Consider the following 56,125-nt stretch of genomic DNA (forward strand, 5'->3'; position numbering starts at 1 on the left):
CCCGCCGCGCTGGCAACGGGGGCCACACGCCCAAGCCGGACCACTCCACCCGCCAGCAACTCACCCGCCGCGCTGGCAACGGGGTCCGCAAGCCTCAGCCGGGCCGCTTCACCCGCTAACCCGCCGCTCCACCCGCCAGCCGCCCCGCCCAGCGACCGCGCCACGGGTGCACACCCCAAGCCCGACCACCCCAACCCCACACCGGGCCGCCCGCGCCCAAAACACCAGGTCCCAGCCCCAGCACCCCACCCTCCACCCCCGCCGAAACGGCCCCACGACGAACGACCGGCACGAGGTCGGCCCGGCTGGGTGGTGGCGCGTGCACGGAGGCGTCCACTTGGGTTCCCGCACTTGTACGACGAGGTGAACGGGTGTGAGATCGAACACTACGACTTGACGGAGGTCGCCATGGGAAGCAAGGGCTCCGACAACGGGACATCGGCAGGCGCGGTCGCTGTGGACGACCCGGCCAAGGTCCGCAACGTCGTGCTCGTCGGTCCGTCCGGCTCGGGCAAGACGACGCTCACCGAGGCCCTTCTCGCTGCCACGGGTGTGCTGACCCGCGCGGGGTCGGTCACCGAGGGGACGACCGTCTGCGACCACGACCCGGCGGCGGTGCGGCAGCAGAGGTCGGTGGGGCTCGCGGTCGCGCCGGTGCAGCACGGGGACGTCAAGATCAACCTGATTGACACGCCCGGATACGTCGACTTCGTGGGTGAGCTCAGGGCAGGGCTTCGGGCCGCGGATGCGGCCCTTTTTGTTGTCAACGCGTTCGAGGGTGTGGATGCGGCCACGGTGGCGTTGTGGCAGGAGTGTGCGTTGGTGGGCATGCCGCGTGCTGTTGTCATCACGCGCACGGACCACCATCGTGCCGATTTCGGCACGGAGGTGCTGGCGTGCCAGGCGGCGTTCGGTGCCGGGGTGGTGCCGTTGTACGTGCCGGAGGGTGACCGGCTCGTCGGGTTGCTGACGCAGGGTGGCGACCACCCGGAGGAGCGTGCGGCGTTGATCGAGGGGATCATCGCCGAGAGCGAGGACGAGACGCTCATGGACCGGTACCTGGCCGGTGAGGACATCGACCAGGACACGTTGATCGCCGACCTGGAGACCGCTGTCGCGCGCGGCTCCTTCCACCCCGTGATGCCCGTGTGCGCCGCCACCGGGATGGGGTTGACCGAGCTGCTCGACGGGATCGCGCGGGCGTTTCCGTCGCCGTTGGAGCACACGGTTCCCGAGGTCACCTCCATCGACGGCATTCCGCAGCCCCGCATGGCCGCCGACCCGGACGGGCCGCTCGTCGCCGAGGTGGTCCGCACCGCCGTGGACTCCTACGTCGGCCGCGTGTCGCTGGTCCGCGTCTTCTCCGGCACGCTGCGGCCCGAACGGCCGGTGCACGTCTCCGGGCACGGCATGGCCGACCGCGGGCACGAGGACCACGACACGGACGAACGCGTCGCGCACATCTACTCGCCGTTGGGCGCGAACCTGCGTGAGGTGCCGTACTGCGTGGCGGGCGACATGTGTGCGTTGACCAAGCTGACCACCGCCGAGACCGGTGACACCGTGTCCGCGCCGGAACAGCCGCTGCTCATGGTGCCGTGGGACATGCCGGAGCCGTTGCTGCCTGTCGCGGTCGTGCCGCGCACACGCAGCGATGAGGACAACCTGGCTCGCAACCTCAACCGTCTCGTCGCCGGTGACCCCACGCTGCGGCTGGACCGCAACGCCGAGACCCACCAGCTGGTCCTGTGGTGCATGGGCGAGGCGCACGCGGACGTGGTGCTGGCCAGGCTGCGCGCGGGCGGCGCCGAGATCGACACCGAACCGGTGCGGGTGGCGTTGCGCGAAACCTTTGCCGGAACGGCGAAGGGGCACGGCCGGCACGTCAAGCAATCTGGAGGTCACGGCCAGTACGCGGTGTGCGACATCGTCGTGGAACCGCTCCCCCGTGGCTCCGGCTTCCAGTTCGTCGACAGGATCGTCGGCGGCGCGGTGCCGAACCAGTTCATCCCCTCGGTCGAGAAGGGTGTCCGCGCGCAGCTGGAGAAGGGGCTGCACGACGGCACGCCGGTGGTCGACGTCCGGGTCATTCTCGTCGACGGCAAGGCGCACTCGGTCGACTCGTCGGACGCGGCGTTCCAGACCGCGGGCGCGCTGGCGTTGAAGGAGGCCGCGGCCACCGGGCGCACGCAGCTGCTCGAACCGATGGACGAGGTCGCCATCCGGCTTCCCGACGAGCACCTCGGCACCGTGCTGGGAGACCTGTCCGGGCGGCGTGGCCGGGTGCTCGGCACCGAGTCGGACGAGGGCGGGCGCACGGTGATCCGCGCGGAGGTGCCGTCGAGCGAGCTGCTGCGCTACGCCATCGAGCTGCGCGCGCTGACGTCCGGCACCGGCACGTTCACCCGCAGGTTCTCGCGCTACGACCCGATCCCGGAGGCGCTGGCGGCACGCGCGAGCAGGTAGCCGCCAGCGCGTCGAGCAGGGCGCAGACGCGTCTCTTGCCCACCTCGCCCGAGGCTAGGTGTTCTGCGGGAACCCGAGGTTGACCCCGCCGTGCGACGGGTCCAGCCAGCGGGAGGTGACGACCTTGGAGCGGGTGAAGAAGTGCACACCGTGCGGGCCGTAGGCGTGCGCGTCACCGAACAGCGACTCCTTCCAGCCGCCGAACGAGTAGTAGGCCACCGGCACCGGGATCGGCACGTTCACGCCGACCATGCCGACCTCGACCTCGTTCTGGAAGCGGCGCGCGGCACCGCCGTCGTTGGTGAAGATGGCGGTGCCGTTGCCGTAGCGGTTGCTGTTCACCAGCTCCACGGCCTCCTCGTAGGTCGCCGTGCGCACGACCGACAGCACCGGGCCGAAGATCTCGTCGGTGTAGATCGTCATGTCCGCGCCGACGTGGTCGAACAGCGTCGGGCCGAGCCAGAACCCGCTCGCGTCGCCCTCGACCGGGTGGTCGCGGCCGTCGACCACGAGCGAGGCACCGGCGGAGACGCCCGCGTCCAGGTAGGACGTCACCTTGTCCCGGTGCGCGCCGGTGACCAGCGGGCCCATCTCGCACGACGGACCGGAGCCGACCCGCACGTCGGCGATCCTCGTCTTGATCTTCTCGACCAGCTCGTCGCCGGCCGGGCCGACCGCCACGACCACCGAGATGGCCATGCACCGCTCCCCCGCCGAGCCGAAGCCCGCCGAGACCGCGGCGTCGGCGGCCAGGTCGAGGTCGGCGTCGGGCAGCACGACCATGTGGTTCTTCGCGCCGCCCAGCGCCTGCACGCGCTTGCCGTGCGCGGTGCCGGTCTCGTAGACGTACCGCGCGATCGGCGTGGAGCCGACGAACGAGATCGCCTTGACCACCGGGTGCTCCAGGAGCCGGTCGACGGCCACCTTGTCGCCGTGCACGACGTTCAGCACACCGTCCGGCAGGCCCGCCTCGGCGAACAGCTCTGCGATGAGGACCGACGCCGACGGGTCCTTTTCGGACGGTTTGAGCACCACGGTGTTGCCGCAAGCGATTGCGGTGGGCACGAACCACAGCGGCACCATCGCGGGGAAGTTGAACGGCGAGATCACGCCCACCACGCCGACCGGCTGCTGGATCGAGTAGACGTCGACCTTCGTGGAGGCGTTCTCGCTGAAACCGCCCTTGAGCAACGCCGGGATGCCGCACGCGTACTCGACCGACTCCAGCGCGCGCTGCACCTCGCCGGCCGCGTCGGACACCACCTTGCCGTGCTCGGAGCTGACGAGCTCGGCCAGCTCGCCCTTGCGCGCGTTGAGCAGCTCGCGGAACTTGAACATCACCGTCGAGCGCTGCGCCAGGGAAGCGTTGCGCCACTGCGCAAACGCTTCCGCGGCCACCTCGACCGCCCTGTCCACTTCGGACACCGACGCGAACGCGACCTGGTTGGCCACCTTGCCGGTGGCCGGGTCGTAGACGTCGCCGGTGCGGTCCGGCGCCGCCTCCCAGTGCCTGCCGCCGATCCAGTGCCTGATCATCCCGGTCTCCGTCATGCCTTCGCCACCGCCTGCGCGAGGATGCCGAGTGCCTCTTCGAGCTCGTCCCCGGTCAGCGTCATCGGCGGGGCGAGGCGGATGACGTTGCCGTAGAGGCCGCCCTTGCCGACGAGCAGGCCGAGCGCCCTGGCCTCGTTGAGCACGGTCGTGGCGGCGGCGGCGTTGGGCTCGCCCTCCGGCCCGACCAGCTCGACGCCGATCATGAGGCCCTTGCCGCGCACGTCGCCGATCACCGGGTGCTTCTCGGCCAGCTCGCGCAGGCCGCCGAGCAGCCGCGAGCCGAGCTTGGCGGCGTTGGCCTGCAGGTCGTGGCCGAGCAGGTAGTCCAGGGTCGCGAGCGCGCCGGCCGTGGAGACGGGGTTGCCGCCGAACGTGGAGATCGAGTTGGCGTTGATCGTGTCCATCAGGTCGCCGCGGGCGACCACGCCGCCGATCGCGAGGCCGTTGCCCAGGCCCTTGGCGAACGTCATGGCGTCCGGCACCACGTCGTGCGCCTGGATGCCCCAGAAGTGCTCGCCGGTGCGGCCCCAGCCGGTCTGCACCTCGTCGGAGACGAAGAGGATCCCGTACTCGTCCAGGACGTCCTTGAAGGCGCGGAACAGGCCGTCCGGGGGCGAGGTGAAGCCGCCGACGCCCTGGATCGGCTCGGCGATCATGCACGCGACGTCGCCGGACGTGGTGGTCTCGATGATCTCGCGCAGGTCGTCGACGCAGGCCTTGACGTAGTCGGCGTCGCTGAGCGCGCGGAACGGGCCGCGGTAGCGGTAGCCGCCGTGCACCCAGCTGACCTTGATCGGGGAGAGCGCGGACGCCGACCAGCCGCGGTTGCCGGTGATGGCGACCGTGGCGAACGCACGGCCGTGGTAGCTGTTGCGCAGGGCCAGCACCTGCTCGCTGCGCCGGGCCTGCGTGGCGAGCATCAGCGCGGTCTCGTTGGCCTCGGTGCCCGAGTTGGTGAAGAACACCTTGGCGTCCGGGATGCCGCTGAGCTCCGCGATCTTCTCGGCCAGTTCGACCTGGGACCTGATCAGGTAGAGCGTGGAGCTGTGCAGCACGCCGGTGTCGAGCTGGGACCGGATGGCGTCGCTGATCTCGGCGACGTCGTAGCCGATGGCGTTGGTCAGGATGCCCGCGAAGAAGTCGAGGTAGGTCGTGCCCTCGCGGTCGGTCACCCGGCGCCCGCTGGCGCTCGCGATCTCGATGGGCTCGTCGTAGTAGAGGGCCAGCCACTTCGGCATCACCGCGCGGTGCCGTGCCAGCAGCTCCTTGTGGGCCATCACGTCCTCCAGGGGTCTCCACCTGTCTCGGGAGTCTGCTGCGGTGGCCGGTCCGCCGCCATGTACAACCTGTACCCGGATCGGCTGGTCGGCATTACGTTGTGTCCATGTACCCGACCGTCGCCGAAGTCGTCGCCCTCCCGGTGATCCGGCAGGGGAAGCCACGCCTGGTGGCCGGGTCGGCCGGCCTGTCGCGCCGGGTCCGCTGGGTGCACGTGGCGGAGATCGCGGACATCGCGCCGCTGCTGCGCGGCGGTGAGCTGGTGCTGACGACCGGTGTGATGCTGCCCGAGTCGGGGCTGGCCCGCTACGTCGAGGAGCTGGCAGCGGTGGGGTGCGCGGGACTGGTCGTGGAGCTGGGGCGGCGGTGGCGCGACGACGTGCCCGCCGCGCTGGTGGCCGCGGCGGAGCAGCACGGGTTGCCGCTCGTGACGCTGGCCACCGAGACGCGGTACGTGGCTGTGACGGAGGCGGTCGTGGGGCTGATCGTGGACGCCCAGCTGGCCGAGCTGCGGGCCGCGGAGCAGGTGCACGAGACGTTCACGGCGCTCACGGTCGCGGGCGCCGAGCCGTCCGAGGTGCTGCGCGAGGTGGCGCGGACGTCGGGGCTCGCGGTCGTGCTGGAGACGCTGGGGCACGACGTGCTGGCCTACGACGCGGCCGGGCACGACCCGGTGCTGCTGCTCGACGACTGGGCGGCGCGGTCGCGCGCGGTGACGGTGACCGAGCGGACGTCCTACCACGCGGGCTCGGGGTGGCTGGTGACGATCGTCGGTGCGCGCGGCGCGGACTGGGGGCGGCTGGTGCTGGTGTCGCCGGAACCACCGCCGCACCGGCACGTCGTCGTGGCCGAACGGGCGGCGTCCGCGCTGGCAGTGCACCGGCTCGTGGCGCGCGACCGGGAGTCGCTGGAACGGCAGACGCACCGGACGTTGCTGGCGCAGCTGCTCGGCCAGTCCCCCGCCTCACCCGACCTGGGCGCGCGGGCGGCGGCGCTGGGGGTGCCGCTGGAACGCCGCCAGCTGATCGGCGTGGCGGTCCGGCCGGTGTCCGTCGGACTCGGGCAAACGCTTGCGACACAGGAGGTCCTGCGTGACCTCGCCGAGGCCACGGCGTTGGCCGGGCGGCGGGTCACGGTCGCGGCCCTGGTCGGCGTCGTGGACGACACGTCGGTGCGGGCGCTGCTGTCCGTGCCGATGACCGTGGGCGTGGAAGGCGTGCTGCGCAAGGTCGCGCGCGAGATCCACCGGACGGCGGCCGGTGCCGTGGTGATCGCGGTGGGCACGACCGTGTCGTCCACAACGGACGTTCGCCGGTCGCTCGGCGAGGCCGCGCACGTGGCCGGTGCGGCGTTGCGGGCGCCGGGATCGCAGCTGTACCACCGGCTCGCCGACGTCCGGCTGCGCGGGCTGTTGCACCTGCTGCGGGAGGACGAGCGGGTGCGCGCGTTCGCGGACCGCGAGCTGGGGCCGTTGCTGGCGCGCGACGCCGCCCAGGGCTCACGCCTGGTGGAGCTGCTGCGGTGCCTGTGCGAGAACGGCGGCAACAAGTCGGCGGCCGCGGCGGCCGCGCACCTCTCGCGCACCGCCTACTACCAGCAGCTGGCGCGGATCGAGCAGGTCCTCGGCGTGTCGCTGGAGGACCCGGAGTCGGTGCTGTCGCTGTACGTGGCGCTGCTGGTGCACGAGATGGGCCCGTGACCGCGTCGGCACGGGCCCATCCGCCGGGAGGCGTTGCTCAGCCGTTGATCGTCGGCAGGATGCCGGAGAGCACGGTGTTGGTCGGCAGGTCCGACGCGTGCGGCGTCTGCAGGTCGCCGAAGTGCGTGCCGCCGAGCAGCGAGTCCGTGCCGGGCAGGCTGGACAGACCGGGCAGCGCACCGAGCTCGGGCGCGGCAGTGCTGGGCAGCGTCCGCTCCTGCGGGACCGACAGCTGCGCCGTGCGCTGACCCACCGGCGCGGTGACGGTCGGCAGCTTGACGGTCTTGCCCAGCGACTTGACGTGCTGCGTGGCGTCGGTGATCAGCTTGTCCGCGCCGACGTCGGGCACGCCGCCGTCGACCGCGGAGAGCTCGTCCGCGTGGGCCGTACCCGCCAGCAGCGGGGCGGCACCGACGGCGAGCAGGGCAGCGGCACGGAACAGTCCGGAACGAGACACAGTTTTCCTCAATCTGGTTTTTGGGGACCGATCTTCGTTCTCATCGGCACGTTCGGTCCGGTGGTTTATCCGCTCGATGGTGTGATCGAGGGTTGAACCTCACGCGGCGGGAGGTCCTACGGTCGTGGTGTGACCCGTTGGAGCATCGGTGACCTGGCCAAAGCATCCGGCCTGACCATCAGGACCCTGCACCACTACGACGAGATCGGCCTTGTCGTCGCGTCCGAACGCACGACGTCCGGTCACCGTCGGTACACGCCCGCCGACGTCCGCCGCCTCTATCAGGTGAGATCCCTGCGTCAGCTCGGCCTCTCCCTGGCGGAGGTGCGGTCCGCACTGTCCTCTTCGGACTCGCTGCGCCCGCTGTTCGAGGCCCAGCTCGCGGCCCTGACCCGGCAGGCCCACCGGGTGGAGGCACTGCGCTCCCGGATCGCGGCCCTGCTCACCGAGGACTCACCGGAGTCCCTTCTGTCCACTTTGGAGATGATGTCCGTGTACGAGAGCTACTTCACCGCGGACCAGCTGTCCGACCTGCGCACCCGCGCCGCCGCGATGGGCGGTGAGGCCGTGGAGGCGTTGAAGGCGTCGTGGCTGGAGCTGGTCGCGCAGCTGTGCCGGCACCTGGCCGACGGCACCCCCGCGACCGACCCGCGCGTCGTCGAGCTGTCGCGGCGGTGGGACGCGCTGGGCGCCCGGTTCACCGGGGACGACCCGGCGATCAAGGCGGCGGCGCAGCGGTCGTGGGAGGAGAACAGGGCGGCGATCAGCGCGCAGATGGGGTGGCCGGCGGACGACGGGCTGCTCGACTACGTCGCGGCGGCCCGCGCCGCCCGTTAGCCCGTTCCACCCCCGGTTCCCGGGCCGGTTGGGTAGAACGGGTGCATGTCCGCTGACGACGACGCCCGCCGCCTGGCCGCCGCCAACCCTTCCGGGTGGTTCGAAGACCTCTACGCGGAGGCCGACGCCGGCACGGCCGCCGTCCCCTGGGACAAGACCACCCCGCAACCCGACCTCGTCACCTGGGCCGCCGGGCGCGACGGCACCGGGCAGCGCGCGCTCGTCGTGGGCTGCGGCTACGGCCGTGACTCGGAGTTCCTCGCCACGCTCGGTTTCGACGTCACCGCGTTCGACATCTCCCCCAGCGCGATCGCCGCGACCCGCGCGCGGTTCCCGGACTCGCGGGTCTCCTACGAGGTCGCCGACCTGCTGAACCCGCCCGCCGCGTGGCACCGGGCGTTCGACCTCGTCGTGGAGAACATGACCGTGCAGGCGTTGCCGGTCTCGCTGCACGCCGAGGCGACCTCCCGCGTGGCGTCGCTGGTGGGGTCGACGTTGCTGGTGCTCGCCGTGGCGCGGGACGAGGGTCCGGAGCCGGACGGTCCACCGTGGCCGTTGACGCCGTCCGAGGTCCTGGCGTTCGAGACGGACGGGCTGGCCGCGCGGTCGGTCGGGCGGCTGAACGGCCGGTGGGTGGCCGAGCTCGGGCGTTGACCGCGTGGAATTCCCGTTGTGCCAGAAGGAGAATGGCACACTGTTGCGGTGAACGAGGTGCACGTCAACCACGGGCAGGTCGTGCAGGCCGGCCACATCGGCAGTGTGCACGTCACCACCGCGGCCGCCGCCATGCCGCTGACCGCGCTGGACGGGCTCGCGCCCAGTTCTCCGCTCTTCGTGGGGCGGGCCGGGGAGCTGTCCGCGCTCGCTGACGCCGGCCTGGTCGTGGTGTCGGGCCTGGCCGGTGTCGGCAAGACCGAGCTGGTGCTGCGGCACGCCGAGGAGCACGACTTCCCCGGTGGCCGGCTGTTCTGGAACTTCCACGGCTACGACGACGCCCGCCGCACCACCGCCTCGGACGCGCTCGGCTCGTTCCTGCGCGCGCTCGGCGTCGTCGACGTCCCGGCCGCCGAGGCCGACCGGGCCGCCCTCTACCGCTCACAGGTCGCCGGTCGCGAGCGCATGCTGGTCGTCCTCGACAACGCCTCCACTGCCGCGCAGGTCCGGCCGCTGCTCCTCGCGCGCCACCAGGTCGTGGTCACCAGCCGGCACCGCCTCACCGGCCTGGACGGGGCGGTGTTCCTCGACCTCGGGGTGCTCGGCGAACCCGAGGCGACGGCGCTGGTCGGCGACGCCGGGCTCGCGCGGTTGTGCGGGCGGCTGCCGCTGGCGTTGTCGATCATGCGGGCGCTGCGGGCGAGCGATCCTGGCAACGACTGGGCGGGCGAGTTCCGCGAGGCCCGGCTGAGCGTGCTGGTGAACGACGACAGGGACGTGCGCGCCGCGTTCGACCTGTCCCACCAGCAGCTCTCACCCGAGCAGCAACGCTTCTTCCGCCTGCTCGCGCTGCACCCCGGCGACACGCTGACCGTGGACGGCGCGGCGGCGCTCGCCGAGCTCGGCCCGGCGGTGGCGAAGCGGTTGCTGCGCGAGCTGCGCACGGCCAGCCTGGTCGACCACCAGAACCGGTTCCACGACCTGATCCGCGCCTACGCGACCGAACGCGCCGAGGCCGAGCCCGCCGCCGGCCGCGCCGCCGCCGAGGACCGGCTCATCCGGGCTTTCGGGCAGCGCGCGCTCGCGACGATCACCAGCTTCGGCGAGCCGGGTGCCGTGTGGTTCGAGGAGCACGTCCGAACGCTGACCGCGGTCGCCGCGATGGCCCGCGAGTCCGGCCGCACCGCCGAGTCGGTCGTCTTGGCGTGGGCCCTGACCGACTTCATCGGACTGCGCACCGGAGTCGCCACCAGGCCCGTCAACCTGACCGAGACCGGCTGGGATTCGGCGGTGGCCCGTGCGGCGCGGCTGATCGGTGCGTCGAGCGAGTTCATCAGCAGTGCGCACGCCAGGTCTCATGTCTCGCTCACCTTCCACCAGGTCGGCCTGGTGGCACGCACGCAGGCGGAGTTGGGTCTCGCGTCGGAGCACGGCGACGAGGCGCTCGTGGCCGCGCTCTCCTCGGTGCTGGGCCTCGTCCACCTGGGCTTGGGCGACTACGCGAAAGCGATCGCGTACTACGAGGTCGCGCTGGACACGCCCGCGGTCGTCACCTCCGACCCCACCTACCTGGTGGGCCTGCACAGCGGCATGGCCGATGCGCTGCGTGGCGCCGGTCGCCACGACGAGGCTGCCGCTCACCTGCTCCGGGCAGCGGAGATCACCGAGCGGACGAGCTGACCCGATCTGGCCTTGAACTGGCAACTTATGGCGACTTTCCGGCGCATAGCGTGAGTCATGCTCGTTCGTCGGCTCCTCGCCCGCCTGCTCGACTGGCTCCTCGTGCTGGTCGTGTCGTGGCCGCTGGTCCACGAACCCGTCGTGGTCGTGGCCGCCGCCGTCCTCTACGACGCGGCGCTGCTCCGTCTCACCACCCTCGGCAAGGCGCTGACCGGTCTGCGGGTCGTCGGCCCGGCCACCGGGTTGCGGAACAGCAGGGTGCTGGCCCGCGCGCTGGTCACCACCGCGGTGCCCGGTGCGGGCGTGGCGCTGGTGCTGGCCGGGCTCGGGTGGCGGGAGCCGGCGTTGCCGGCGGCGCTGGGGTGGCAGCAGCCGTGGGTCGTGGCCGGGGAGCACCTGGGCGCCGGGTGGACGGGGTGGCTCGGGCCGTTGCTGCTGGCCGGCGGGCTGGCGTTGGTCGCGCTGTCGGCGGTGGAGTCGCTGGACCTGCGGGGCACGCGGACGTGGCACGACCGGAAGGCGGGCACGGCGGTCGTGCGGCTCAAGCACCTGCCCGGTGGCCTGCGAGGTGCTCGCCGATGAACCGCACCGCCTCGGGCAGGACGCGGCGCCAGTAGCCGGTGTCGTGCGCGCCGTGGTCGAAGGAACCGACCTGCGCCCGCGCCGTGCGCGCCAGCTCGGCGGCCGTGTCGTGGAACGGGTCCTCGCGGCCGCACCAGATGCCGACCGGCGAGTCGATCGACGCGGCGTGCCGCAGCGGTTCGTGGGCCTCCCAGACCTCGCGCGAGGCGAAGCCGTTGATGTGCGCGGCGTCCTCCCACGAACCGAACAGGGCCGGGCTGATCGCCGCCACCGCCCGCGGCCGCTGACGGGTGGCGATGTCGAGCACGCCGAAGCCGCCCATGGAGATGCCCAGGCACGCCTCGAACGGCACCGGCGGCACCAGGTCCACCCAGTAGTCCTCACCGCCCTGGACCACGGCGAACCGCAGCTCGAACCCGGACGCGGCGAGGAAGCGGGGCAGGCCGAAGTCCTCCCACCACCGCACGCTGCCGCCGCGGCCGTGCAGCACGAGCACGACAGGTCCGGCGGTGCCCATCCACGCACCCCACGGCGTCGGCGACACCGGTGCGGGCGGCACGTCGGGCACCACGCCGTCCGGGCCGGTCCAGCCGAGGAAACGGCGGCCGCGCGGTGTCAGGGCTCCGGCCACGCCCGCTCCCGCCAGGCCCGCGCCGCCGAGCACCAGGGTCCGTCTGGAGATCCCCATGCGGCGAGTCTGGCACGCAACGCACACAATGTGCGCCGATCATGCGAAGCGTGGACACTCTGACACTGCCACGCACCTGACGCCGGACCCAGGATTCCGGGATGGAACCGACCGCGTGGGCGTTGTTTCAGCAGCGTAACAGGGGGTTGAACGATGGCAGCTGAGGTCTCATCGCCCCAGGTCACACCCGATGGCCGCGTCGAGCTGAGCGACGTGGGTCCCATCCGGGACAGCAGGTTCTACAACCCCGAGCTCGCGCCGGTGCCGGTCGAGCAGCGGACGTGGACGACGTACAACTTCTTCGCGCTGTGGATGGGCATGGCGCACAACATCCCCAGCTACACGCTCGCCGCGAGCCTGATCGCGCTGGGGATGGACTGGGTGCAGGCGTTCCTCACGATCACCCTGGGCAACCTCATCGTGCTGGTCCCGATGCTGCTGAACAGCCACGCGGGCACGAAGTACGGCATCCCGTTCCCGGTGTTCGCGCGGGCGTTCTACGGCATCAGGGGCGCGAACCTGGTGGCGCTGCTGCGTGCGTTCATCGCGTGCGCGTGGTTCGGCATCCAGACCTGGGTGGGTGGCAAGGCGCTGCACGTGATCATCGGCCGGCTGGCGGGCGACGGGTGGGTCAAAGCGTCCGAAGTGGGCGGTCAGCCGTGGACGTTGTGGTTGTGCTTCTTCGGGTTCTGGGTCGTGCAAATGCTGGTGATCTGGCGCGGCATGGAGGCGATCCGGCGGTTCGAGAACTGGACGGCGCCGCTGGTCAGCGTCGGGTTCCTGATCCTGCTGGGGTACGTGCTGGTCAAGGCCGGCGGGTTCGGGCCGATCCTGCACAGCGACAGCAGGCTCGGGTGGGGACCGGACTTCTGGAAGGTGTTCTTCCCCTCGCTGATGGGCATGATCGCGTTCTGGTCGACGCTCAGCCTCAACATGCCCGACTTCACCCGGTTCGGTGGCAGTCAGAAGAAGCAGGTCACCGGGCAGGTCCTCGGGCTGCCGACCACGATGTCGTTCATCGCGATCGTGGCGATCCTGACGACGTCGGGGGCGCAGGCGCTCTACGGCGAGGCGATCTGGGACCCGGCGGACCTGGCGTCCCGCTTCGACAACACGCTGCTGGTGCTGATCGCGTTGCTGTCGCTGGTGCTGGCGACGATCTCGGCCAACCTCGCGGCCAACGTGGTCAGCCCCTCCTACGACTTCTCGAACGCGTTCCCGCGGCGCATCACGTTCGCGGTCGGCGGCCTGATCACCGGCGTGGTCGGGGTCCTGATCCAGCCGTGGCGGCTGATCTCCGACCCGGGCATCTACATCTTCGCGTGGCTCGGGTTCTACGGCGGCCTGCTGGCGAGCGTCGCCGGGGTGTTCGTCGCCGGGTACTGGGTGATCAAGAAGACCCGGCTGCACCTGCGGGACCTCTACCTCGACGGGCACGGCGCGTACTGGTTCAACGGCGGCTGGAACTGGCGGGCCGTGGTCGCGACGCTCGTCGGCGGCGTGCTCGCGGTCGGTGGCGCCTACGGCGGACCGTTCCCCGCTGGCGGCCTGATTCCGTTCCTCAAGCCGCTCTACGACTACAACTGGGTGGTCGGCTTCGCGGCCGGCTTCCTGGTTTTCCTCGCTCTCAAGGACAACACGACGAAGGAGACGACCAGGTGAGCAACATCATCCGAGCCGCGCTCGTCCAGCAGAAGTGGACGGGCGACAAGGAGTCGATGATCGCGAACGCGGTCGAGCACATCCGCAACGCCGCGTCGCAGGGCGCACAGGTGCTGTGTCTCCAGGAACTGTTCTACGGCCCCTACTTCTGCCAGGTGCAGGACGCGGACTTCTACTCCTACACCGAGGCGATCCCGGACGGCCCGACGACGGCGCTGATGAAGGAGGTCGCCGCGCAGAACAACATCGTGCTGATCGTGCCGATGTACGAGCAGGAGCAGCCGGGCGTCTACTACAACACCGCCGCGGTGATCGACGCCGACGGCACCTACCTCGGCAAGTACCGCAAGAACCACATCCCGCAGGTCAAGGGCTTCTGGGAGAAGTTCTACTTCAAGCCGGGCAACCTCGGGTACCCGGTGTTCGACACCGCGGTCGGCCGCATCGGCGTCTACATCTGCTACGAGCGCCACTTCCCCGAGGGCTGGCGCGCACTCGGGCTGGCCGGCGCGAAGATCGTGTTCAACCCGTCGGCCACCAGCAGGTCGCTGTCGGAGTACCTGTGGCGGCTGGAGCAGCCCGCGGCGGCCGTGGCCAACGAGTACTTCGTCGGCGCCATCAACCGGGTCGGCGTGGAACCGCTGGGCGACAACGAGTTCTACGGCCAGACGTACTTCGTGTCGCCGCGTGGCCAGCTGATCGGTGAGGCCGCGTCCGACACCGAGGAGGAGCTCGTGGTGCGCGACCTCGACCTCGACCTGCTGACCGAGGTCCGCGACACGTGGGCGTTCTACCGCGACCGCCGCCCCGACACCTACGAGGGCCTGGTGACGCCGTGAGCACCCTGATCCGCAACGGCCTGGTCATCAACGCGACCGGCTCGCACGCCGCCGACGTGCTGATCTCCGGCGAGCACATCGCCGCGCTGGTGACGCCCGGCTTCGAGGTGCACGCCGACGAGGTGGTCGACGCGGCCGGGAAGTACGTGATCCCCGGTGGCATCGACGTGCACACGCACATGGAGATGCCGTTCGGTGGCACGCAGTCCGCCGACACGTTCGAGACCGGCACGACCGCGGCGGCGTGGGGCGGCACCACCACGATCGTCGACTTCGCGGTGCAGCCCAAGGGCTCCTCGCTGTTGTCCACATTGGACAGGTGGCATGCCAAGGCGGACGGCAACTGCGCGGTCGACTACGGCTTCCACATGATCATCTCTGACGTGACCGACCAGTCGCTGAAGGAGATGGAGTCGTGCATCGCCCAAGGCGTGAACAGCTTCAAGATGTTCATGGCCTACCCCGGTGTCTTCTACGCGACCGACGGCGAGATCCTGCGGGCCATGCAGAAGGCCCGCGAGACCGGCGCCACGATCATGATGCACGCCGAGAACGGCATCGCGATCGACCAGCTCGTGGCGCAGGCGCTGGCGTCCGGGCTGGGCGACCCGGTGCAGCACGGCCTGACCCGCCCGCCGGAGCTGGAGGGCGAGGCCACCTCCCGCGCGATCCAGCTGGCCCGCGTCACCGGTTCGCCGCTGTACATCGTGCACCTGTCCGCCGCGCAGGCACTCGACGCCGTGACGGCCGCGCGGGACACCGGCCAGAACGTGTTCGCCGAGACCTGTCCGCAGTACCTCTACCTGTCGCTGGAGGACCTGGCGCGGCCGGGCTTCGAGGGCGCGAAGTACGTGGCCTCTCCCCCGCTACGGCCCAAGGAGCACCAGTCGTCGCTGTGGCGCGGGCTGCGGACCAACGACCTGTCCGTGGTCAGCACCGACCACTGCCCGTTCTGCTTCAAGGACCAGAAGCAGCTGGGCGTCGGTGACTTCTCCAAGATCCCCAACGGCATGCCCGGCGTCGAGCACCGCGTCGACCTGCTGCACCAGGGCGTCGTGAAGGGCGAGATCACCCGCGAGCGCTGGGTGGAGATCGTCGCCACGACCCCGGCACGCATGTTCGGCATGTACCCGCGCAAGGGCGTGATCGCTCCGGGCGCCGACGCGGACGTCGTGGTCTACGACCCCGCCGCGCAGCAGACGATCTCCGCCGCGACCCACCACATGGCCGTGGACTACTCGGCCTACGAGGGCTTCGACGTCACCGGCCGGGTGGACACCGTGTTCTCCCGCGGCCGCAAGGTGATCGCCGACGGCGCCTACCACGGTTCGACGGGCCACGGCCGCTTCGTGTCCCGCGACCTCAACCAGTACCTGGTCTAGGAAAGGAACGCCGTGGACTTCGGCATCGTGCTGCAGACCGACCCGCCGGCGCGGGACGTGGTGGAGGGCTTCCGCGCCGCCGAGGACTGCGGCTTCCGCTACGGCTGGACGTTCGACTCGTGCGTGCTGTGGCAGGAACCGTTCGTCATCTACTCCCAGGTGCTGGCCGCCACCCGCGACCTGGTCATCGGCCCGATGGTCACCAACCCGTCCACCCGCGACTGGTCGGTGACGGCGTCGCTGTTCGCGACGTTGAACGACATGTTCGGCAACCGCACGGTCTGCGGCATCGGCCGCGGCGACTCGGCCCGCCGCGTGATCGGCCAGAAGCCCGCGTCGCTCGCGACACTCGGCGACGCGATGCACGTGATCAAGGAGCTGGCCGAGGGCCGTTCCGTCGAGCACCACGGCACGGCGGTGCAGATCCCGTGGGTGCGCAACGGAAAGCTGGAGATGTGGATGGCCGCTTACGGTCCTCGCGCGCTGAAGATGGTGGGCGAGCAGGCCGACGGGTTCATCCTCCAGACCGCGGACCCGGACATCGCGCGGTGGACCATCGGGTCGGTGCGCGAGGCGGCCGTCGCGGCGGGGCGTGATCCGTCCGCGATCACGATGTGCGTGGCGGCACCGGCGTATGTGGGAACCGACGTGGAGCACCAGCGCGACCAGCTGCGGTGGTTCGGCGGGATGGTCGGCAACCACGTCGCGGACCTCGTCGCGCGGTACGGGGACTCGGGTGTGGTGCCGAAGGCGCTGACCGACTACATCAAGGACCGGGAGGGCTACGACTACGCGCACCACGGCAAGGCGGGCAACCGGTCGACGGACTTCGTGCCGGACGCGATCGTGGACCGGTTCTGCCTGGTGGGACCGGAGTCGGCGCACGTGGACCGGTTGCAGGAGCTGAAGGAGATCGGGGTCGACAACTTCGCGCTGTACCTGATGCACGACGAGAAGGACAAGACGCGCGACGCGTACGGGTCGGCGGTGATTCCGGCGGTGTGATGCGGAACCGGACGGCCCGCGCTCGCCGCGGCCGGCGTCGCTACCGGATCGTGCGGAGCGTGCCGTCCCACTCGCCCGAGGTGAGCGCGGGCAGCAGCTCCGCCAGCTGCACCGGGTAGACGGTGTCGTCGGTGGCGGCCAGCTCCTGCGCGGTCCACCAGCGGAACGCGGAGATGCTGGTCTCCTCGACGTCGTTGAACCCGGAGGTGTCCACGGCGAGCTCGGCGACGGAGGCGTGGAAGAACCACTCCTCGGCGTCGAAGGTCTGGCCGTCGAAGCTGAACACCGCCCTGCGGCGCCAGACGGGGCCGGTGAGGGCGTCGGGGGTGATCCTCAGGCCGGTCTCCTCGAAGGCTTCGCGGACGGCCGCGTCGCGCAGCTCCTCGTCGCCCTCGACGCCCCCGCCGACCGTGAACCAGAAGAGCTCCTGGGGACGGGCGGGGTCGAAGCCCTGGAACAGCAGGACGCGGCCGGCCGGGTCGGTGAGGACCACGCGGGCGGACGGGCGTGGCGTGAGCATCACGGCGTCGGACGGTGCGGCGGGTTCGGCGATCTCGAAGTAGGAGGGCTGCTGGGCAGTGCCGGCCAGGCGCAACCAGCGGACGACGCGGCGGCGGCGTTGGAGCAGGGTGTCGCGGACGGCGTCGTTGTGGACGCGGCGGGCCAGCACCACGCGTTCCTCGGCGTCGGCCAGCTCGGCGGCCAGCGCCGGTGCCAGTGCGGAGCGGTCGACCGCGGCGAGCAGGCCGGACAGCTCGTTCTCGGCGAGCTCGCGGTCGGCACGCGACGCCGACTCGGCGCGGGAGGCGGCGGCGGACAGCGACGGGTCGAGCAGGGCGCGGGTCACGACGGTGCGGCGGGCCAGTGCGGCGTCGAGGGCGGCCCAGGCGGCGTCGGTGCGCACGTGCAGGCGGTCGAGGCGGTTGGCGATCGCGAGGATCCAGGCGGAGAGGAGGAGCGCGACCAGGACGACGACGAGGACGGTGGTCATGCCTCGCCCACCCGGCGCGGATCGGCGGCGATGGCGGTCTCGTACACGCGCAGCACCTGGCCGGCCACCACGGACCAGTCGAAGGTCTGCACGCGCTCGGACGCCAGCGCCACGTACTCGGCCCGCAGGGCGCTGTCCCGCAGCACCGAACGCAACGCGTCGGCCAGCCCCGCCGCGTCGCCGACCGGGAACAGCACGCCCGCCTTGCCGTCGTCCAGCACGCGGCGGAAGGCGTCGAGGTCGGAGGCGACGACGGCGGTGCCTGCCGACATGGCCTCGGTGAGGATGATGCCGAACGACTCGCCGCCGGTGTTCGGGGCGACGTAGACGTCGACGCTGCGCAGCATGCGGGCCTTGTCCTCGTCGCTGACCTGGCCGAGCAGGTCAACGCGGGTGGCGAGCGGGCCGGTGAACTCGTGCTCACCGCGGCCCACGACGACCAGGCGCAGGTCGGGGAACTCGTCGGCGATCAGGCCGAAGGCCTCCCAGAGGATCGGCATGCCCTTGCGGGGTTCGTCGTAGCGGCCGACGAACCCGATGGTGCCGCCGGGGCGCGGGTAGCCGTCCAAAGTGGACGCCGAGGCGAAGAAGTCGACGTCGACGCCGTTCGGGATCTCGACCGCGTCACCGCCGAGGTGTTCCACCTGGACGCGGCGGGCCAGCGCGGAGACGGCGATGCGGGCGGTGACCTTCTCCAGGAACGGCTGCAGCACGCCCTGGAAGGCGGCGAGCATCTTCGAGCGCGGGGTGGAGGTGTGGAACGTGGCGACGATGGGGCCGTCGGCGACCACCAGGGCCAGGAACGACAGGGACGGTGCCGTCGGCTCGTGCAGGTGCAGCACGTCGAAGGAGTGGTCGTCGATCCAGCGGCGCACGCGCGCGTAGGACACCGGGCCGAACGAGAGGCGGGCGACGGAGCCGTTGTACGGGATGCCGACGGCGCGGCCTGCGGAGGTGACGAACGGGGGCAGCGACCGGTCGTCGTCGGCGGGGGCGAGGACGTTCACGTCGTGGCCCAGGCCGATCAGGGCGCGGGCCAGGTCGACGACGTGGGCCTGCACGCCTCCGGGCACGTCGAACGAGTACGGGCAGACGATTCCGATCTTCACCTGGACACGACCTCCGTCCGCGGCCCGGCCGTCACCGCGCGAGCCGGCGGGCCAGCGCGGTGCGGCGGCCCTCCGGCAGGTCCGCGAGCCACAGCTTCTGCAGCATGTGCCAGTCGGTGGGGTGGGCGGCGATGTCGGCGGCGAAGGCGTCCGCCAGCGCCTGGGTGGCGGCGGGGACGGTGCTGACCTTGATCCGCGGGTGGATGCGGAACTGCCAGTTGTCGGCGGTGTTCCAGCAGCCCACCGGCAGCAGGGCGGCGCCGGTCGTCGCGGCCAGGTGCGCGGGGCCGGCGGGCATCAGGGTCTGCTCGCCGAAGAACGTCACGGGCACGCCGGACGAGGTCAGGTCGCGGTCGGCCAGCAGGCACACGACCCTGTTGGCGCGCAGGCGTTCGGCGAGCACCGTCGCGGTGGGACGGTCGCCGCCGGTCAGCGGCAGCACCTCGAAGCCCAGCGTCTCGCGGAACTCCACGAACCTGCGGTACAGCGACTCGGGCTTGAGCCGCTCGGCGACGGTGGTGAACGTGCCGGAGTGGCCGACGAGCCAGACACCGGCCATGTCCCAGTTGCCGCTGTGCGGCAGCGCCACGACCGCCCCGCGGCCCTCGCGCAGTGCCGCGTCGAGGTTCTCCGTGCCGGACACCAGCTGGTCGCACTTCTCGAACGCCGCGCGGTGGTCCATCGACGGCAGCCGGAACGCCTCGCGCCAGTACCGCGCGTACGAGCGCAGCGACTCGCGCACGAGCTCGTCCAGCTCCTCGTCGCCCGCTTGCGGCACGACCCGGCGCAGGTTCTTGCGCAGCTGCCGCACGCCCTCACCGCCACGACGGGCCGCGTGGTCGGCACCGGCCTCGAACAGGCCGCGCGCCCACGCCTCCGGCAGCAGCCGGATCAGCCGCCAGCCGGCCGTGTACCCGAGCGTCGCGAGGTTCACGCTGCCTCCCGCGCCGACTTCGCCACCGCGAGGACCCGTTGCAGCACCGTCACGACCGTCATGGCCGCGAGCAGCCACAGCGCGAAGTCCAGCAGGTGCGGTACGCCCAGGCCCTGCACGCCGGCACCGGCCAGGGCGACGATGAACCGCTCCGCCCGCTCGGCGATGCCGCCGTCGGCGGTGAGCCCGGTGGCCTCCGCGCGTGCCTTCACGTACGAGATCACCTGTGAGGCGACCAGGCAGACGAAGCCCGCGACCGCCGTCCAGCGCGCGCCCGAGTCGAGCGCGTACCAGGTCAGCGCGGCGAACAGGGCGCCGTCGGCGATGCGGTCGCAGGTGGCGTCCAGCACCGCACCGAACCTGGTGGGCCCGGCCGCCCGCGCCATCGCGCCGTCGATGAGGTCGAGCAGCACGAAGAACGTGACCAGCGCGCTGCCGAGGAACAGCTGCCCGCGCGGGATGAACCACAGCGCGCTCGCGACGGCGCCCACCGTGCCGACCACGGTGACGACGTTGGGCGTGAGGCCACGCGCCAGCAGCCACGCCCCGATCGGGTCGGTGACGCGCGAGACGGACGCGCGAGCGAAGATGTTCAGCATGGCGGTTCGCAGCCTAGCTGGACTGCTGAAACGTGCTGCTCGCGGGTGAGTCGGCACCGGCGGTCGCTAGCCGAGCCTGCGGTGGTCCTCCGCGATCTTCTTCAGCAGCCCCTGCAGCTCCTCCCCCCGCACCGCCGCCCGCTCCAGCCGGCCGAACAGCGCGAGGTACTCGCGCACGTCCAGCGGGTCGGTGATGGTGGCGTTGCCGGTCAGCACGCTGACCGTGACGACGCGCTCGTCGTAGATGTGGAAACCGTGCAGCGCGACCACGTTCGTCTCCGCCGACCACGGCACGACGCCGAGGCGGACGTTCGGCCGGCGCTGGATCGCGGCCAGGTGCTCGACCTGCTCCGCCATCAGCTCCGGTGTCCCCAGCCGCCAGCGCAGCGCGCTCTCGGTGAGCACGAACACGAACTGCTTGGCCAGATCGTCCATCCGGGACCGCCGGACCCGCAGCGCCGCGACGGCCGCCTCCTGTTCGGGCGCCGGCATCGTGGCCAGCACGGTGCGCAGGTAGGCCTCGGACTGCAGCAGCGAGGGCACGAGGTTCAGCTGCAAGAACCTCGATGTCGCCGCGCGGGCCTCGACCCGGCTGATCGTCTGCTGGTGGCGGTGGGCACCCCGGTGCAGCACGACGCGGCGGGTCTCCGCCTCCGCGTGCAGCGACCTGGCGAGTTCGACGAGCTCGAGCCGCGTCTCCCGTGCCGCGGCGAGCTCCGCGACGAGACGCTCCACGTCGGTCACCGACGGGAGCAGCATGCCGTTCTCGATCTTCGACAGCTTGGACTGGCTCATCCCGGTGGCACGGGCGGTGGCCGTGCCGGTCATCTTCGCCTCGGTGCGCAACCGGCGTAACTCACGCGAAAGCCGTTCTCTCGCTAATCGCGAACGCTCAGGTGCGGTCATGTTCGCACCGTAACCATCCGGACACGCTGAGACGATCGGCCATAGGCGGGGACTTGACTTCCGGGCGAAGCCTCCAGGTGGGTGATCTCACCTACCTGGAATCGCTATGCGCTGGCGGAATGTCTCGATCGGTTCGCCAAAAGCACCCGAAAGTTGCAACGCAACCTATTCCGCACCGCATGGAAACTGCGCCGATTGTCCCATGCGGACAACGTGGGTGCTTTTTGTCACTTTTTTGTCCAAGAAAATGGTACGCGGCGCAATCACGCACGGGCGGGTGGTCATACCGGCTTTCGCGCGCGCAATACCGCCCGGACACCGAAGCCGACGGCGCCGAAGATGAGCAGGAAGCCGATGAGCCCGAGTCCGGGAGCGTCGTCGGCCTGGGCGTACATGATCGCGCCGACGCCGAGCGCGACGACGAGGACAGCGGCGAGCAGGGACAGCAACAGTCGAGGCATGGATCGACTGTCGCTCACTAGCTATCGAAAGTCAATAGATAGTGAGTGACAGTCGATCAACGGCAGGACCTCAGCCGAGTGCCTTCCAGCCGTCGGCCAGCAGCTGCCTGGTCTCCCCGAGCAGCTGCGGCAGCACCTTGGTGTGCCCGATCACCGGCATGAAGTTCGCGTCCCCGCCCCACCGCGGCACCACGTGCTGGTGCAGATGCGCGGCGATCCCGGCACCGGCCACGTCGCCCTGGTTCATGCCGACGTTGAACCCGTGCGGTGCCGCCACGTGCCGCCCCACCCGCATCGCCTTCTGCGTGAACGCGGCGAACTCGGCCGTTTCGGAAACCGTCAGGTCCGTGTAGTCGGGCACGTGCCGATACGGCAGCACCATCAGGTGGCCGGGGTTGTACGGGTAGAGGTTGAGCACGGCGAACACTTCCGACCCGCGGGCGATGATCAGCCCCGATTCGTCGTCGAGTTCGACCACTCGGCAAAACGGACAACCGGCGGGTTCATCGCCGACCGCTTTGCCCTCGCCCTTCACATAGGACAGGCGGTGCGGGGTCCACAACCGCTGCAATGCGTCGGGGACCCCGATCCCGTCCTGCCCGGAAAGTTCCGGACCCGCGGACCCTGGCGTCACGAGAGCAGTTCCGCCGTGGGCGAGGCGTTCTCGCGGCGGCCGACCCACTCGACGATCTGCTCGACGGCCCGGTCCACCGGGACGCCGTTGATCTGGGTGCCGTCGCGGAACCGGAACGACACCGCGTTCGCCTCCACGTCCTTGGCGCCGGCCAGGAGCATGAACGGCACCTTCTGCATGGTGTGGTTGCGGATCTTCTTCTGCATGCGGTCGTCGGAGGCGTCGACCTCGACCCGGATGCCCTTGCGCTTGAGCACGTCGCGCACCGCGAACAGGTGGTCGGCGTTCTCGGACGTGACCGGGATGCCCACGACCTGCACCGGCGCGAGCCACGCCGGGAACGCGCCCGCGTAGTGCTCGGTCATCACGCCGAAGAACCGCTCGACCGACCCGAACAGCGCGCGGTGGATCATGACCGGGCGCTGGCGGGAGCCGTCCGGGCCGGTGTACTCGAGCTCGAAGCGCTCCGGCAGGTTGAAGTCGAGCTGGATGGTCGACATCTGCCAGGTGCGGCCGAGCGCGTCGCGGCACTGCACGGAGATCTTCGGGCCGTAGAACGCGGCGCCACCGGGGTCGGGCACGAGCTCCAGGCCGGACTCCCGCGCCACCGACGCGAGCGTCTCGGTGGCCTCGTCCCAGATCTCGTCCTCACCCACGTACTTCTCCGGGTTCTTGGTCGAGAGCTCCAGGTAGAAGTCGTCGAGGCCGTAGTCGCGCAGCAGGCCGAGCACGAACTCCAGCAGCGAGGCCAGCTCGTCGCGGATCTGGTCGCGGGTGCAGAAGATGTGCGCGTCGTCCTGCGTCATGCCGCGCACGCGGGTGAGGCCGTGCACCACGCCGGACTTCTCGTACCGGTACACGGCGCCGAACTCGAACATGCGCAGCGGCAGCTCGCGGTAGGACCGCCCGCGCGACTTGAAGATCAGGTCGTGGAACGGGCAGTTCATCGGCTTGAGGTAGTAGTTCTGCCCCGGCTTGCGGACCGTGCCGTCCTCGTTGAGCTCGGCGTCGAGGTGCATCGCCGGGTACATGCCGTCCTCGTACCAGTCGAGGTGACCGGAGACCTCGAACAGGTTGCCCTTGGTGATGTGCGGCGAGTAGACGAACTCGTAGCCCTCTTCGGTGTGCCGCTGGCGGGAGTAGTCCTCCATGGCCTTGCGGATGATGCCGCCCTTGGGGTGGAACACCGCCAGGCCGGAGCCGATCTCGTCGGGGAACGAGAACAGGTCGAGCTCCACGCCGAGCTTGCGGTGGTCGCGGCGCTCGGCCTCGGCCAGGCGCTCCAGGTAGGCGTCCTGCGCCTCCTGCGTCTCCCACGCGGTGCCGTAGATGCGCTGCAGCTGCGGGTTGTTCTCGTTGCCGCGCCAGTAGGCGGCGGCCACGCGGGTGAGCTTGAACGCCGGGATGTGCTTGGTGGTCGGCACGTGCGGGCCGCGGCACAGGTCGCCCCACACCTGCTCACCGGTGCGCGGGTCGAGGTTGTCGTAGATCGTCAGCTCGCCGCCGCCGACCTCCATGACCTCGCTGGTGTCGACGTCGCTCTTGATGTCCACGAGCTCCAGCTTGAACGGCTCGGACGCCAGCTCGGCCTTGGCGGCGTCGACCGACTCGACCACGCGCCGGGAGAACCGCTGCGAGCCCTTGATGATCTGCTTCATGCGCTTCTCGAGCGCCTGCAGGTCCTCGGGGGTGAACGGCTTGTCGACCTGGAAGTCGTAGTAGAAGCCGTCCTTCACCGGCGGGCCGATGCCGAGCTTGGCCTCGGGGAACTGCTGCTGCACCGCCTGCGCCAGCACGTGGGCGGCGGAGTGGCGGATGACGCTGCGGCCGTCCTCGGTGTCCGCGGCGACGGCCTCGACCTCGACGTCGACCTGAGGGGTCCACGACAGGTCGCGCAGGTGGCCCTCGGCGTCCTTCACGACGACGATCGCGTCGGCGCCCTTGCCGGGCAGCCCCGCCTCGCGCACGGCCGTGCCCGCCGTCGTCCCAGCCGGAACCACCACGCGCGGCGGGTTCTGGGCGACTGCTGGGCGCGACTCGGACACGGTGACTCCTCGGTGAAGACTCTGGGGCTGGAAGGTTCCAGGTTTGCGGTTCAGATGTTATCGGTGCTCAAAACCGACATGACGATCGCGTCGTGGAAGACGCCGTCCGGGAGCAGGCCGAGGACGTGCCGATCACGGCGGTGCCGCGGCGCGTGCCGGAGCCGTCCCGCAGCGCGACCCGCGGCCCGGACCCGCCGGTCCCGGTGGCCGCGTGCGCGAACTCCTCGCGGAGGGGTACCAGTTCCACACCCTGATTGAAGCCGGTGGGTGCAAGCGGTTTGTCATACGCACACCCGTCTGAGTGGTTTTTCGGATGCGGCCGGGCGGGGCGGGCGCGCACGCTGTGGGCCCGCCGTTCGTGAGGAGCTCTGACATGCGCGATCTCGTGGTCGAGTGCCCGGTCCGCCTCACCGCGTCCAACAGGGACGAACTGCGTCTGCTCTACGCCGACCTGCACGACCATTACGCCCGCCGTGACGCGCGTGACGGCACGCGCACCACGTTGCACTTCGTCTGGGCCGCGCCGCTGGACGCGGAGCGGTTCGGGGCGACCTACGCCGACCAGCGGCACGTCTTCCAGGCCAGCCGACCGGTGCTGAACTCGGTGCGGCGGCTTCAGGAAACGAACAGGCGACTGTCAGGCTGTGCTCAGCCGGGCGGCGCATCGTTGGTGACATGAGCGAGCAGGGACAGGCGCCTCCCCCACCGGGGGCGCCGGGAGACCAGCCGCGGACGGCCCAGCCCGCCGCGGACCAGCCGACGACGCCGCACCAGGTCCCGGATCCGGCGCCCTCGGAGACCACGACGACCGCGGCCCCTCCTCCCGTGGCGCCGGCCCGGCGTTCCCGGCTGAGGGGTTTCGCACGGCACCGCGCCACCCAGCTGGTCGCCGTGGGCCTGCTGGGCCTGGTGCTCGGTGGCGGGATCGTCGGCGCGGTCGCGGCCGACCGGTCCGACCACCGCGGCGGGCCGGGCAGCTTCCGGGCCCACGACCGGGGTGAGCGCGGGCCGGACCGCTTCGACCAGCGCGGTGACCGGTCCGGCCAGCGCGGCGGCGGTCAGTTCGAGGGCCGCCCCGGCGACCGCTTCGAGCGGTGACACCGGCCGAGCGCACGACTCGCGGGCCGAGTCCCCGACACCGCGAGTCGTGCGCTCCCCACGGCCAGGGACGCACGCCCCCGCCGGATCGGTCCCCTGGCCTCGCGGTGGCGTGCGTTCCGCCGTCCGCTCACTGCGCCTGCGGTCCCAGCCGGATCGACAGCAGCTGGCGCCGCAGCACCTTGCCGGTGGCGTTGCGCGGCAGCTTCGGCACGACCACGACCTCGCGCGGGACCTTGTGCCGCGCCAGCCGGGTGCGCACGAACTCGCGCAGCTCCCGCACGTCGATGCGGGCCCCCGCGACCGGCACGACGAACGCCCGCAACCGCTGGCCGTACTCGGCGTCGGGCACCCCGAGCACCGCCGCGTCCCGCACCCGGTAGTGCGTCATCAGCAGGTTCTCCACCTCGACCGGGTACACGTTCTCGCCGCCGGAGACGATCATGTCGTCCTCGCGGCCGTCGAAGTAGAGCCGGCCCACGGGGTCGAAGTGGCCGAGGTCGCCGGTCGCGACCAGGCCGTCGATCGACTCCTTCTGCGTGCCGTCGGTGTAGAGGTCGACGGTGAGCGAGCCGCGCACGTGGATGCGGCCGGTCACGAACGAGCGGGTGATGCGCTGCCCCGCCTCGTCGTAGAGGCGCACGTCGCAGTTGTGCGGTGGCATGCCGACGCTGGACGGCGCGGCGGCCAGGTCCTCGGGCGTGGCCACGGTGGCGACGGCGACCTCCGTCGAGCCGTAGAGGTTGTAGAGCACCGGCCCGAGCACGGCCTGGGTGCGCTGCACCAGGTCCGGCGGGAGCGTCGAACCCGAGCAGAACACGACGCGCAGGCGCCGCAGGTCGTACGAGTCGAGCACCGGGCGCTCCAGCTCCATGATCCGCTGCAGCATCGTCGGCACCACCACGAGCGTCGTGCAGCGCTGGCCCTGCACCGACCACAGCGTCTTGCGCGGGTCGAAGCGGCGGTGCAGCACCGCGCGCGAGCCCAGCGACATGGCGAGCGTGAGGTGCGAGTAGCCGACCGAGTGGAAGATCGGGGCGGCGATGAACGTCGACTCGTTCGCCCTCATCGGGATGCGGTCGAGGAAGTCCGACGCCGTCAGCACCGACTTGATCTCGCGGGCGGTGCCCTTGGGGACGCCGGTGGTGCCGGAGGTCAGCTGGATCACCACGCCGGGCTCGCGCGGGGGGTCCAGCTCGCCGCGCGGCGCCTTGGCCACCAGCTGGTCCAGCGTCGGCGTGCGGCGGTCCAGGCCGTCACGCGACCAGGCGAGCCAGCGCGGGACGCCCGGCGGCAGCTGGTGGAACAGCGGCGTGAACTCCTCGTCGTGGATGACGACGGACGCGCGTTCGCGTTGCAGGAGGGCCAGCACGACCGGGGCGCCGAAGCCGGTGTTCACGAGCAGCACTCGCACGCCGAGCTTCGCGCACGCCAGCAGCGACTCGACCATGCCGCGGTGGTTGCGGCACATCAGCGCGACGACGTGCGTGTGCTGCAGCCCCAGCGACCGCAGGCCCTGCGCGATCGCGGTCGACCGCCGGTCCAGCTGCCGGTACGTCATCGACCCGCGGTCGTCGACCACGGCGATGCCGTCCGGGTTCAGCCGCACCGCGCGGCGCAGCGCCGTGACGTTCGGCCCCCACACCGCGACGTCGCGCAGTGCCTGGAGGGACATCTTGACGTTCGTGAGGCTGACCATGCCCGCTTCGGACAAGACGCGGAGTGAGTGCACCTTGCCCACGGCGTCGCGAAACACCTTGCGCAACCCTGGCATCAACAGCTCCTCGCGCTGCAAGTCCCCGAGGTGTTCGGACGGTAACTGTCCGCAAGCCCGACGCCAAGGGTTGTTCCATGCGGAATGAGCATGACAACGCGACAATCGAACGTGCAAACGTTTTCATGTTACCGGAGGGCCGCCGGACCGGCCCGTCCGAGCGCTCAGACCAGGAAGCCCCGCAACAGCGACGCCGTCCCGTCGAGGTGCTCGGCCATCTCCCGGCGCGCTGCGGCCGGGTCTCCGTCCAAAATGGAGTCGATGATGCGTTCGTGCTGGGCGTTGGAGTGGGCGAGGTTCGGTTCGAGCAGCGGGATGGTGTCGAGCAGCTCGTTGACCCGCATCCGCGAGTCCGCGACCGCCGCGGTGAGCGAGGCAGAACCGGTGGCCTCCGCGATCGCCAGGTGCAGCCGGGAGTCCTTGCGGCGGTAGTCGGCGAGCGCCGCGGTGGACGCCTCCTCCAGGCGTGCCCGCAGGCCGCGGCGCTCCTCCGGGCCCAGCGACCGGCCGGCCGCCTCCTCGGCCGCACCGGTCTCCAGGACCTTCCGCACGGTCAGCGCGTCGTGGACGTCGCCGACCTCCTTGCCGGGAGCGGGCTCGGGGATCTGCCCGGTGACGAACGTGCCGCCGTAGCGGCCCCGGCGCGACTCGACGTAGTCGTTCTCCTGCAACGACCTGATGGCCTCGCGCACGGTCACCCGGCTCACGCCGAGCCGGGTGGCCAGCTCCCGTTCGGACGGCAGCCGCTCCCCCGGCGCGACGACGCCGAGCCGGATGGCCTGCATGAGCCGTTCGACGGTCTCCTCGAAGGCGTTGCCCGCCCGCACCGGGCGGAACAACGCCTCCTGCGCGTGTTCCATCATCTGCCGTGCTGCTTCTCTTAGAGGGGCGTCACGTACGCGCCGGCGATGCCGCCGTCCACGAGGAAGTTCGACGCCGTGATGAACGACGAGTCGTCGCTCGCCAGGAACGCCACCGCCGCGGCGATCTCGGCCGGCTCGGCGAACCGGCCCAGCGGCACGTGGACCAGGCGCCGCGCGGCCCGCTCGGGGTCCTTCGCGAACAGCTCCCGCAGCAGCGGCGTGTTGACCGGGCCGGGTGAGAGCGCGTTCACGCGGATGCCCTCCCTGGCGAACTGCACGCCGAGCTCACGTGACATCGCGAGCACGCCGCCCTTCGAGGCCGTGTAGGAGATCTGCGAGGTCGCCGCGCCCATCGTCGCCACGAACGACGCCGTGTTGATGATGGAGCCCTTGCCGTTGGCCAGCATGTGCGGGATCGCCCACTTGCAGCACAGGTAGACCGACGTGAGGTTCACCTTCTGCACGCGCTCCCACGCCTCGATGCCCGTCGTGAGGATCGAGTCGTCGTCGGGCGGCGAGATGCCGGCGTTGTTGAACGCGATGTCCAGCTTGCCGTAGGTGTCCACAGTGGTCTGGAACAGCGCTTTGACCTGTTCCTCGTCGGTCACGTCGACCTGGACGAACAGCCCGCCCGCCTCGTCGGCGGCCGCCTTGCCGCTCGCCGGGTCGACGTCGGCGACGACGACCTTCGCGCCCTCGCTCGCGAACCGGCGCACGGTCGCAAGTCCGATGCCGCTGCCGCCACCCGTCACGACGGCCACGCGGCCCTCGAGTCGCTGCACCATTTCTGAGTCTCCTCGTGTGTGTTCCGGATTCGCCAGCATCAGGTCGCGATGAAGACGTTCTTGAGCTCGGTGAAGGCGTCCAGCGCGTCCGGGCCGAGCTCACGGCCGAGCCCCGACTGCTTCACACCGCCGAACGGCGTCCAGTAGCGGACGGACGAGTGCGAGTTGACCGACAGGTTGCCGGCCTCGACCGCCCGCGACACCCGGATCGCGCGGCCGACGTCCCGCGTCCAGATCGAGCCGGACAGGCCGTACTCGGAGTCGTTCGCGATCCGGACGGCGTCGTCCTCGTCGGTGAACCGCAGCACGACGACGACCGGGCCGAAGATCTCCTCGGTGACCGTGCGGTCGTCGTAACCGGGCGTGAGGACCGTGGGCGGGAACCAGAACCCCGGCCCGTCCGGCGCCGTCCCGCGGAACGCGACCGGTGCGTCGTCCGGCACGTAGGACGCCACCTTGCCCAGGTGCGCCGCGGAGATGAGCGGTCCCATCTCGGTCGCCTCGTCGCCAGGGGTGCCGACCTTCACCCCCTTGACCGCGGGCTCCAGCAGTTCCATGAACCGGTCGTAGACGCTCTCCTGCACCAGGATCCGGCTGCGGGCGCAGCAGTCCTGCCCGGCGTTGTCGAACACCCCGTACGGCGCCGTCGCGGCCGCCTGCTCCAGGTCGGAGTCCGCGAACACGATGTTCGCCGACTTGCCGCCCAGCTCCAGCGTCACCCGCTTCACCTGGTCGGCACAGCCCGCCATGACGTGCTTGCCGACCCCGGTCGACCCGGTGAAGACGACCTTGCGCACCAACGGGTGCGTGACGAACCGGTTGCCGACGACGCTGCCCTTGCCGGGCAGCACCTGGAACACGTCCTGCGGGATGCCCGCCTCCCTGGCCAGCTCGCCGAGCCGGATCGCGGTGAGCGGCGTGAGCTCCGCGGGCTTGAGCACCACCGTGTTGCCGGCGGCCAGCGCGGGCGCGAACCCCCAGCCGGCGATCGGCATGGGGAAGTTCCACGGCACGATCACGCCGACGACGCCGAGCGGTTCGTGGAACGTCACGTCGAGCCCGCCTGCGACCGGGATCTGCTTGCCGAACAACCGTTCCGGCGCGGCCGCGTAGTACTGCAGCACGTCGCGGACGTTGCCGGCCTCCCAGCGGGCGTTGCCGATGGTGTGCCCGGAGTTCTCGACCTCCAGCCGCGCCAGCTCCTCGTTGTGCGCGTCGACCAGCTCCGCGAACCTCCGCAGCAGCCGCGCGCGGTCACCGGGCGCGACGGCCCGCCAGCTCCCGAACGCCCTGTGCGCCTTGGCGATCGCGGCATCGGTCTCGTCGAGGGTGGTGTGCGGGACGGACCGCACGACCTCCTCGGTGGCCGGGTTGATGACGTCGAAGGTCACGCTTCTCTCCTTGACACGTCTACCAGGGCCTGGAACAGCCTCAGGTCCTCGATGTCCTGCTCCGGGTGCGACTGCACGCCGACGACGAACCGCGCACCGTCCAGCTCCACGGCCTCGACGGTCCCGTCGGGCGCCGTGGCCGTGACCCGGAGACCGTCCGCGACCCGGTCCAGCGACTGGTGGTGGTGACACTGCACGGTCGTGTGGTCACCCAGCACCGCGTGCAGCCGCGAGCCCGGTGTGACGTCCACGCTCGTGTGCTCGAACACGCCCGGCGCCGGGTTGTGGCCCTCGATGTGCTGGTGCAGCGTGCCACCCAGCGCCACGTTGAGCACCTGCATGCCGCGGCACACACCGAGCACCGGCAGGCCGAGCTCCAACGCCGCCTCCACCAACGCGAACTCGGCCTCGTCTCGGTCGCGCCGCGGCGCCCCGGTGCGCGGGTCCGGCTCGGCGCCGTAGGTGGCGGGGTCCACGTCGGCACCGCCCGCGATCACCAGCGCGTCGAGGAACCCGATGGTCTGCGCGGTCCACGTGCCGACCGGCGGCAGCATCACCGGGTTGCCACCGGCCCGCACCACGCAGTCGAGGTAGCCGCGGTAGAGCACGGCGGCCTCCACGTCCCAGTGGCCGAAGCGCGTGCGCTCCAGGTACGTGCTGATGCCGATGAGGGGCGGAATTGTCGTACCTGCCTGCGATGATTGGACTGGGGTGCGCAGACCCCCCGGAGGGGGACCAATCGGGATCGGTTCAGTGCCGGGGTCCGGCCGACGTGCGGCCACGCGCTCAGCGCCACGTCCCGAGCCGCGTGCCGAGCCACGTACCGAGCCGGGTTCGGAACCATGGTCAGATTCGCGCTCAGCGCCACGTTGCAGCGCGCGTTCGGTGCCATGGGACAGCGCGCGTTCGGTGCCGTGCGCCAACCCGCGTTCGGTGCCGTGCGCCAGCCCACGTTCGGCGCCATGAGCCAGCCCACGTTCGGTGCTGCGGCGTGCCGCGTCCTCAGCGCCACTTCCGGACCCGCGCACAGCGCCGGGTTCGGACCCGGGTCCCGACCTCGCGCCGGGCCCACGCTCGGCGCCGCGTTCCACACCACGCTCACCGTCGTGTGCCAGCCCGCGTTCAGCGCCGCGTTCGGACCCACGTCCCGACCCAAGGCCGGGTCCACGCTCAGCACCGCGGTCAGCCCCGCGTTCAGAGGCGTTCGAAGCCACGGACCTTCTCCCAGTCGGTGATCGCGGCGTCGAACGCCTTCAGCTCGATCCGCGCCGCGTTGAGGTAGTGGTCGACGACCTCGGCGCCGAACGCGTCGCGCGCGAGTTCGCTGCCCGCCAGCAGGTCGGCCGCGTCGCGCAGCGTCGTCGGCACGGTCGGGCGGTCGGAGGCGTAGGCGTTGCCGACGAACTCGTCCTCCAGCTCCAGCTTCCGCTCGACGCCGTGCAGCCCGGCCGCGATCAGCGCCGCCACCGCCAGGTACGGGTTCACGTCGCCGCCGGGCACCCGGTTCTCGAACCGCAGCGACTGCCCGTGGCCGACCACCCGCAGCGCGCACGTGCGGTTGTCGCGGCCCCACGCCACGGCGGTCGGCGCGAACGAGCCCTCCACGAACCGCTTGTAGGAGTTGATGTTCGGTGCCAGGAAGTAGGTGAGCTCGCGCAGCGCGGCCAGCTGGCCCGCGAGGAAGTGCTTCATCAGCTCCGACATGCCGTGGCCCTCCGCGAAGACCGGCTCGCCGTCCTTCGAGCGCAGCGACAGGTGGATGTGGCAGGAGTTGCCCTCGCGTTCGTTGTACTTCGCCATGAACGTCAGCGACCTGCCCTGCTGTGCCGCGATCTCCTTGGCGCCGTTCTTGTAGATGGCGTGCTGGTCGCAGGTGCGCAACGCCGTCGTGTAGCGGAAGGCGATCTCGTGCTGGCCGGGGTTGCACTCGCCCTTGGCCGACTCGACGACCATGCCCGCGCCCGTCATGCCGTTGCGGATGGCCCGCAGCAGCGGTTCGACGCGTGCGGTGCCCAGCAGCGAGTAGTCCACGTTGTACTGGTTGGAGGGCGTGAGGTTGCGGTAGCCGGCGTTCCAGGCCTGCTCGTAGGTGTCGTCGAAGACGATGAACTCGAGCTCGGTGCCGACGTAGCAGTCGAGTCCGAGCTCGGCGAGCCGGTCGAGCTGCTTGCGCAGGACCTGCCGGGGTGAGGCGACGACCGGGTCGCCGTTCTCCCAGACGACGTCGCACATGACGAGCGCGGTGCCCTCCTGCCACGGCACGCGCCGCAGCGTCGCGAGGTCCGGCTTCATCACGAAGTCGCCGTACCCGCGCTCCCAGCTCGACATCGCGTAGCCGCTCGCGGGGTTCATCTCGACGTCGACCGCGAGCAGGTAGTTGCAGCCCTCCGCGGAGTGGCCGAGCACCTCGTCGAGGAAGTACCGGGCAGCGCAGCGCTTGCCCTGCAGGCGGCCCTGCATGTCCACGATCGCGACCAGGACGGTGTCGATCTCCCCGGTGTCCACGGCCGCGCGCAACTCCTCGACGGTCAGCATCCCGCGTTCCTCCAAAGGTCTGTCTGCGAGCCATTGGCGGCATCATCTTGACACCACGGGGTGACCGGCGCCACCCTCAGCCTTCGTCTAAAGGACTGGACGGAGTCCAAATGAGGAGGACGCCGATGAGCCACGAAGCAGACGGAGCAGACAGTCCTGCCACCACCCCGCGGTCCGCCGACGAACAGCGCCTGCACGAGCTCGGCTACGCGCAGGAGCTGTCCAGGACGATGTCCGGGTTCTCCAACTTCGCCGTGTCGTTCACGATCATCTCGATCCTCTCCGGCTGCCTGACCCTCTACGGCTTCGGCATGAACACCGGTGGTCCCGCGCTCATCGTGTGGGGCTGGCCGTTCGTCGGCCTGATGACGCTGGTCGTGGGTCTTGCGATGGCGGAGGTCTGCTCCAGCTTCCCGACAGCGGGCGGGCTGTACTACTGGGCGGCGAAGCTCGCGCCGAGCAACGGCGCCGCCTGGTCGTGGTTCACCGGCTGGTTCAACTTCCTCGGCCAGGTCGCGGTGACGGCGGGCATCGACTTCGGTGCCGCGTTCTTCATCAACGCGTTCCTCGACCTGCAGTTCGGTTACGCCGCCACGCCCCCGCACACGATCCTGATCTTCGGCGTGGTCCTGGTCCTGCACGGCCTGCTGAACACGTTCGGCGTCAAGCTCGTCGCGCTGCTCAACGACATCAGCGTGTGGTGGCACATCGCCGGCGTGCTCGTCATCGTCGGCGCGCTGGTGGTCCTGCCGTCGGAGCACCAGTCCGCCTCGTTCGTCTTCACGCACTTCGTCAACAACACCGGCTGGTCGTCGGCGTTCTACGTCGGCATGCTCGGCCTTCTGCTGGCGCAGTACACGTTCACCGGCTACGACGCCTCGGCGCACATGACCGAGGAGACGCACGACGCGGCGCGCAGCGGCCCGCGCGGCATCGTGATGTCGATCGTGGTGTCGCTGGTCGCGGGTTGGGTGCTGCTGGTCGGCATCACGTTCGCCATCCGCGACTACGACGGCGCCGTCACGAGCTCGACGGGCGTGCCCCCGGCCCAGATCTTCATCGACGCGCTCGGGCTCACGGGCGGCAAGCTGCTGCTGCTGATCGCGATCGGCGCCCAGCTGTTCTGCGGCATGTCGTCGGTCACCGCGAACTCGCGGATGATCTACGCGTTCTCCCGTGACGGCGCGCTGCCCGCGTCACGGGTCTGGCACAAGATCAACAAACGCACCCGGACGCCCACCAACGCGATCTGGCTGGCCGCGGGCGGCGCGTTCGTGCTCGGCCTGCCGTACCTGTGGAACGCGACCGCGTACGCGGCGGTCACGTCGATCGCGGTGATCGGGCTCTACATCGCCTACGTGCTGCCCACGCTGCTGCGGCTGCTGCAGGGCGACCGGTTCGACCGCGGGCCGTGGCACCTGGGCAGGTGGAGCAAGCCCGTCGGGGTCGTGGCGGTGGCGTGGGTCGTGTTCATCACCGTGCTGTTCATGCTGCCGCAGGCGAGCCCGGTGACGGCGAAGACGTTCAACTACACGCCGATCGCGGTGCTCGTGGTGCTCGGCTTCGCGGGCATCTGGTGGCTCGCCTCCGCGCGGAAGTGGTTCACCGGCCCCAAGGTCCAGGGCACGCCGGAGGAACTGGCCGCGATCGAACGGGACCTGGACTCGGTCTGAGGCGTGGCTCAGGGGCGCTGGTGCCGGCGGAGCCGGACGACCAGCTCGGCGGTGGCGTCCCCGAGCAGCTCGACGAACTCCCGCGCGGGCCGGTGGCCGGCGCGGTGGGCGACCGCCGTGCCGCGCACCGCCGCGGGGTGGTCCACGCGGGCCACGGCGATCGACGGCGGCAACGCCGGCACGACCAGGCCCGGCACGACCGTGACGCCCAGACCGGCCGAGACGAGACCGAGCTTCGCGACCCAGTCCCGTGCCACGTAAGCGATGTGCGGCTCCCACGCCGGTTCGGTCCAGCCACCCAGCAGCGTGGTGCCGGGCTCGGCGCTGCCCGCGATCCACCGCTGGTCGCGGAGCGCCTCGGCGGTCACGGCCGGCTGGCCCGCGAAGGGGTGGCCGAGCGCCGTCGCGACGAAGAGCGGGTCGTCCAGCAGGGGCGTCACCTCGACGCCCTGCGGTGGCGGACCGGCCGGGGTCACGACCGCGAGGTCGAGGCGGCCGCGCCCGACGGCGGCGAGCAGGCCGGGGCTCAGTCCTTCCCGGACCGTCACACGGGTCCGCGGCGCCGTCCTGCCCAGTGCGGCGATGGCATTGGGCACCAGCACCGCCATGGCGGTCGGGAACGCGCCGACCCGCAGGCGACCGGCCGGCTGGGCGCCGAGGTCCTGGAGGTGCTGCCGGGCGGCGTCCAGCTCACCGAGCACCGCGTCGGCGTGCCGGACGACGACCCGGCCCGCCTCGGTCAGCCGCACCCCGCGGGCCTGCCGCTCGAACAGCGCCTGACCGGCCGCCTGCTCCATCAGCGCGATCTGCCGGGACACGGCCGACTGCGTGTAGCCCAGCCGCTCGGCCGCGACCGAGAACGACCCGTGCCGCGCCGCCTCGCGCACCAGCCGCAGCCCGACGACCGTGAACTCACCCATGCTCAGAAGTGATAGCACACATGCGAGACCGTCGTTTGTCGCATAGCTCCCCACTGCCTAACGTCGTCCACATGGGAACCGCGGAGAACAAGAGGCTGGTCCAGGACGTCTTCGACCGGGTGGCACGGGGCGACACGGCCGCGCTGACCGAGGCGATGGCCGACGACTTCCACTGGGTGTTCCCCGGCGGCTGGTCGTGGTCGGGCAGCTGGGGACCGAAGGAGGTCGCGCTCGGCGGGTTGCTGCGACCGCTGATGGCCCAGTTCACGGACTACCGCCTCGCGGCCGACCTCGTCATCGCCGAGGAGGACCGCGTGGTCGTGCAGGCCCGCGGCCACGGCACGACCACGCGGGGTGAGCGGTACCACCAGACGTACTGCTTCGTCCTGCGCGTGACCGGCGGGAAGATCAGCGAGCTGGTCGAGCACTGCGACACGGCGCTCGTGGAACGGGTGCTGGACCACCCGGCCGCCTGAGCCCCGGTCACGGGCTGTGCGGCCGTCGGCTCAGCCGCTCTTGCGCAACGCCGTCGAGCCGTCCGCCGACCCGTTCTGCAGGAAGACGTCCATGATCGTGCCGTCCGCGGTGGGCTTGGCGCTGAACGTCCCGCACGGGCCGGCCGTGGTGCGCAACGTGAACTGGTCGCCGTCGGGCGTCACGGTGCCGCGGCAGTCCAGCCTGATGCCCGAGGGCTGGGCCCGGTCCTGGGGGAAGCCGGGCGGCGGCTGCATGGTCAGCCCCGTCGAGAACGTGAACTCGCCCGACTCCGTGATGGTCAGCACGGTGGGCGTGGTCTCGAAGCCCTGCATGGGGGTGCTGGCCGGCTGCTCCCACCTGCCGACTGCGGCGGCGAGGGCCACCGGGCTCTGGGCGTTGAGGACCACGGCGGCCGTGCCACCGCCGAGCAGCACCACCAGCAGTGCCGCACCGGTCACCAGGCCACCGGTGCCGACCCTGACGTTCCCGATGTTCCAGTAGCGCTTCGTCTGCCTGATCCGGGCGCCCGGCCCGGCCTGGAAGTTCCGGAGGTCACCGCTGTTGTCCACGTTGTACACGTGGTACCGCAGCGCGTTCGCGAAGTTCTCGTCGCGGTCCATCTCCCCCGCGACCGCGTTCACCACGTGGTCGAGCTCGGCGCCGCCGAGTGGTTCCCCGCGGCTGAGCGCGGCCCCGACCGGCGTGCCCCGGAACCGGTCGGCCAGCAGCTGGTGCACGCCCGCGGAGGGCACGCTGACAGCGATGCGGGCGAGGTGTCTGTCGTCCATGTCCTTCCCCCTGCCGTGAGTAGCAGGCCACTATCGTGCGGACCCGAACGGACGGACGCCACCCCCGGCCCCCATTCGGACCAGCACCACGTCGGTTCGAGCAGGTCGTGGCAGGATCGGGCGCGTGAGTGACATTCAACGTGTGGGAATCGTCGGTTCCGGCCTGATGGGCTCCGGGATCGCCGAGGTGAGCGCCCGTGCCGGCCTCGACGTCATCGTCGTCGAGGTCAACGCGGACGCGGCCGAGGCAGCGCAGGGGCGGATCGCCTCGTCGCTGGCCAGGGGCGTCAAGGCGGGCAAGCTCAGCGAGCAGGAGCGGGACGCGGCGATCGGGCGGATCCGGTTCACCACGGACATCGGCGAGTTCGCCGACCGGCAGTTCGTGGTCGAGGCGGTCGCGGAGAACGAGCAGGTCAAGACCGAGGTCTTCACGGCGCTGGACAAGGTCGTGCGGGACGAGGACGCGATCTTCGCGTCCAACACCAGCTCGATCCCGATCATGAAGCTCGGCATGGCCACGAACCGGCCCGAGCAGGTCATCGGCGTGCACTTCTTCAACCCGGTGCCGGTGCTCAAGCTCGTCGAGATCGTGCCGTCGCTGCTGACCGGCGCCACCACGCAGGAACGCGCGGAGGCGTTCGTGCGCGGGACCCTGCACAAGGAGGTCATCCGCTCGCAGGACCGCGCCGGGTTCGTGGTCAACGCGCTGCTGATCCCCTACCTGCTCTCCTCGATCCGCATGCTGGAGTCCGGCTTCGCCTCCGCCGACGACATCGACAACGGCATGGTGCTCGGCTGCGCCCACCCGATGGGGCCGCTGCGGCTGACCGACCTGATCGGCCTCGACACCACGAAGGCCATCGCCGAGTCGATGTACGAGGAGTTCAAGGAGCCGCTGTACTCGCCGCCGCCGTTGCTGCTGCGCATGGTGGACGCGGGCCTGCTGGGCAAGAAGTCCGGCCGCGGGTTCCACAACTACGCCAAGTAGGACGCACGCGGGGACCTTTCGCACTCTCAGACGGTGCGAAAGGTCCCCGTGTGCGTTCGCAGGCGGGCGGCCTGGCCCTCAGGCGGGCGCCAGCCGGCTCATCGAGTGCTGGATCAGCCCGACCAGCACCGTCTTGCTCGACTCGCGGTTGCGGGCGTCGCACAGCACGACCGGGATCGCGTCGTCCAGGTCGAGCGCGTGCCGCACCTCGTCCACGGTGTACAGCTGCCCGCCGTCGAAGCAGTTGACCGCCACGACGAACGGGATGCCGCGGTGCTCGAAGAAGTCGATGGACGGGAACGACGAGTCGAGCCGCCGCGTGTCCACCAGCACGACGGCGCCGATCGCGCCGTGGGCCAGCTCGTCCCACATGAACCAGAACCTGTTCTGGCCGGGCGTGCCGAACAGGTAGAGCACCACGCTGGCGTTGATGGTGATGCGCCCGAAGTCGAGCGCCACCGTCGTGGTGTCCTTGCCCTCGATGCCGGCCAGGTCATCGACGTGCACACCGGCCTCGGTGAGCAGCTCCTCGGTCTTGAGCGGCGGGATCTCGGAGACCGACGAGACCATGGTGGTCTTGCCGGTGCCGAAACCACCCGCGATGACGATCTTGACCGAGGTCGGCACGGTCAGCTGGTCGTCAGATCCCACGAACACCATCCAGTACGGCCTGCAGGAGATCCCGGTCGGGAACCTGCGGAGCGGAGTTCTGCACGATCACGTCACCGCGCTCGATGAGGTCCGAGAGCAGCACCTTGACCACGACGAGCGGGACGTCGAGGTAGGCGGCCACCTCGGCGACCGAAAGAGGGCGTGCGCACAACGACATGATCTCGCGGTGCTCGACCGTCAGCGACGTCTGGTCGGACGTATACGAGGAGGCTCGGACCTGCGTGACCAGATGCAGGTTTGGCGCGTTCGGCCGGGTGCGGCCGCGCACCATCGCGTAGGGCCGCACCAGCGGCCCCGCGGCCTCGTCGTACCACCAGTCCTCACGCGCGGACATCAGCGCGACTCTCGTGCCGAGGGCACGGTCGCCGTTTCTGCGCGCGGGGCCGAGGAGAGGTACGTGCCCACCCGCTTGACCAGCATGTTCATCTCGTACGCGATCATGCCCATGTCCGCGTCCTCTTCACCGAGCAGCGCCAGGCACGCACCGTGTCCCGCCGCCGTGACGAACAGGTACGCGTGCTCCATCTCCACGATGGTCTGCCGCACCGCGCCGCCGCCGAAGTGGCGCCCGGTGCCGCGGGCGAGCGACTGGAACGCCGACGCCATCGCCGACAGGTGTTCCGAGTCGTCGCGCGAGAGCCCGGCCGAACGGCCGAGCAGGAGTCCGTCCGCCGACAGCACGACCGCGTGCCGGGCGCCGACCACCCGCTGGATGAGGTCCTCCAGCAGCCAGTTGAGTTCGCCGTGCTGGCTGGTCTTGTCCTTCATGACGAGGGGGCTCCTTCTGATCTCCAGTCGTCGGTCAGCCGCGCGTCGCGGGTGCCGCGCTGGAACGCGGCAAGCCCGTCTCGAGTTCGCTCGGCCGACCTTTCACCGGTCATCGGTTCAGCGTGTGACACGTCGTCGGACTGCATGAGCTGCGGCGCGAGGTTCTGCCGCTTCTTCCTGCGGGGCAGCGGGGGCTTCCCGTCCGAGGCCGGTGCCGGGGTCTTGGGTTCGTCCGCGGGTACCTCTGGTTCGGGAGCGGGCGCGGGGGTCACGGCCGCGTCCGGCACGGGCGGCCGCTTCAGCGGGAAGCTCGGGTGTTCCTCGACGTGGCCGTGGTACTGGTCGTGGAACGACCGCACCGGCATCTGCGTGGTCTCGGTGATGTCGCCCGCGGTGTTGTGCGGTGCCACGAGCTGCGGCGGCAGCACGCACAGGGCGACCGTGCCGCCGTAGGGCGAGTCGCGGAGCTCCACCTTGATGCCGCGCCGGGCCGCGAGCCGCGCGACCACGAAGAGGCCCAGCCGGGACTCGCCGCGGAACGCCATGGTCTCGAAGTCCGGCGGGTTGGAGAGCTTCGCGTTGGCCTGCAGGCGTTCCTCCTGCGTCATGCCCAGGCCGTGGTCCTCGATCTCGATCACGATCCCGTGCGGCACGGCGTTGGAGTGGACGACCACCTCGGAGCGCGGTGAGGAGAAGGCCGTCGCGTTGTCGATCAGCTCGGCCAGCAGGTGGATGGTGTCGGCGACGGCCACGCCCACGAGCGCGCGGTCGGGCACCGGGTTGACCTTGACCCGCACGTACTGCTCGGTCTCGGCGACCGCCGCGCGCAGCACGTCGCTCAGCCGCACCGGCTTGCGCCACTGCCTGCCCGGCTGCTCGCCGGCGAGGATGATCAGGTTCTCGGCGTTGCGGCGCGCGCGGGTGGCGAGGTGGTCGAGCTGGAAGAGCGAGTCGAGCTGCTCGGGGTTCTCCTCCTCGCGCTCCAGCTTGTCGAGGATCTTGAGCTGGCGGTGCACCAGGCCCTGGTTGCGGTGGGCGATGTCGAGGAAGACCCGGTTCACGCCCTCACGCGCCTGCGTCTCCTTCACCGCGGCCGCGACGGCGGTGTACTGCGCGGTGTTGAACGCGTCGGCGACCTGGCCGATCTCGTCGTTGCCGTAGTCCAGCGGCGGCATGTCGCGGTGCACGTCCACCTGCTCGCCCCCGCGCAGCCGCGCCACGATGTGCGGCAGCCGTTCCTGCGCGAGCCGCAGCGTGTCCTCGCGCAGCGACGTGAGGCGGGTGACCAGCGCCCTGCTGACCAGCCGGTTCGAGATGCGCAACGCGAGCACGATGCCGACGACGACCGCCAGCAACGCGATCAGGCTGCCGATGAGCACCGCGGTGACCCGGCTGTTGGCCTTCTCCAGTCCCAGGTTCGTGCCGTCCTCCGCCTGCCGCACGGCGATCGCGACGAGCTTCTCGTGCACCGGACCGGCGGCGGCCCGCCACTGCTGGTCCGTGACGCCGCCGTCGCTGTTGATGAGGCGGCCTTCGAGGTCGACCAGCGTGCGGTACTCGGAGCTGGTGCGCAGCGCGTCGTACTGCTGGCGCGGCTGCGGCAACGCGAAGGGGATCGTGGCGTCCACACCGGCGTGATACGCGCCGATCAGCCGAACGAACTCCACCCGCTCGGCGGGCGTGAACGCCTTGTTGAGCAGCCCGCGCGAACCGATCGTGGCGGCGCGGGACATCCAGTCGGCGGCCTGGAAGATCGTGACGGCGTGCACGGTGGACTGCCCGGCCTCGGCGTCGGGCACCAGCCGCGCCTGGCGGGCGAACAGCGCGACCCCCGCGTCCACGAGGCTGTTGTAGTAGTCGTAGACCTCCTGCGGGTTGGCGTTGCCCGCCTCGACCCGCGTGCGGTGCTGCCCGAGCTCACCCAGCACGGTGTCGAGCGCGTTGATCCGGTCGACGATGTCCTGCGGCGCGCCGTCGGAGAGCTCCGCGAGCGCCGCCTTCATCCTCGTGACCGACTCGTCGGTCCGCTCCTGCTGCTGCCGCAACGCCGCCACGTCGGTGCCACCGGACCTGCTCAGCAGCACGAGGCTCAGCTGACGTTCCTTCTGCAGCCCCACGAACGCCTGCACCGAGGGGATCGTCGCGTCCTTCACGCCGGCGGCGGCGGAGCGCAGGTAGAAGCTGTCGAAGACGGTGTACGAGGAGAAGACCGCCCACATCACCAGCAGGACCACGCTGGGAACGACGACCACCCCGGCCAGCCGCGACCTGATGGTCCGGTAGTTGGTCGGTGTGTAACCGCTCTTCTCGTTCACAGCGCTCTTCGTCTCCTGTGTCCCACGGCTAGCGCTGCGGGTTACCCAAGTCACCCCTTCGGCTGCAAAATGGTAACAAATGAGGATCTTCGTCACCGAATGGCAGCGATCACGTGCTGTACGCGGTCGCAGGCTACCCAGTCAGGTGAGCGTCGCAACACCCACTACGGGGGTTCTCACAACGCAAGAACCCCCGTACGGCCTAGTTCCGCGGACGTTCGACGGCGACGACGGTGTAGGTCGTCTCCGGCGTCGGCGGCGTGCTGAACCGGGCATTCGGCAGGTAGAGGCGCTTTCCGAACGCGGCGACCGTCGTAGGCACGTCGAACCGCGCGTCCGTCCGTTCCGCCGTCAGGGTCGCGCCGTCACGACCCAGCGTGTATCGCGCGACTTTGTTCAGCCGGTTTTGCACCACGTACAACTGCCGCCCCTCTCGCAACAGTCCGTCACCATTGGTGAGTGTTTGACCGTTCAAATCGATACTGGCGGTCTTGCCGGTGCGCGGGTCGACGCGGAACAACATTCCGGTGTTGCTCTGCACGACGATCAAGCCGCCGTCGAGTCCGGTCTCGATGCCGTTCAGGTTCGTCGCGCCGGGGGTGACGACGAGGTCGCCGGTGAGGTTCAGCGTCGAGTGCGGCTTCAGGCTCAACGGCACCCGGTAGAGCACCGCCTTGCGCGAGTCGGTGAACCACGCCGAGTTGTCGGTGAGGACGACGTCGTTGACGAAGGTGTCCGTGGTCGCGAACTGGAACTTCGCCAGCAACGCCCCCGTGCGCGTGTCGTAGACCCGTGCGTCACCACCGACGCCGCCCGCGACCCACAACCGTTGGCGCTCATCGACCTTCATGCCGAGCGACGGCGTGCCAGGCCCCTTAGCCAGCACCGCGCCCTTACCGGTGCGCAGGTCGGCCGCGTAGATCGACCCGTCGGCCCGTGAGCCGAAGTAAGCCGTGGTGCCGGCGATCGCGATGCCCTCCGGCTGCCACCCGTCAGGCAGGGAGAACTCCGCGGGAAACCGCCCGTGCTGCTGGGACGCGTCCGCGGTGGCCGGCGCGGCAGCGGCGAGGGTGACGCCCAGAACCGCCGCGAACAGGACACCGAATCTGCGGTACATGCCGCCTCCTGGAGTCGGATTGGGGTGCCGTTCCGATCCTGGCGCAGGTCAGGAGGGATTCGGACTTTTCTCAGCAACCCGACATCAACGCTGGTGGGGACGGCTCGCAGCTCGGCCGCGACCTCCGCGATCAGCTCCGGCGACTCGCCCACCGGCCGTCGTTGGCGCGCTGGATGCACCGTCGGCGAGCGCATCGCGTACCACCGCAGGCGGGCGCGATCGGACGGCCGGGAGGGCATCGGCACCGCGCCCAACGTCGTGCCCGAGATCCAAGCGGCGATGTTGCGCTAGGACGGCATCGCAGGGCTGCTCGGCATTCCGGAGACCGCCGGGTCGACGCGCGGCACCTGCGCATGACGGTCGAGCGGGCGTTCGTCTACTCGCAGACCGAGCGGGACGTGCTCCGATCGCGGCTCGGTAGCCCGGACGCTTGCAGCGTGTACGGCTCGCTCATGTTCAAGGGAGCGGTCGGCGCGGCCACCTCGGAAGATCACCGGAGCGTTCGCGACCACCTCGCGGAGGCGTCACGCGTCGCTGACGTGATCGGAGATCGCAACGACCACTGGTTCGCGTCCGGCCCGACCAACGTGGCGATCCACCGCCTCACAGCTCGGCCGCGGCCTCCGCGATCAGCTCCAGCGACTCGCCCTCCCCCAACGCGAGCGCGCTCAACGCCGTGAACCGCCGAGCGCACCCCTCGGTCTGTGCGGGCTCTTCGACGTACTCGCCCTTGACGAACGTCTCGAAGTAGGCGACGTCGTTGTGCTGCCGGTGCGCGAAGCTGAGCAACGTGAACGGCGCCCCCATCGCCGGGTGGGCGCCCGCGCTGTGCGGGAGGACGCGCAGCGACACGGTGTCCAGCTCGCTCAGCTCCATCAGGTGCAGCAGCTGCGCCTTCATCACGCGCGGCCCGCCGATCACGGGGCGCAGCACCGACTCCGAGCACACCGCCTGCACGGTCAGCGGGTCCCGGCCGCCGACCCGGCCGGCCCACGCCTCCCGCATCGCCGCCTGCCGCTCGGCCCGCGGCGGGTCGTCGGGCTGCACCACTGCTTTCGCGTAGTCGGCGAGCTGGAACAGCGTCGGGACGAGATCGGTCGTGAACGTTCGCAACACCGTTGCCTCGAACACAAGATTCGCGAAATCGGCGGCCGGGTCGAACACCGTGACATTGCCGAGCGCGCGCACCTGTTCCGCATACTGCGCCTGTCGCACCACGGCCTGCCATTCCACGGCCGGTACCTGGTAGACGTATCCGAGCGCCATGATGTCGAGCACGGCGGACGGTTGCACCGCGTTCTCCATCATGGACAACTTGGCGCTGCTGAAACCCACCCGCTGCCCGGCCTCGGTCAGGCTGAGCTGCCGCTCGTCCCGCCACCCGGCCAGCTGCCGCCCGATGGCGCGTTCGAGCGTCGTGGCCCGGAAATCCTTCGGCATGCCGCGAAGGATAAGACCGAATCGGATTCCCGAATGGGACCACCCGCTGTGGACAACCGTTAAATGGCCGCCTTGTTCGTTCAGCGATGAGCAATGGCGTTAGATCGCATAGAACGCCATTAACTTATATGGCGTTTCGCGCGCGCATGAGCACGCACGAGGTCATGGAAGCGGAACGCGTCATCGCCCACCTCCGTCAGCAACGCCTTCTCCACCAGGTCGTCCAGCGCGTCCTCGACGTCGCACTCCGACTCGCCCGCGATCGCCGCCGCCTCGGGCACGTCGAAGTGCGTTCCCGGATGCCACGCGCACAGGCGGTACAGCCGGGCCTGCCGTTCCGGGAGCTCCACATAGGACAGGTCGAGCAGGGGCGCGAGGCTGCCGGACTCGTCGGTCAGCGGTTCGAGCTCCACGTGGGCCGCGTCGAGGTCGAGCTTCGCGCGGCTCGTCACGAGCACCGTGCCGGACGCGGGCAGGAACGGTGCCACCTGGTCGGTGCTGCTCGCGTTGTCCAGCACCAGGGTGATCTTCCGCTTGCCGACGATCGAGCGGAACGCCGCCGCGCGGTCGGCGGGGGCGACGCCGTCCAGGCGCAGCGCCTGCAGCAGGCGGCCCAGCCGGGCCTCGGCCGGTTCGCGCACGGTCAGGTCGACGTGGAGCTGGTCGCCGGTGCGGTGGTCGTGCAGCCATTTGAGGACCAGCGCGGTCTTGCCCACTCCCGCGGGGCCGCTGACGACCGTCACCCCGTTGGGCCGCAACCGTTCGAGCTCTCTCTCGCGGCCGACGAAGTGCTTGGGCGGGGCAGGTGGCCGGTACTGCGCCGGAATGCCGTGCGGGCCTCTGAGCCGAAACCCGCCCGCAACCGTCCTACCAGCCAAAACGTCACTCATCACCCGTAACCTCCCCGAGCAGATGAAGCTACGGTCTTTCCCCCGCTTACATCAGACGGCCATAGAGTGATCGCACGCGAGCGCTGCTCCGGTGGTGGAGGTCGCGGTCTTCACCTGACGGCCGTTGATGATGATCTTGCAGGTCAGTTCGCCGTGCACGCCCTCCAGCCGCACGACGACCCGTCCCTTGCGCGCGCCCGTGCGTTGCCACGGCACGTCGGGGTTCCTGAGCGTCCGCTCCTCCTCGCCGGGGACCGTGTAGGTGAGCCGGTCGGCCGTACCCGGCCCCTCGACGACGAGCCGGATGTCGGTGCTCACCGCGCAGCCGCACAACACCAGCAGCAACGCGGCGAGCACGGTTCTCATGTCCCGGAACGGTAGGAAACACGGCCGTGCGTGGGCATCAGCCTGAAGGCTCGACCAGGATCAGCCGTCAGGCTGACAACTGACCGGCCTGCAGCGCGAGGAACAGGTCGACGCGCACCTCGAACTCCGCCAGGTCGACGCCGAGCAGCTCCTCCACCCGGCCCACCCGGTACCTCAGCGTGTTCACGTGCACGTGCAGCTTCTGCGCCGCCGCGGTCCACGACCCGCCGCGGTCCAGGAACACCCTGAGCGTCCCGACCAGGTCGGAGCCGTGTTCGGCGTCGTAGTCGAGCACCGGCCCGAGGAGCCTGCGCCGCAACGACGTCCGCAGCTCCTCCGGCACGCCCGCGAGGAGCAGCTGGTGCAGCGCGATCTCCTCGCCCGCGACCACGCACGTGCGGCCGCCGCGGCGTTCGCCGAGCCTGCGGGCGTGGGCCGCCTCCTCCGCCGCGCCGCGCAGGCCGCGTGCGGTGACCGGCGAGCTGATCCCGACGAGCACCCGTGACGAGCCGAGGCCCGGCTCCATGACCTTGAGCGCCGTGCGGACCTCGTCGGGCACCGAGTCGTCGGCTTTCGCGATGGCGTAGACGGTGTCGCCGGCCGCGGTGACGAGCGCCCGCGGCAGCGCCTCCTCCAGCACGGCGGTGGCGAGGTCGGTGCGCTGGTCGTTGGTGACGGCGCTGACGACGCGCAGCCGGGCGTGCTCCAGACCGGCGGCGGCGAGGCGGGAGTCGAGGTCGGCCGAGGCGTGCAGGACGGCGGTGAGCAACGGCGCGGCGGTGCGGTTCTCGATCTGGCGGCCCTGGGCCTGGCGGAGGCGTTCGAGCGCGACGAGGCTCGCGAGCTCGGCGGCGGCCTCGTGCTGGGGTTCGCCCGCTACCACGAGGACCCAGCTCGTGAGCCGGTTGCCACCGCGTTCGGAGACCGGCACGAGCGTGGTGCCCCTGATCGTCTTCGGCAACCGGTCGGCCTGCAGGAACTCCTTCACCAGGTTCACCCGGCCGGGCAGCTCGCCGCCCGCGACGACCCGGCCGGTGGTCGAGAGCACCCAGCACGGCGCGCCGAGCTCGTGGCTGCCCGCCAGCAGCAGTGCGGGCAGGCCGGCGCCCTCCGCGACGACGGTGAGCAGGCGGCGGTGACGGCTCAGCCCGACGAGCTCGGCCGAGACGCGTTCGGTGATCGTCGCGAACGACAGGTCGACGGGGACTTCGAGCAACGGCACGTGGTGGCGTTCGCAGGCGGTCACGAGGTCGGGCGGGAGGTGGTCGTGGTGGGGCTCGCTCGCGGCCAGGCCCGCCACGTTCGCGGCGGCCAGTGAGCGGACGAACGTCTCGGAGTCCTGCGGGCCGTGGTGCCACAACAGGCCGGACAGCACCAGCTCACCGCCGGAGAGGTACCGGCTGGGGTCGGGCAGCTCGGTTCCGTACACGCGGGTCACCGCGCGGTCGAGCTGGTCCGCACCGGTCTGCAGGCTCAGCCGCAGTTCCGTCATGCCGAGCAACGTCCGCAGCAGCAACATGGGGTCACTCTCGTCCAATCGTGTTTGTAGGAAAGCACAAATTCGTTACGTGTAGGAACCTCCTCATTCATGTGTCACGCCGTAGAGACCCGCACGTCCGAGTCTGTGTACTGGCTCACAACCAGATGGGAGGGCGAGTGACGATCTCCACGCACGTGCTGGACGCCGCACGCGGCAGGCCGTTCGCGGGCATCACCGTGTCGCTGCAACGCCGCGACGGGACCGAGGTGGGCTCCGCGCGGACGAACGCCGACGGCCGGATCACCGGATGGGGTGACGGTCTGGAGGCCGGGGTCTACCGGCTGGTGTTCGACACGGCGCAGGCCGCGCCGTTCTTCCCCGAGGTCGTGCTCACCTTCGACTACTCCGACCCGGCGCAGCACTACCACGTGCCCCTGCTCCTCTCGCCGTTCGCCTACTCCACCTACCGAGGTAGCTGACGATGGACTTCCTCCGACCCTCCACGCTCGCCGAAGCGCTGGAGCTGAAGGCCGCGCGTCCCGAGGCCGTGCCGATCGCCGGTGGCACGGACGTGATGGTGGAGCTGAACTTCGACCACCGCAGGCCGGCCGCGCTGCTCGACCTGACCCGGATCGAGGAGCTGCGCACGGTCGAACGGGCGCGGATCGGCTCGGGCGTGCCGTACGCGCGGATCATCGGCGAGCTCGGTGACGTGCACCCCGGCCTCGCGATGGCGTCGCGGACCGTCGGGTCGCCGCAGATCCGCAACCGCGGCACGGTCGGCGGCAACCTGGGCGCCGCCTCCCCCGCCGGGGACACGCACCCGGTGCTGCTGGCGTCGGACGCGGTCATCGAGGTGGCCTCCACACGCGGCACGCGGATGATCCCGGCCGCCGACTTCTACGTCGGGGTCAAGCGCAACGCGCTGGAACCGGACGAACTGATCGTGGCCGTGCACCTGGCGCCTGCCAAGGGGCCACAGCAGTTCTCCAAGGTCGGCACGCGCAACGCCATGGTGATCGCGGTGTGCTCGTTCGCGCTCTCGCTGCACCCGGCGGAGAACCGGGTGGGGGCGGCGGTCGGGTCGGCGGCGCCGACGCCGCGGCGGGCGCACGAGGCCGAGGAGTTCCTGGCCGGCGAGCTGGACTTCGCCTCCCCCGCGCCGTTGCTGGACTCGGTGAAGCGGCGGTTCGGCGAGCTGGTGGCGTCGGCGGCGGCGCCGATCGACGACGTGCGCGGGTCGGCGGAGTACCGCAGGCACGCGCTGGCCGTCATGGCGCGCAGGACGCTCGGGTGGGCTTGGCAGGAACTTCGTGCCGGAAACGATGAGGACCGGGAGCAGCCATGCGCGTGAACGTGACGGTCAACGGCGAGCAGCGCCAGGCCGACGACGTGTGGGAGGGCGAGTCGCTGCTGTTCGTGCTGCGCGAGCGGCTCGGGCTGCCCGGCTCGAAGAACGCCTGCGAGCAGGGCGAGTGCGGTTCGTGCACGGTGTACCTGGACGACGTGCCGGTGTGCGCGTGCCTGGTCGCCGCGGGGCAGGCGCAGGACCGCGAGGTGCGCACGGTCGAGGGGCTCGCCGACGGTGACCGGCTCGACCCGGTGCAGGAGGCGTTCGTCGAGGCAGGCGCGGTGCAGTGCGGGTTCTGCACGCCCGGTCTCGTGGTGGCGGCGCACGACCTGCTGGAGCGGGTGCCCGCGCCGTCGGACCCGGAGATCCGGGAGGCGCTGGCCGGGAACCTGTGCCGCTGCACGGGGTACGAGAAGATCCTGGACGCCGTGCGGCTCGCGGCGGCACGCCGATGATCGTCCTGGACCGCTGCGCGGTGTCCACGGTGGACTCGGCAGGGACCGAGCACCGCTCCGGCCACGTCGTGGTCGACGGCGGCCGGATCGTCTCGGTCGGCCCCGGCCCCGCGCCTGCGCCCGCCGGGCCGCACACGTACGTCGACGCGTCGTCGTGCCTGGTCACGCCGGGGCTGATCAACACCCACCACCACCTCTACCAGTGGGCCACGCGCGGGCTCGCGACCGACGCCACCCTGTTCGAGTGGCTGACCGCGCTGTACCCGGTGTGGCGCGGGCTGGACGACACCGTCACGCACGCGGCGGCCTCGGCCGGCCTGGCGAAGCTCGCGCTCACGGGCTGCACGCTCGCCGCCGACCACCACTACGTGTTCCCGTCCGGTGGCGGGGACGTGTTCGACGCGCTGGTGTCGGCCGGGCGGCGGATCGGCATCCGGCTGGAGGCGATCCGCGGGTCGATGGACCGCGGCCAGTCCTCCGGCGGGCTGCCGCCGGACAACCTGGTCGAGGAGACCGAGGCCGCGCTCGTCGCGACCGAGCAGGCGATCCGCGACCACCACTCCACGGCCGATGACGCTTTGGTCCGCGTGGCGGTGGGGCCGTGTTCGCCGTTCTCGGTGTCGAAGGAGCTGATGACCGGTGCCGCCGCCCTGGCGCGCCGGCACGGGGTCCGCCTGCACACCCACCTCGCCGAGACGCTGGACGAGGGGGAGCAGTGCCGGGCGGAGAACGGGTGCACGCCGACGGAGTACGCCGAGCAGCTCGGCTGGCTCGGGCCGGACGTGTGGCTCGCGCACACCGTCCACCTCGACGCCGCGGCGGTGAAGCGGCTGGGGGCGACCTCGACGGGCTCCGCGCACTGCCCGACGTCCAACGGGCGGCTGGGCACCGGCATCGCGCCCGTGCGCGACCTGCTGGACGCGGGCGCCCCGGTCGGGCTCGGCGTCGACGGCGCCGCGTCCAACGAGGACGGTGGGCTGGTCGTGGAGCTGCGTTCGGCGCTGTACCAGGCACGTCAGCGCGGTGGGCCGGGCGCGATGGACGCCCGCACGGCGCTGTGGATGGCCACGATGGGCGGGGCCAGGGTGCTGGGCCGTGACGACGCGCTGGGCTCGGTCGAGCCCGGCAAGCTCGCCGACCTCGCCGTGTGGGACCTGTCCGGTCTGGACCACGCGGGGATCGCGGACCCGGTGGCCGCACTGGTCCTCGGCTCTCCCCCGCCGTTGAAGCTGCTGCTCGTGGGCGGTGAGGTCGTGGTGCGGGACGGGGTCCTGCGGACGGCACCGACCGGCGAGCTGGCCCGTGACCTCGCCACCGCCAGTGCGAAGCTCCAGGAGGCTGCGCGATGACCCTCACCCCCGCCGAACTGACCTCCGCGGTGTCGGGTGGCATCGGGACGTCACCGCAACGCCCCGACGGCAACCTCAAGGTGCGCGGTGAGTTCGCGTACGCGTCGGACCTGTGGCACGAGGACATGATCTGGGGCGCGACGTTGCGCTCACCGCACCCGTACGCCCGGATCGTGTCGGTGGACCTGACCGAGGCGCTGAAGGTGCCGGGCGTGTACGCGGTGCTGACGCACTCGGACGTGCCGGGCCGCAACCTGTACGGCCTGGAGCACAAGGACCAGCCGGTGCTGGCCGTGGACGTCGTGCGGTACCAGGGTGAACCGGTCGCGCTGGTCGGCGCGGACCACCCGGAGACCGCGCTGCGGGCGATGAAGAAGATCGTCGTCACCTACGACGTGCTCGAACCCGTGGTGGACATGGAAACCGCGGTCGACGACACGCCGTTGCACCCCGGCGGGAACCTGGTGCGGCACGTGCCGATCCGGCGCGGCTCGCAGGACGTCACGGCCGACGTCGTGGTGACCGGGCGGTACGAGGTCGGGATGCAGGACCAGGCGTTCCTCGGGCCGGAGTCCGGGCTCGCGGTGCCGGCGGCGGACGGGTCGGTCGACCTGTACATCGCCACGCAGTGGCTGCACGTCGACCGCTCGCAGGTGGCGTCGGCGCTGGGGCTGCCGGAGGAGAAGGTGCGGCTGACGCTGTCCGGTGTCGGCGGTGCGTTCGGCGGCCGCGAGGACCTGTCGATGCAGGTGCACGCCTGTCTGCTGGCGCTGCACACCGGCAAGCCGGTCAAGATGGTCTACAACCGCGAGGAGTCGTTCTACGGGCACGTGCACCGGCATCCGGCCGTCCTGTACTACGAGCACGGCGCCGACCGCACGGGCAAGCTGGTCTACGTCCGCACGAAGATGTACCTGGACGGCGGCGCCTACGCGTCCTCGACTCCGGCGGTCGTGGCGAACGCGGCGACGCTGGGCGTCGGCCCGTACGAGGTCGACAACGTGACGGTCGACGCTTACGGCGTCTACACGAACAACCCGCCCTGCGGCGCGATGCGTGGTTTCGGTGCCGTGCAGGCGGGTTTCGCCTATGAGTCCCAAATGGACAAACTGGCCGAGGCGCTGGGGATGTCCCCGGTGGACGTGCGCGTGCGCAACGCGATGACCGAGGGCTCGGTGATGCCGACCGGGCAGGTGGTCGACTCCGCGGCACCGGTCGCGCAGCTGCTGAAACTGGTGCAGGACAAGCCGTTGCCGGCCGGGATGTCGTCCGACATCCGCGAGCTGCCCGGCGGTGTCTCGAACACCACGCACGGCGAGGGTGTCGTGCGCGGCGTCGGCTATGCCGTCGGCATCAAGAACATCTGCTTCTCCGAGGGCTACGACGACTACTCCACGGCACGGGTGCGCGTCTCGATGGTCAACGGAGAGCTGGTCGCCGCCGTGCACACCGCCGCGTGCGAGGTCGGCCAGGGCCTGGTGACGATCATGCAGCAGATCGTGCGGACCGAGCTCGGCATCGAGACCGTGACCGTGCTGCCGATGGACACCTCGATCGGCAACGGCGGCTCCACCTCCGCCTCCCGCCAGACGTACGTGACCGGTGGCGCGGTGCGGGCCGCGTGCCTGGCCGTGCGCGAGCGGCTGAACGACCGTTCGGACATCGGCGACGAGGTGATCGACGAGACGGTCGAGTGGCGGCACCGCGCCACCGAAGCGCTCGACCCGGCCACCGGGCAGGGCAACGCGCACGTGCAGTACGGGTTCGCCGCCCACCGCGCCGTCGTGGACGTGGACGTCGACCTCGGACTGGTGCGCGTGGTGGCGCTGGACTGCGCCCAGGACGTGGGCAAGGCGCTGAACCCGCAGGCCGTCGTCGGGCAGATCCAGGGCGGTTCGGCGCAGGGCCTCGGCCTCGCCGTGATGGAGGAGATCCAGACCACGGGCGGAAAGGTGCGCAACCCGTCGTTCACCGACTACCTGATCCCGACCGTGCTCGACATGCCGCCGATGAGCATCGACGTGCTCGAACTGGCCGACCCGCACGCCCCCTACGGCATCCGCGGCGTCGGCGAACCGCCCACCATCTCGTCGACCCCGGCGATCGTGGCGGCGATCCGCGCGGCGACCGGCCTGGCGCTCACCCGCGTCCCGGTCCGCCCGGAACACCTCACCGGTACCTGACTCCTGGAGCTCCCCGCTGTGAACGCACACCTGCTCGCCACCATCGACCTGGCCACCCGCAACGTGGCCTCCGGTGGCGGCCCGTTCGGCGCGATGATCGTCCGGAACGGCTCGGTCGTCGCCACCGGCGTCAACCAGGTCACGCCGTCGCTCGACCCCACCGCCCACGCCGAGGTCGTCGCGATCCGCGCGGCCTGCCAGGTGCTCGGCGACTTCCGGCTGAGCGGGTGCGTGCTCGTCTCCTCGTGCGAGCCGTGCCCGCTGTGCCTCTCCGCCGCCCTGTGGGCCCGGGTCGACCGCGTGGTCTACGCCGCCGACCGGGACGACGCCGCCGCGGCCGGGTTCGACGACCGCGAGTTCTACGACCTGTTCAGCAGGCCCCGCGCCGAGTGGGACCTGCCCGTGCACCAGATCTCCACCGGCGAGGACAACGCCCCGTTCACAGCGTGGACGTCACTCGCGACCCGCATCGACTACTAGCGGCCACAAGCCCGAACCGCTGACCGGAGCTCGCATCGCCCCACTGCGTTCCGGCGTTGGAACGCGCCCACCGGCATGGGAAAGGCCGTCATGACCCAGTTACGGACCCGGCAGTCGTCTGCCCTCGACCGGTTCTTCCGCATCTCCGAACGCGGCAGCACGCTCGGCCGTGAGGTGCGCGGCGGCATCACGACGTTCGTCGCGATGTCCTACATCGTCCTGCTCAACCCGCTGATCCTCGGCGCCTCCGCCGACGTCACCGGTGCCAAGCTCACGATCGCCGAGATCACCACGGCCACCGCGCTCGCGGCCGGTGTGATGACGGTGCTGATGGGCCTGGTGGGCAACGCGCCGCTGGCGATCGCCGCGGGCCTCGGCGTGAACGGCGTGGTGGCGTTCCAGATGGCGCCGACGATGACGTGGGCGCAGGCGTTCGGCCTGGTGGTGCTGGAGGGCGTGTGCATCGTGGTCATGGCCGCCTCCGGTGTCCGTGAACGCATCATCAACGCGATCCCGGAACCGTTGAAGATCGCGATCACCGTGGGCATCGGCCTCTACATCGCGTTGGTGGGACTGGTGTCCGCGGGGTTCGTGACCCGCACGCCGGACGCCGTGGGGTCGACGGTGCCCGTGCGGATGGGCGTCGACGGCCACCTCAGCGGCTGGCCGATCGTGGTCTTCTGCCTCGGCCTGCTGCTGATGGTCGTGCTGATGGCCCGCGGCGTGCCCGGTGCCGTGCTGATCAGCATCGTGGTGGCCACGGTCGTCGCCGTCGTCGTGAACTCGGTGTTCACGGTCTCCGGCTGGGGCCTGGTGACGCCGTCGCTGCCGTCGTCGGTCGTCGCCTCGCCGGACTTCGGCCTGTTCGGGCGGGTGGACCTGGTCGGCGGCTTCGTCTCGGCCGGCGTGATCGCCGCGACGATCTTCCTGTTCACCCTGGTGCTGTCCGGTTTCTTCGACGCCATGGGCACCATCACGTCGGTGTCCGACGAGGCGGGCCTGAGCAGGGACGGCAGGGTCGAGGGCATGGGCAAGATCCTCATGGTCGACGGCGCGGGCGCGATCGCCGGTGGCGTCACGGGTTCCGCTCCGAACACCGTGTTCCTGGAGTCGGCGGCGGGCGTCGGCGAAGGCGCCCGCACCGGCCTGGCGTCGGTGGTCACCGGCGGCCTGTTCCTCGTGGCACTGCTGTTCACCCCGCTGGCCACCGTCGTGCCCGCGCAGGCGGCGGCACCGGCGCTGGTGGTGATCGGCGGGCTGATGATGACCCAGATCCGCCGCATTCCCTGGCAGGAGGCGGATTTCACCATCCCGGTGTTCCTGACCGTGGCGATCATCCCGTTCACCTACTCGATCACCAACGGCATCGGCGCCGGTCTCGTGTCCTACGTCGTGCTGCGCGTGTGCAAAGGCCGCTGGCCCGGCTGGCTGATGACGGGGCTGGCCCTGCTGTTCGCCGTGTACTTCGGCGTCGACGTGATCACCGGCAAGTGACCCCGCGGGCCCGACCCGGCCGGGCCCGCACTCGGAACTGGAGGCCTCATGCGTGACCTGGCACCGGCCCTGCTGGCGTGGGACCGGTTCGCGGTCGCCTCGGTGGTGGCCGTGCGGGGCAGCGCACCCCGCCCGGTCGGTGCCGCGCTGGCGGTCGGCCCGTCCGGCGAGGTGATCGGCAGCGTGTCCGGCGGCTGCGTGGAGGCCGAGGTCTACGACCTGGCGTGCACCGTGCTGTCGACCGCGGAACCCGTGCTGGCGACGTTCGGCTACTCCGACGACACGGCGTTCTCGGCTGGTCTGACGTGCGGCGGGTCGCTGGACGTGCTGGTGCAGCGCGACTCCCCGTCGTTGCGCGCGGCACTGCGGGCCACTGTGGACGGTCACCCGGTGTCGGTGCGGTTCACCGCCTCGGGCCGGGTGTTCACCGAGACCTGGCTGCCCCCGCCGCGCCTGCTGGTGTTCGGCGCCATCGACCACGCCGCCGCCGTGGCCGAGATCGGCCGGTTCCTCGGCTACCACGTCACGGTGTGCGACGCCCGCCCGATCTTCGCGACACCGCAGCGCTTCCCCGCCGCCCACGAGGTCGTCGTGGACTGGCCGCACCGCTACCTCGCCTCGACCCGCACCGACGAGAGCACCGCGGTCGTCGTGCTGACCCACGACCCGAAGTTCGACATCCCGGTCCTGACCGAGGCCCTGTCGCGGCCGCTGGCGTTCGTCGGCGCACTCGGCTCCCGCCGCACGCACGCCGAACGCCTCGACCGCCTGCGTGCGGAGGGCGTGAGCGACGCGGCCCTGGCCCGCCTGCGTTCCCCGATCGGCCTCGACCTGGGCGGCCGCACCCCCGCCGAGACCGCCGTGTCGATCGCCGCCGAGCTGGTGGCCCTGCGCCACGGCGGCACGGGTGCGTTCCTGTCCGACCTGTCCACCCCGATCCACCACGACACCGAGGAGCGCGATGGCCCTGATCTTCCTCAACGGCGGCGGCATGCGGGGCGGCCCGCTGCACCCGCAGCTGCAGGGCACGCCGATGGTGTGCCGGGCCCGCAGTGCCCCGAGGTACCGGTACTTCTCGGTGCGGGGCAAGTTCCCCGCCATGCACGAGTCGGGCACGGCGGCGGTGGTCGGTGAGCTCTACGACCTGCCGCTGAAGGTCCTGCGCGACCACCTGGTCCCGGCCGAGCCACCGGAGCTGGAGATCGGCGTCATCGAGCTGGAGGACGGCAGCGCCGCACTGGCCACCGTCCTGCGCGACGCAGTGCTCGACGACCCCGCGTTGCTCCGATCGGGTGACATCGAGGACATCTCGTATCTCGGCGACTGGCGGGCCTTCCTCCACCACGAGGGGTGAGGGAGTGGCAAGGGGGAGTTGCCGCAGCGGCGGGACCACTTCGGTGGTCCCGCCGCGGGGGGACGGCAACGCCGCTGCCCGACCGGGTCTGACCACCATCCAGACCCGGCCCCCGCGGGACGGCGCCTCACGCGCGTTCCGCACTCGGCTTCCGCTGCCGTCCCGACACGGCAGGCGTCTCGCGCCAGACCTGGCGCCAGTCCGCGCCTCGCGCGACCAAGCGCGGCGCTCGTGTGTCTCGCACGCGGCATCCGCGTCGTCCTGACACGACAGACGTTTCTCACCAGACCCGCACCCGTGCGTTCGCGCTCGCGCGCCCCAGACCCAGGCACCCGTGCGCTCGCGCCTCGCGCGCCCCAGACCCGGCACCCGCCGCAATCCAGAACCCCGCACACGCGCGTTCAGCGCTGTGTTCACCGGTGGAGCGGCTTCACCGCCCCCGCCCGCGCAGCAGCCCGCGTTCGTAGGCCACCGCCACCGCCGCCGCCCGGTCCGAGACGCCGAGCTTCGCGTAGACGTGCAGCAGGTGGGTCTTCACCGTCGCCTCCGAGATGAACAACGCCGCCGCCACCGCCCGGTTCGTCGAGCCGCGCGCGACCAGTCCCAGCACGTCCAGCTCCCGCGCCGACAACGCCTCCGAGACCGGCTCGCGCACCT

Annotated in this window: 56 protein-coding genes (1 of these 56 cut by a window edge); 26 read left to right on the forward strand and 30 right to left on the reverse strand. The window is 70.9% G+C overall.

All coding sequences use genetic code 11. The features are described 5' to 3' along the window. The first annotated feature begins 408 nt into the window (after nt 1-408). A complete protein-coding gene (locus ADL03_RS16035) occupies nt 409-2,466 on the forward strand; it encodes an elongation factor G-like protein EF-G2 (protein ID WP_053734395.1) in 2,058 nt (685 codons plus the stop codon). A 54-nt stretch (nt 2,467-2,520) separates the two neighbouring features. Here ADL03_RS16035 and ADL03_RS16040 read toward each other — a convergent pair whose 3' ends face one another. Together ADL03_RS16040 and ADL03_RS16045 are read right to left on the reverse strand one after the other, a co-directional pair. Further along, complete coding sequence (locus ADL03_RS16040; RefSeq protein WP_053734266.1) at nt 2,521-4,017, reverse strand: CoA-acylating methylmalonate-semialdehyde dehydrogenase; 1,497 nt, start codon at nt 4,015-4,017, stop codon at nt 2,521-2,523. After that, complete coding sequence (locus ADL03_RS16045) at nt 4,014-5,297, reverse strand: aspartate aminotransferase family protein (RefSeq protein WP_053734267.1); 1,284 nt, start codon at nt 5,295-5,297, stop codon at nt 4,014-4,016. Before ADL03_RS16045 ends, ADL03_RS16040 begins: the two co-directional genes overlap by 4 nt. 107 nt (nt 5,298-5,404) lie before the next feature. Between ADL03_RS16045 and ADL03_RS16050 the strand changes: the two genes are divergently transcribed. After that, entirely contained in the window at nt 5,405-6,997 is a 1,593-nt protein-coding gene (locus tag ADL03_RS16050) for a PucR family transcriptional regulator (RefSeq protein WP_053734268.1), read from the forward strand. Between the two features lie 37 nt (nt 6,998-7,034). Here the strand turns inward: ADL03_RS16050 and ADL03_RS16055 are convergent, their stop codons facing one another. Continuing rightward, on the reverse strand, nt 7,035-7,454 hold the full coding sequence (locus tag ADL03_RS16055; RefSeq protein WP_053734269.1) for a hypothetical protein: 420 nt from the start codon (nt 7,452-7,454) through the stop codon (nt 7,035-7,037). Between the two features lie 129 nt (nt 7,455-7,583). On the opposite strand from ADL03_RS16055, the gene ADL03_RS16060 reads away from it, so the two are divergent. Genes ADL03_RS16060 through ADL03_RS16075 form a run of 4 tightly spaced genes read left to right on the forward strand, consistent with a single transcriptional unit; the run spans nt 7,584 to nt 11,207 of the window. Continuing rightward, nucleotides 7,584-8,291, forward strand: coding sequence for a MerR family transcriptional regulator (locus ADL03_RS16060; RefSeq protein WP_053734270.1), 708 nt, complete (start codon nt 7,584-7,586; stop codon nt 8,289-8,291). A 45-nt stretch (nt 8,292-8,336) separates the two neighbouring features. Further along, nucleotides 8,337-8,945 (forward strand): bifunctional 2-polyprenyl-6-hydroxyphenol methylase/3-demethylubiquinol 3-O-methyltransferase UbiG, encoded by a 609-nt coding sequence (locus ADL03_RS16065; protein ID WP_053734271.1) that lies wholly within the window; start codon nt 8,337-8,339, stop codon nt 8,943-8,945. A gap of 48 nt (nt 8,946-8,993) precedes the next feature. After that, nucleotides 8,994-10,625, forward strand: coding sequence for a tetratricopeptide repeat protein (locus ADL03_RS16070; RefSeq protein WP_053734272.1), 1,632 nt, complete (start codon nt 8,994-8,996; stop codon nt 10,623-10,625). A 57-nt stretch (nt 10,626-10,682) separates the two neighbouring features. Then, the gene (locus ADL03_RS16075) at nt 10,683-11,207 is read left to right on the forward strand and encodes a hypothetical protein (protein ID WP_053734273.1); all 525 of its coding nucleotides are present in this window, start codon (nt 10,683-10,685) and stop codon (nt 11,205-11,207) included. Here the strand turns inward: ADL03_RS16075 and ADL03_RS16080 are convergent. Continuing rightward, nucleotides 11,167-11,895, reverse strand: coding sequence for a hypothetical protein (locus ADL03_RS16080; protein WP_053734274.1), 729 nt, complete (start codon nt 11,893-11,895; stop codon nt 11,167-11,169). The two genes, ADL03_RS16075 and ADL03_RS16080, sit on opposite strands and share 41 nt — an antisense overlap. Before the next feature lie 213 nt (nt 11,896-12,108). Between ADL03_RS16080 and ADL03_RS16085 the strand changes: the two genes are divergently transcribed. Genes ADL03_RS16085 through ADL03_RS16100 form a run of 4 tightly spaced genes read left to right on the forward strand, consistent with a single transcriptional unit; the run spans nt 12,109 to nt 16,783 of the window. Further along, on the forward strand, nt 12,109-13,557 hold the full coding sequence (locus tag ADL03_RS16085) for an NCS1 family nucleobase:cation symporter-1 (RefSeq protein ID WP_231641919.1): 1,449 nt from the start codon (nt 12,109-12,111) through the stop codon (nt 13,555-13,557). Between the two features lie 5 nt (nt 13,558-13,562). Further along, the gene (locus tag ADL03_RS16090) at nt 13,563-14,396 is read left to right on the forward strand and encodes a nitrilase-related carbon-nitrogen hydrolase (protein ID WP_197288386.1); all 834 of its coding nucleotides are present in this window, start codon (nt 13,563-13,565) and stop codon (nt 14,394-14,396) included. Next, nucleotides 14,393-15,778 carry a dihydropyrimidinase gene (gene hydA / locus ADL03_RS16095; RefSeq protein WP_053734276.1) on the forward strand — a complete coding sequence of 462 codons (1,386 nt, stop codon included), beginning with the start codon at nt 14,393-14,395 and terminating at the stop codon, nt 15,776-15,778. Before ADL03_RS16090 ends, hydA begins: the two co-directional genes overlap by 4 nt. A 12-nt stretch (nt 15,779-15,790) precedes the next feature. Continuing rightward, nucleotides 15,791-16,783 (forward strand): TIGR03842 family LLM class F420-dependent oxidoreductase, encoded by a 993-nt coding sequence (locus ADL03_RS16100; protein WP_053734277.1) that lies wholly within the window; start codon nt 15,791-15,793, stop codon nt 16,781-16,783. A 40-nt stretch (nt 16,784-16,823) separates the two neighbouring features. Here ADL03_RS16100 and ADL03_RS16105 read toward each other — a convergent pair whose 3' ends face one another. From ADL03_RS16105 to thrS, 8 genes are all read right to left on the reverse strand, one after another. Next, the gene (locus tag ADL03_RS16105) at nt 16,824-17,774 is read right to left on the reverse strand and encodes an NUDIX hydrolase (protein ID WP_053734278.1); all 951 of its coding nucleotides are present in this window, start codon (nt 17,772-17,774) and stop codon (nt 16,824-16,826) included. Beyond that, a complete protein-coding gene (locus ADL03_RS16110) occupies nt 17,771-18,883 on the reverse strand; it encodes a glycosyltransferase family 4 protein (protein WP_053734279.1) in 1,113 nt (370 codons plus the stop codon). Before ADL03_RS16110 ends, ADL03_RS16105 begins: the two co-directional genes overlap by 4 nt. Before the next feature lie 31 nt (nt 18,884-18,914). After that, a complete protein-coding gene (locus ADL03_RS16115) occupies nt 18,915-19,895 on the reverse strand; it encodes a phosphatidylinositol mannoside acyltransferase (protein WP_369808983.1) in 981 nt (326 codons plus the stop codon). Then, the gene (gene pgsA / locus ADL03_RS16120; RefSeq protein ID WP_053734281.1) at nt 19,814-20,416 is read right to left on the reverse strand and encodes a phosphatidylinositol phosphate synthase; all 603 of its coding nucleotides are present in this window, start codon (nt 20,414-20,416) and stop codon (nt 19,814-19,816) included. Before pgsA ends, ADL03_RS16115 begins: the two co-directional genes overlap by 82 nt. A gap of 66 nt (nt 20,417-20,482) precedes the next feature. Then, complete coding sequence (locus ADL03_RS16125) at nt 20,483-21,322, reverse strand: helix-turn-helix transcriptional regulator (RefSeq protein ID WP_053734282.1); 840 nt, start codon at nt 21,320-21,322, stop codon at nt 20,483-20,485. A 281-nt stretch (nt 21,323-21,603) separates the two neighbouring features. Then, on the reverse strand, nt 21,604-21,783 hold the full coding sequence (locus ADL03_RS16130) for a hypothetical protein (protein WP_053734283.1): 180 nt from the start codon (nt 21,781-21,783) through the stop codon (nt 21,604-21,606). 70 nt (nt 21,784-21,853) lie between these two features. Then, complete coding sequence (locus tag ADL03_RS16135) at nt 21,854-22,417, reverse strand: HIT domain-containing protein (protein WP_053734284.1); 564 nt, start codon at nt 22,415-22,417, stop codon at nt 21,854-21,856. Beyond that, nucleotides 22,414-24,462: a threonine--tRNA ligase gene (thrS, locus tag ADL03_RS16140; RefSeq protein WP_231641921.1), complete on the reverse strand. Its 2,049-nt coding sequence runs from the start codon at nt 24,460-24,462 to the stop codon at nt 22,414-22,416. Before thrS ends, ADL03_RS16135 begins: the two co-directional genes overlap by 4 nt. A 92-nt stretch (nt 24,463-24,554) precedes the next feature. On the opposite strand from thrS, the gene ADL03_RS47085 reads away from it, so the two are divergent. From ADL03_RS47085 to ADL03_RS47090, 3 genes are all read left to right on the forward strand, one after another. Then, nucleotides 24,555-24,716 carry a hypothetical protein gene (locus ADL03_RS47085; protein WP_157528797.1) on the forward strand — a complete coding sequence of 54 codons (162 nt, stop codon included), beginning with the start codon at nt 24,555-24,557 and terminating at the stop codon, nt 24,714-24,716. Nucleotides 24,717-24,835: 119 nt separating this feature from the next. Next, on the forward strand, nt 24,836-25,141 hold the full coding sequence (locus ADL03_RS16145; RefSeq protein WP_053734285.1) for a hypothetical protein: 306 nt from the start codon (nt 24,836-24,838) through the stop codon (nt 25,139-25,141). Further along, complete coding sequence (locus ADL03_RS47090; protein WP_157528799.1) at nt 25,138-25,560, forward strand: hypothetical protein; 423 nt, start codon at nt 25,138-25,140, stop codon at nt 25,558-25,560. Before ADL03_RS16145 ends, ADL03_RS47090 begins: the two co-directional genes overlap by 4 nt. Nucleotides 25,561-25,690: 130 nt before the next feature. On the opposite strand, the gene ADL03_RS16155 is transcribed toward ADL03_RS47090, so the two are convergent. The 6 genes from ADL03_RS16155 to ADL03_RS16180 all read right to left on the reverse strand — a co-directional run bounded on the left by ADL03_RS16155 (nt 25,691) and on the right by ADL03_RS16180 (nt 32,908). After that, nucleotides 25,691-27,334, reverse strand: coding sequence for an AMP-binding protein (locus ADL03_RS16155; protein WP_053734398.1), 1,644 nt, complete (start codon nt 27,332-27,334; stop codon nt 25,691-25,693). Between the two features lie 164 nt (nt 27,335-27,498). Continuing rightward, on the reverse strand, nt 27,499-28,197 hold the full coding sequence (locus ADL03_RS16160) for a FadR/GntR family transcriptional regulator (RefSeq protein WP_197288373.1): 699 nt from the start codon (nt 28,195-28,197) through the stop codon (nt 27,499-27,501). A 17-nt stretch (nt 28,198-28,214) separates the two neighbouring features. Then, nucleotides 28,215-29,021: a 3-oxoacyl-ACP reductase gene (locus ADL03_RS16165; protein ID WP_231641923.1), complete on the reverse strand. Its 807-nt coding sequence runs from the start codon at nt 29,019-29,021 to the stop codon at nt 28,215-28,217. Further along, the gene (locus tag ADL03_RS16170; RefSeq protein ID WP_053734288.1) at nt 29,021-30,373 is read right to left on the reverse strand and encodes an aldehyde dehydrogenase; all 1,353 of its coding nucleotides are present in this window, start codon (nt 30,371-30,373) and stop codon (nt 29,021-29,023) included. Before ADL03_RS16170 ends, ADL03_RS16165 begins: the two co-directional genes overlap by 1 nt. Next, nucleotides 30,370-31,041 (reverse strand): gamma-glutamyl-gamma-aminobutyrate hydrolase family protein, encoded by a 672-nt coding sequence (locus ADL03_RS16175; protein WP_053734400.1) that lies wholly within the window; start codon nt 31,039-31,041, stop codon nt 30,370-30,372. The genes ADL03_RS16170 and ADL03_RS16175 overlap by 4 nt, the downstream gene beginning before the upstream one ends. A gap of 526 nt (nt 31,042-31,567) precedes the next feature. Beyond that, complete coding sequence (locus ADL03_RS16180) at nt 31,568-32,908, reverse strand: glutamine synthetase family protein (RefSeq protein ID WP_053734289.1); 1,341 nt, start codon at nt 32,906-32,908, stop codon at nt 31,568-31,570. A gap of 125 nt (nt 32,909-33,033) precedes the next feature. Here ADL03_RS16180 and ADL03_RS16185 point away from each other — a divergent pair, with 125 nt between their 5' ends. Continuing rightward, nucleotides 33,034-34,581 carry an amino acid permease gene (locus ADL03_RS16185; protein WP_053734290.1) on the forward strand — a complete coding sequence of 516 codons (1,548 nt, stop codon included), beginning with the start codon at nt 33,034-33,036 and terminating at the stop codon, nt 34,579-34,581. An 8-nt stretch (nt 34,582-34,589) separates the two neighbouring features. On the opposite strand, the gene ADL03_RS16190 is transcribed toward ADL03_RS16185, so the two are convergent. Beyond that, on the reverse strand, nt 34,590-35,501 hold the full coding sequence (locus tag ADL03_RS16190) for a LysR family transcriptional regulator (RefSeq protein WP_053734291.1): 912 nt from the start codon (nt 35,499-35,501) through the stop codon (nt 34,590-34,592). 71 nt (nt 35,502-35,572) lie between these two features. Here ADL03_RS16190 and ADL03_RS16195 point away from each other — a divergent pair, with 71 nt between their 5' ends. Then, nucleotides 35,573-35,977: a nuclear transport factor 2 family protein gene (locus ADL03_RS16195; protein ID WP_053734292.1), complete on the forward strand. Its 405-nt coding sequence runs from the start codon at nt 35,573-35,575 to the stop codon at nt 35,975-35,977. 30 nt (nt 35,978-36,007) lie between these two features. Here the strand turns inward: ADL03_RS16195 and ADL03_RS16200 are convergent, their stop codons facing one another. Beyond that, nucleotides 36,008-36,766, reverse strand: coding sequence for a hypothetical protein (locus ADL03_RS16200; RefSeq protein ID WP_053734293.1), 759 nt, complete (start codon nt 36,764-36,766; stop codon nt 36,008-36,010). A gap of 124 nt (nt 36,767-36,890) precedes the next feature. Here ADL03_RS16200 and ADL03_RS16205 point away from each other — a divergent pair, with 124 nt between their 5' ends. Further along, entirely contained in the window at nt 36,891-37,754 is an 864-nt protein-coding gene (locus ADL03_RS16205; RefSeq protein WP_053734294.1) for a 3-hydroxybutyryl-CoA dehydrogenase, read from the forward strand. A gap of 78 nt (nt 37,755-37,832) precedes the next feature. Here the strand turns inward: ADL03_RS16205 and ADL03_RS16210 are convergent, their stop codons facing one another. From ADL03_RS16210 to ADL03_RS16230, 5 genes are all read right to left on the reverse strand, one after another. Continuing rightward, entirely contained in the window at nt 37,833-38,405 is a 573-nt protein-coding gene (locus tag ADL03_RS16210) for an ATP/GTP-binding protein (protein ID WP_255353369.1), read from the reverse strand. Next, a complete protein-coding gene (locus ADL03_RS16215) occupies nt 38,395-38,760 on the reverse strand; it encodes a DUF742 domain-containing protein (protein WP_053734296.1) in 366 nt (121 codons plus the stop codon). Before ADL03_RS16215 ends, ADL03_RS16210 begins: the two co-directional genes overlap by 11 nt. After that, nucleotides 38,760-39,194: a roadblock/LC7 domain-containing protein gene (locus ADL03_RS16220; RefSeq protein ID WP_053734297.1), complete on the reverse strand. Its 435-nt coding sequence runs from the start codon at nt 39,192-39,194 to the stop codon at nt 38,760-38,762. Before ADL03_RS16220 ends, ADL03_RS16215 begins: the two co-directional genes overlap by 1 nt. Next, nucleotides 39,191-41,509: a nitrate- and nitrite sensing domain-containing protein gene (locus tag ADL03_RS16225; protein ID WP_063798594.1), complete on the reverse strand. Its 2,319-nt coding sequence runs from the start codon at nt 41,507-41,509 to the stop codon at nt 39,191-39,193. The genes ADL03_RS16220 and ADL03_RS16225 overlap by 4 nt, the downstream gene beginning before the upstream one ends. Nucleotides 41,510-41,711: 202 nt before the next feature. Beyond that, nucleotides 41,712-42,626, reverse strand: coding sequence for a hypothetical protein (locus ADL03_RS16230; protein WP_053734298.1), 915 nt, complete (start codon nt 42,624-42,626; stop codon nt 41,712-41,714). A gap of 93 nt (nt 42,627-42,719) precedes the next feature. Between ADL03_RS16230 and ADL03_RS16235 the strand changes: the two genes are divergently transcribed. After that, nucleotides 42,720-42,917, forward strand: a complete 198-nt coding sequence (locus tag ADL03_RS16235) for a hypothetical protein (protein ID WP_053734299.1) — start codon at nt 42,720-42,722, stop codon at nt 42,915-42,917. A 312-nt stretch (nt 42,918-43,229) separates the two neighbouring features. Here the strand turns inward: ADL03_RS16235 and ADL03_RS16240 are convergent, their stop codons facing one another. From ADL03_RS16240 to ADL03_RS16255, 4 genes are all read right to left on the reverse strand, one after another. Next, entirely contained in the window at nt 43,230-44,066 is an 837-nt protein-coding gene (locus tag ADL03_RS16240; RefSeq protein WP_053734300.1) for a helix-turn-helix transcriptional regulator, read from the reverse strand. A 119-nt stretch (nt 44,067-44,185) separates the two neighbouring features. After that, nucleotides 44,186-44,956: a hypothetical protein gene (locus ADL03_RS16245; protein ID WP_157528801.1), complete on the reverse strand. Its 771-nt coding sequence runs from the start codon at nt 44,954-44,956 to the stop codon at nt 44,186-44,188. Nucleotides 44,957-45,007: 51 nt separating this feature from the next. After that, complete coding sequence (locus ADL03_RS16250; protein ID WP_157528803.1) at nt 45,008-45,322, reverse strand: hypothetical protein; 315 nt, start codon at nt 45,320-45,322, stop codon at nt 45,008-45,010. A 67-nt stretch (nt 45,323-45,389) separates the two neighbouring features. Beyond that, the gene (locus tag ADL03_RS16255; RefSeq protein WP_053734303.1) at nt 45,390-46,841 is read right to left on the reverse strand and encodes a PucR family transcriptional regulator; all 1,452 of its coding nucleotides are present in this window, start codon (nt 46,839-46,841) and stop codon (nt 45,390-45,392) included. A gap of 137 nt (nt 46,842-46,978) precedes the next feature. On the opposite strand from ADL03_RS16255, the gene uraH reads away from it, so the two are divergent. The 9 genes from uraH to ADL03_RS45460 all read left to right on the forward strand — a co-directional run bounded on the left by uraH (nt 46,979) and on the right by ADL03_RS45460 (nt 55,468). Then, nucleotides 46,979-47,281 (forward strand): hydroxyisourate hydrolase, encoded by a 303-nt coding sequence (uraH, locus tag ADL03_RS16260; RefSeq protein ID WP_053734304.1) that lies wholly within the window; start codon nt 46,979-46,981, stop codon nt 47,279-47,281. A 2-nt stretch (nt 47,282-47,283) separates the two neighbouring features. After that, nucleotides 47,284-48,156, forward strand: coding sequence for a xanthine dehydrogenase family protein subunit M (locus tag ADL03_RS16265; RefSeq protein ID WP_053734305.1), 873 nt, complete (start codon nt 47,284-47,286; stop codon nt 48,154-48,156). Further along, nucleotides 48,147-48,608 (forward strand): (2Fe-2S)-binding protein, encoded by a 462-nt coding sequence (locus ADL03_RS16270; protein WP_053734306.1) that lies wholly within the window; start codon nt 48,147-48,149, stop codon nt 48,606-48,608. The genes ADL03_RS16265 and ADL03_RS16270 overlap by 10 nt, the downstream gene beginning before the upstream one ends. Continuing rightward, nucleotides 48,605-49,957: an 8-oxoguanine deaminase gene (locus ADL03_RS16275; RefSeq protein WP_053734307.1), complete on the forward strand. Its 1,353-nt coding sequence runs from the start codon at nt 48,605-48,607 to the stop codon at nt 49,955-49,957. The genes ADL03_RS16270 and ADL03_RS16275 overlap by 4 nt, the downstream gene beginning before the upstream one ends. After that, on the forward strand, nt 49,954-52,140 hold the full coding sequence (locus ADL03_RS16280; RefSeq protein WP_053734308.1) for a molybdopterin cofactor-binding domain-containing protein: 2,187 nt from the start codon (nt 49,954-49,956) through the stop codon (nt 52,138-52,140). Before ADL03_RS16275 ends, ADL03_RS16280 begins: the two co-directional genes overlap by 4 nt. A gap of 18 nt (nt 52,141-52,158) precedes the next feature. After that, on the forward strand, nt 52,159-52,620 hold the full coding sequence (locus tag ADL03_RS16285; protein ID WP_197288374.1) for a nucleoside deaminase: 462 nt from the start codon (nt 52,159-52,161) through the stop codon (nt 52,618-52,620). A 90-nt stretch (nt 52,621-52,710) separates the two neighbouring features. After that, nucleotides 52,711-54,114, forward strand: coding sequence for an NCS2 family permease (locus tag ADL03_RS16290; protein ID WP_053734402.1), 1,404 nt, complete (start codon nt 52,711-52,713; stop codon nt 54,112-54,114). A gap of 48 nt (nt 54,115-54,162) precedes the next feature. Then, nucleotides 54,163-55,248: an XdhC family protein gene (locus ADL03_RS45455; RefSeq protein ID WP_082373194.1), complete on the forward strand. Its 1,086-nt coding sequence runs from the start codon at nt 54,163-54,165 to the stop codon at nt 55,246-55,248. Beyond that, a complete protein-coding gene (locus ADL03_RS45460; protein ID WP_082373195.1) occupies nt 55,214-55,468 on the forward strand; it encodes a hypothetical protein in 255 nt (84 codons plus the stop codon). The genes ADL03_RS45455 and ADL03_RS45460 overlap by 35 nt, the downstream gene beginning before the upstream one ends. A gap of 430 nt (nt 55,469-55,898) precedes the next feature. On the opposite strand, the gene ADL03_RS16305 is transcribed toward ADL03_RS45460, so the two are convergent. After that, on the reverse strand, nt 55,899-56,125 hold the 3' portion of the coding sequence (locus ADL03_RS16305; RefSeq protein ID WP_053734310.1) for a response regulator transcription factor. It continues 397 nt past the right edge of the window; only the last 227 of its 624 coding nucleotides appear in the window; its start codon lies beyond the right edge, outside the window — the gene reads right to left on this strand; it ends in the stop codon at nt 55,899-55,901.

The organism is Nocardia sp. NRRL S-836, from assembly GCF_001279525.1.
In the GTDB taxonomy this organism is placed as follows: Bacteria; Actinomycetota; Actinomycetes; order Mycobacteriales; family Pseudonocardiaceae; genus Lentzea.

Bases quoted from the DNA above. Each gene is read 5' to 3' on its own strand.
- ADL03_RS16080 (WP_053734274.1), bottom strand. From the start codon at position 11,895: ATGGGGATCTCCAGACGGACCCTGGTGCTCGGCGGCGCGGGCCTGGCG.
- ADL03_RS16075 (WP_053734273.1), top strand. From the start codon at position 10,683: ATGCTCGTTCGTCGGCTCCTCGCCCGCCTGCTCGACTGGCTCCTCGTG.
- ADL03_RS16275 (WP_053734307.1), top strand. From the start codon at position 48,605: ATGATCGTCCTGGACCGCTGCGCGGTGTCCACGGTGGACTCGGCAGGG.
- ADL03_RS16035 (WP_053734395.1), top strand. From the start codon at position 409: ATGGGAAGCAAGGGCTCCGACAACGGGACATCGGCAGGCGCGGTCGCT.
- ADL03_RS16290 (WP_053734402.1), top strand. From the start codon at position 52,711: ATGACCCAGTTACGGACCCGGCAGTCGTCTGCCCTCGACCGGTTCTTC.
- ADL03_RS16270 (WP_053734306.1), top strand. From the start codon at position 48,147: ATGCGCGTGAACGTGACGGTCAACGGCGAGCAGCGCCAGGCCGACGAC.
- ADL03_RS16045 (WP_053734267.1), bottom strand. From the start codon at position 5,297: ATGGCCCACAAGGAGCTGCTGGCACGGCACCGCGCGGTGATGCCGAAG.
- ADL03_RS16040 (WP_053734266.1), bottom strand. From the start codon at position 4,017: ATGACGGAGACCGGGATGATCAGGCACTGGATCGGCGGCAGGCACTGG.
- ADL03_RS16245 (WP_157528801.1), bottom strand. From the start codon at position 44,956: ATGAGTGACGTTTTGGCTGGTAGGACGGTTGCGGGCGGGTTTCGGCTC.
- ADL03_RS16065 (WP_053734271.1), top strand. From the start codon at position 8,337: ATGTCCGCTGACGACGACGCCCGCCGCCTGGCCGCCGCCAACCCTTCC.
- ADL03_RS16190 (WP_053734291.1), bottom strand. From the start codon at position 35,501: ATGGGTGAGTTCACGGTCGTCGGGCTGCGGCTGGTGCGCGAGGCGGCG.
- ADL03_RS16215 (WP_053734296.1), bottom strand. From the start codon at position 38,760: ATGTCCGCGCGTGAGGACTGGTGGTACGACGAGGCCGCGGGGCCGCTG.
- ADL03_RS16240 (WP_053734300.1), bottom strand. From the start codon at position 44,066: ATGCCGAAGGATTTCCGGGCCACGACGCTCGAACGCGCCATCGGGCGG.
- ADL03_RS16255 (WP_053734303.1), bottom strand. From the start codon at position 46,841: ATGTTGCTGCTGCGGACGTTGCTCGGCATGACGGAACTGCGGCTGAGC.
- ADL03_RS16265 (WP_053734305.1), top strand. From the start codon at position 47,284: ATGGACTTCCTCCGACCCTCCACGCTCGCCGAAGCGCTGGAGCTGAAG.
- ADL03_RS16050 (WP_053734268.1), top strand. From the start codon at position 5,405: ATGTACCCGACCGTCGCCGAAGTCGTCGCCCTCCCGGTGATCCGGCAG.
- pgsA (WP_053734281.1), bottom strand. From the start codon at position 20,416: ATGCTGAACATCTTCGCTCGCGCGTCCGTCTCGCGCGTCACCGACCCG.
- ADL03_RS47090 (WP_157528799.1), top strand. From the start codon at position 25,138: ATGAGCGAGCAGGGACAGGCGCCTCCCCCACCGGGGGCGCCGGGAGAC.
- ADL03_RS16145 (WP_053734285.1), top strand. From the start codon at position 24,836: ATGCGCGATCTCGTGGTCGAGTGCCCGGTCCGCCTCACCGCGTCCAAC.
- ADL03_RS16180 (WP_053734289.1), bottom strand. From the start codon at position 32,908: ATGCTGACCGTCGAGGAGTTGCGCGCGGCCGTGGACACCGGGGAGATC.
- ADL03_RS45460 (WP_082373195.1), top strand. From the start codon at position 55,214: ATGCACGAGTCGGGCACGGCGGCGGTGGTCGGTGAGCTCTACGACCTG.
- ADL03_RS45455 (WP_082373194.1), top strand. From the start codon at position 54,163: ATGCGTGACCTGGCACCGGCCCTGCTGGCGTGGGACCGGTTCGCGGTC.
- ADL03_RS16130 (WP_053734283.1), bottom strand. From the start codon at position 21,783: ATGCCTCGACTGTTGCTGTCCCTGCTCGCCGCTGTCCTCGTCGTCGCG.
- ADL03_RS16165 (WP_231641923.1), bottom strand. From the start codon at position 29,021: ATGCTGGCGAATCCGGAACACACACGAGGAGACTCAGAAATGGTGCAG.
- ADL03_RS16195 (WP_053734292.1), top strand. From the start codon at position 35,573: ATGGGAACCGCGGAGAACAAGAGGCTGGTCCAGGACGTCTTCGACCGG.
- ADL03_RS16155 (WP_053734398.1), bottom strand. From the start codon at position 27,334: ATGCCAGGGTTGCGCAAGGTGTTTCGCGACGCCGTGGGCAAGGTGCAC.
- ADL03_RS16220 (WP_053734297.1), bottom strand. From the start codon at position 39,194: ATGAAGGACAAGACCAGCCAGCACGGCGAACTCAACTGGCTGCTGGAG.
- ADL03_RS16250 (WP_157528803.1), bottom strand. From the start codon at position 45,322: ATGAGAACCGTGCTCGCCGCGTTGCTGCTGGTGTTGTGCGGCTGCGCG.
- ADL03_RS16230 (WP_053734298.1), bottom strand. From the start codon at position 42,626: ATGTACCGCAGATTCGGTGTCCTGTTCGCGGCGGTTCTGGGCGTCACC.
- ADL03_RS16160 (WP_197288373.1), bottom strand. From the start codon at position 28,197: ATGATGGAACACGCGCAGGAGGCGTTGTTCCGCCCGGTGCGGGCGGGC.
- ADL03_RS16200 (WP_053734293.1), bottom strand. From the start codon at position 36,766: ATGGACGACAGACACCTCGCCCGCATCGCTGTCAGCGTGCCCTCCGCG.
- ADL03_RS16185 (WP_053734290.1), top strand. From the start codon at position 33,034: ATGAGCCACGAAGCAGACGGAGCAGACAGTCCTGCCACCACCCCGCGG.
- ADL03_RS16280 (WP_053734308.1), top strand. From the start codon at position 49,954: ATGACCCTCACCCCCGCCGAACTGACCTCCGCGGTGTCGGGTGGCATC.
- ADL03_RS16105 (WP_053734278.1), bottom strand. From the start codon at position 17,774: ATGACCACCGTCCTCGTCGTCGTCCTGGTCGCGCTCCTCCTCTCCGCC.
- ADL03_RS16125 (WP_053734282.1), bottom strand. From the start codon at position 21,322: ATGACCGCACCTGAGCGTTCGCGATTAGCGAGAGAACGGCTTTCGCGT.